The organism is Streptomyces sp. NPDC051940, from assembly GCF_040680895.1.
Classification (GTDB): domain Bacteria; phylum Actinomycetota; class Actinomycetes; order Streptomycetales; family Streptomycetaceae; genus Streptomyces.
Window position 1 is genome coordinate 1 of the sequence record NZ_JBFAXR010000036.1, and the last position, 57,410, is coordinate 57,410.

A 57,410-nucleotide genomic window follows, 5' to 3' on the forward strand; every position below is an offset into this window, starting at 1 on the left:
GTGCACGGCGCGAAGATCCTCGAGGTCCAGGGCAACTTCGACGACTGCCTCACGCTTGCCCGCGGGCTGTCGGAGGCGCCGCGTGGGCGGCCGGCCACGCCTGGTTGCCGACGCCGAGGAACAGCGCCGCCGCCCCGAACAGCCACACCTGCCCCGCCGGCGTGCCCAGCAGCAGCGCCACGCCCAGCACCCGCACGAGCATCGACGCGACCACGACCGTGCTGCGCGCCCCCCGGTCCAGCCAACGGCCCACCGCCGGCATGCACACCAGCCCGGCGACGACGCCGGCCGTCATGGCCAGGCCGGTGGCCGGCGCCGACAGCCGCAGCACGGTCACCCCGTAGAGGAGCAGGAAGGGACGCAGCAGACCGGTGCCGAGCGCGTCCACGGCCAGGGCGACGGCGTACCGGGGGCCTCCGGAGGCCCGGACGAGGGCGCGGGGCCGGATGCGGGTGGTGGTTGACATGGCGTCCACGGTGCGGGCGGGCGCCGCCGCGGCCACGTCGATTGACGGACACCGTCAACCGACGGCGGCGTCCGCCGTGGCATCGGTGATGATGCGGGGATGACCTTGAGGATCGACATCGGCGGCCTGCCGTCCGAGCGGGTGCGGTTCGCCGCGTCCCCGCTGGCCGAGCTGACCGCGATGCTGCACGCGCTGTCCGAGCCCGGGCACCATCCGCGGCACGCCGGGTGGGCCGGGGACGTCCTCGCGCGGCTGCGGCCGGAGCTCGCGGAGCGACTGCGGGAGGCGGAGTGCCTCTGGCGTTCCTCGCAGGCCGACTTCCTGATCCCCGCCCGCCCCCGGCCGACCCTCGCCGAGGAGCTGGACGACGTGGACCGGATCGACGACGAGGCGTATGTGACCGCCGCGCTCGTCACCACCTGCGGCGGCAGCCGCGTCCCCTTCCCCGCACGCTCACCGCTCACCGACCCGGCCGCGCGTGAGCGGGCCCTGGACCTGGCGCAGGCGCGCGGCCCGCGCCAGGAGGCGTTCGCGGAACGTCTCCTGGCGGACCCGGCGGCGGTGCGGGCACGGGTGCGCCACACCCTCGAACAGTGCGCCGAGGCCTTCTTCGACGCCGCCTGGGCGGACGTCGCCGTACAGCTGGCCACGGACCTGCGCCACAAGAACGACCTGCTGAGGCGCCAGGGGCTCGGCGCGGCGCTCGCCGCGGTGTCCGGGGCGGTCACCCTGGCACCGGGCGGCGGCCACATCGTCGTCGACAAACTGCAGGACAAGGTGACCTCCGCCCACGGCGGCGTCACCTTCGTCCCCAGCGTCTTCGGCCGCCCGCACCTGGTCGTCGTGCACGCGCCCGGCTGGCAGCCGGTGGTGCAGTACCCCGTGGCCGAAGAGGCCGTCCCGGCGGAGCCGGTGCCGCTGGAGACCGTCACCCAGCGGCTGGAGGCCCTCGCCCATCCGGTGCGGCTGCGGCTGCTGCGCAGCCTGGCCCGCGGTCCGCACACCACCGGTGAGCTGGCCCACATCTGGGAGCTGACGCCCCCGGAGGTGTCCCGCCATCTCGCCTCCCTGCGCCGCGCGGGCCTGCTCACGTCCCGCCGGGAGGGCCGTTACGTCCGCTACGCGCTCGATCTGCCCGCTCTGACGGCGCTGGGAACGGATCTGCTGGCGGCCGTCCTGCGCTGACCGGGCGCCCGACGTGAGCGGACTCACCCGTCCGGCGGCGGGTACCGCCCGCAGGCTCCGACCAGTGATCGGGTTATCATCTGAGCACCGCCTAGCTCGAAAGATACTTCTGTGACTGTCAATGACGACTCGTTCACCAACTGGAAGCACCGCGAGGAGACCGCGGAGTCGATGATCCCGATCATCGGGAAGCTGCACCGCGAGCGGGACGTGACCGTCCTGCTGCACAGCCGCTCCTTGGTGAACAAGTCGGTGGTCAGCATCCTGAAGACGCACCGGTTCGCCCGGCAGATCGCGGGCGAGGAGCTGTCGGTCACCGAGACGATGCCGTTCCTGCAGGCCCTGACCGCCCTGGACCTCGGCCCCTCGCAGATCGACATCGGCATGCTGGCCGCCACGTACAAGGCGGACACCCGGGGGCTGACCGTCGAGCAGTTCACCGCCGAGGCCGTCACCGGCGCCACCGGCGCGAACAAGATCGAGCGCAACGCGCCCCGCGACGTGGTCCTGTACGGCTTCGGCCGCATCGGCCGCCTCGTCGCCCGGCTGCTCATCGAGAAGGCCGGCTCCGGCAACGGCCTGCGGCTGCGCGCCATCGTCGTGCGCGGCGGCGGCGAGTCGGACCTGGTCAAGCGCGCCTCCCTGCTGCGCCGCGACTCGATCCACGGCCAGTTCCAGGGCACGATCACGGTCGACGAGGCGAACAGCACGATCGTCGCCAACGGCAACACGATCAAGGTCATCTACGCGAACGACCCGTCCGAGATCGACTACACCGAGTACGGCATCAAGGACGCCATCCTCATCGACAACACGGGCAAGTGGCGCGACCGCGCCGGCCTGTCCGAGCACCTGCGCCCCGGCATCGACAAGGTCGTGCTGACCGCCCCGGGCAAGGGCGACGTGCCGAACATCGTGCACGGCGTGAACCACGACATGATCAAGCCGGACGAGCGGATCCTGTCCTGCGCGTCCTGCACCACCAACGCGATCGTCCCGCCGCTGAAGGCGATGGCGGACGAGTACGGCGTGCTGCGCGGCCACGTGGAGACCGTCCACTCGTTCACCAACGACCAGAACCTGCTGGACAACTACCACAAGGCCGACCGCCGCGGCCGCTCCGCGCCGCTCAATATGGTCATCACCGAGACGGGCGCCGCCTCCGCCGTGGCGAAGGCGCTCCCGGAGCTCGAGGCGCCCATCACCGGCTCCTCGATCCGCGTGCCGGTGCCGGACGTCTCGATCGCCATCCTCAGCCTGCGGCTGGGCCGCGAGACGTCGCGCGAGGAGGTCCTGGAGTACCTGCGCGAGGTGTCGCTTACCTCGCCGCTGAAGCGGCAGATCGACTTCACCACCGCCCCCGACGCGGTCTCCAGCGACTTCATCGGCTCGCGCCACGCGTCGATCGTGGACGCGGGCGCCACGAAGGTCGACGGCGACAACGCGATCCTCTACCTCTGGTACGACAACGAGTTCGGCTACTCGTGCCAGGTCATCCGGGTCGTGCAGCACGTCTCCGGCGTGGAGTACCCGACGTACCCGGCCCCCGCGGCCTGATCCGGGTCTACCCCGGTCGCGCCCCGCAGGCGTACGGTCTGCGGGGCGCGCCCCTGCCCGGGGCCGCGGGCATGAGGAGGGGACCCCATGGCGCACATCGCGCTCACGCAGGAACTGCCGGGCATCCGGGGGCTGCTGGCCACCCGCCCCGACACCGGCAGGGCGCTGATGCAGCTCGCCGAGACCCTGCTGCGCGGACCGTCCCCGCTCCCGCGCGGTGAGCGTGAGCTGATCGCGGCGTACGTCTCGGAGCGCAACGGCTGCCGTTACTGCGCCGATTCGCACGGCGCCTTCGCGGCGGCCCAGCTGGCGGGCGGCGAGGCCCTGGTCAAGGCCGTGCTCGCGGACCCGGCCGGCGCGGACATCACCGGTCAGCTGCGGGCGCTGCTGCGCATCGCGGCCGAGGTCGCCGAGGCCGTACGCCCCGTCTCCGACGACGCGATCGCCGCGGCGCGGGCGGCGGGTGCCGGGGACACCGAGATCCACGACACCGTGCTCATCGCCTCGGCGTTCTGCATGTTCAACCGGTACGTCGACGGACTGGACACCCCGCTGCCCGCGGACCCCGCGATGTACCAGGAGTCCGCGGACCGCATCGTGCGCCACGGCTACATGGCCGCTCGGCCCCGGTCCTAGCCCCTACGCACACGCCCCGAACAGCCGGCGCGATCCCACCCCCGCCGTCCACGCGGCGGCGTCGCTGAAGCGGCAGCCGAAGCCGGGGTCCGCCACGGCCGCCGGGTCGGCCACCGCGTCGCCGGCCGGCCGCGTGCCGTCCTCGACCCACGCCACCAGGTCGTCCCAGGCCGCACCGGCCTCCGCCGGGGTGAACTCGCAGTGCCCGGTCGAGCGGATCGCCCGCTGGACCAGGTTCTCCGACTGGTGGTGCCGGGCGACGTCACCGGCGTAGATCTGCTCCATCGACAGCGGTACGAAGAGGTCGCCGATGTTGTGCACGCTCAGCACCGGCACGCCCGGGCGGCCGTCGATGCGCGGGACCTGGCTGAGGCGCTCCGACAGCCGCGCGGCCAGGTCCGCCGGCGGCACGCGCCGCACCTCGGCGTTCACGTCGAAGGGGGAGTCGGGGGTGTAGCGGGTGCCCAGGTTGGTGGCGACCCGGCCCGGGTCGTCCGCGAGGTCGGGGGCGCCGGGGGTGGCCGAGGCGGCCAGGCCGAAGGGGAAGTCCTTCCAGAACGCGAAGGAAGCCGCCGCGCCGGGCCGTGGTCCGCCGGTCCGGTTCACCACGATGTCGCGGAACTGGCGGCCGAGCGCGTTCAGCGTGTCGGGCCCGCCGGGCACCAGGCCCGCCAGCCCCAGCTCCTGCTGGATCTTCGGCACGGTGACGGCGGCGTAGTCCGGGCCCACCGGGTACTCGTCGACGCCCGCGAGCGCCTGGGCGACGAGGTTGTAGTCGAGGAAGTAGTCGAAGAGCCGGTTGTCGCCCAGGGCCCCGCACATCGGCAGCGCGCCGTCGTAGTAGCCCGGGTACTGCTCCAGCGAGCGGCCGATGATGTGGCCGCCCATCGACACCCCGGCGAGATAGCGCCGCCCGGGCTCACCCACCACGTCCGCGAAGTGCTCGGCGAGCCGGCGCGTGGTGAGCACCCCGGCCCGTACGTCGTACCCGTTGCGGTAGTACGACGAGGCCGCCCACGCGTAGCCCTGGTCCAGCAGCCGCTGGCGCAGCCCGAACGGCGGCGGGCCGACGGCCAGCACGGTGCCCGTCCCGGCGTATCCGTGCGCGTACAGCACCAGCTCGCCGTTCCACCCCGGCGGCACCTCGATGATGAAGCCGGCGTGGTCGCGCACGCCCTGGATCACGCGCGACGGGCTGCCGCCGACGGACGCCGGGGTCAGCGGCGGGTTGACGATGGTGTAGCCGGGCAGCGGCTGGTCGCCCGGCGGGGCGGCGGTGGCCCGGGCGGAGCCGGTCGACAGGGCCGCCAGCAGGACGGCGGCGGCGAACGCGGCGAACGGGCGGAGACTCAGACGCATACGGCGGCTCCCGGGCGCGGACGGCAGGCGGGCTGGCGCGGGGCGGTGCTGGTGCGGTCGAGCTGTTCGGGGCGGTGCGGTCGAGCGGTGTGACGCGGGGCGGTCGGGCAGTGCTGTACGGCACGGGCGTGCGCGCCATGCCGTACCGGCCGACCAGAATAGGCCCGCCGGCGGGCGGCGGGAATGCCCGTGCGCCGGTGTCCGCTGTACCTGCCCGTTGCCCTGGGGGCGGCCGTGCCTGCCGGGGGCGGCCGGGCGGTCAGAACTCCTCGAGGTCGTTCTCGTCCACGACGTGCATCGCGGCCTCCTCGGCGGAGGCCGCCGCGCCGTCGATGCCCACGTCGTACGCCACGAGCGTGGCCTCCTCGTCCTCGTGCGCCCCTTCGTCGGGTGCCACCAGGCGTCCGGAGCGGGTGCCGCCGACCTCGCCGTCGATCAGCTCACCGTCGGTGTCCGAGGTGTCGCCCACGCCGTCGCCGTCCGGCACGGTCACGTCGGGCACCTCCTCGGCGAGCCGCTCGTCGAGGCTCTCCCCGTTGCGCTGCTCGGTGCCGGTGACACCGTTGCGCTCGACGGCCAGCGGCCGCTCGGGCGGCGAATACCCCTGGTCCAGGGGGTCGGGACCGTCGTCGAGGGTGTCCTCGGTACCGAGGAGCCCCTCGTCGTCGTGGACCTCCGAGCCGTCGGGCTGGTACACGTCGGTAGCCCAAACGTCGTCGTCTCCGGTGCTCACGGTGTACCTCCACCACGTGGCTGCGAGGGGGTTCCCAGTCTCCCGCCCGCACGCCCTCGCCACCCATCGGTGGCACGCCGGACGGGTGACGGTGCGGCGGTCCGTTGCGCGGGCAGGAGTAACTGGGGCCGTTCGAGCGTTCCCCCTGGTGCATGACTGCTGCACACGCGTTCACCCTCACAGGAAGTGACACATGACTGTCCGCACGGAAAAGGCGGTACTCGCAGGCGGCTGCTTCTGGGGTATGCAGGACCTCATCCGCAGGCAGCCGGGCGTCGTGGCCACCCGGGTCGGTTACACGGGCGGCGACACCCCGAACGCGACCTACCGCAACCACGGGGACCACGCCGAGGCCATCGAGATCCTCTACGACCCGGCCGGCACCACCTACCGCGACCTGCTGGAGTTCTTCTTCCAGATCCACGACCCGAGCACCCGGGACCGGCAGGGCAACGACCTCGGCCGCAGCTACCGGTCGGCCATCTACTACGACGGCGAGGAGCAGCACCGCGAGGCGCTGGAGACCATCGCGGACGTCGACGCCAGCGGGCTGTGGCCGGGGAAGGTCGTGACGGAGGTCGAGCCGGTGGGCGACTTCTGGGAGGCCGAGCCGGAGCACCAGGACTATCTGGAGCGCTACCCGGACGGCTACACCTGCCACTTCCCGCGACCGGGCTGGAAGCTCCCCCGGCGCGCCACCGCCTGATCCCGAGGGCCGGCCCCCGGACCCCCTTCCCGCGAGGGGGCCGGGGGCCGGCCCGTCAGCAGTTCAGACCGGCCGAGACGATCCGCAGGGCGGCCCTCAGCGCCTGCTGCGGATCCGCCGCGCCGTCGTCCGCGAAGGCCCACTCCTCCGAGGCCACCCGCAGCGCCCCGTTGAGCATCGTCGCGCGCACGCGTACGTCCAGGCTGTCCGCGGGCAGGCCGAGGCGGGTGGCGATGACCTCGCCGAAGACGTCCTCCGCGGCGTAGTGCACCTGGAGCCACACCGCCATGATCGCGGGCTCGGTCCGGGTGAGCCGGATCAGGCTGCGCAGCGTCCCCGCGTCGACCCCGCTCCCGGCGGGCTCCGCGGACTCGGCCACCTCGCCCAGCGACCGGTCCGCCGGCAGGTCGACCAGCCGCCGGGCCAGGATGTCCAGCCCCTGGGTCAGCAGGGGGCGTACACACTGCTCCTTGGCCGGAAAGTAGCGCCAGAGCGTCCGCGTGGAGATCCCCGCCGCCCGTGCGATGTCCTCGCCGGACGTCGCCTGGACGCCCCGCTCGGCGAACAGCCGGACCGCCTCGTGGGCGATCTCCAGCCGGGTGGCGTCCTTGCGGCGCTCGGTCAGCGGCGGCCTGCCGATCCGGGCGGGGCCGTCGCCCTGTGTCCTCGCCGAGCTCATCGGTCCCCTCTCCTCTCCGCGCGGTCGGCCGGCTCAATTATGACACTGACCGACTTCTTGGCACTCACTGACAGAAAGACGTACGCTGCAGACAGCCGGACCACGCGATCCGGCCCAGCGACACAGAGGAGTACGTCATGAGCACCACCGGTCTGGCAGGCCGCGCCGTCGTCGTCACCGGGGCCGGTTCGGGCATCGGCCGCGCAGCCGCCCTGCGCTTCGCGGCGGAGGGGGCGAAGGTCCTGGTCGCCGACCTGAACGAGGACGGGGCCACGGCGGTGGTGGCCGAGATCGAGGGCGCGGGCGGCACGGCCGTGGCCGTGGTCGGCGATCTGAGCCTGCCGGAGGTCGTCGACGAGGTCGTCGCGACCGCCGTCGGGACCCTGGGCGGCATCGACGTGCTCGTGAACAACGCCGGGATCATGGACCGGATGTCGGCGCTGGGCGAGACCGACGACGCCGAGTGGGAGCGGGTGATGCGGATCAACGTCACCGCGCCGTTCCGGCTGACCCGTGCCACACTGCCGCACATGCTGGCGGCGGGCCGCGGATCCGTCGTCTTCACCGCCTCCGAGGCGTCGCTGCGGGGCAGCGCCGCGGGCGCCGCGTACACGGCCTCCAAGCACGCCGTCGCGGGCCTGACCCGGTCGATGGCCGTGATGTACCGGGACAAGGGCATCCGTACGAACGCGATCGCGCCGGGCGGGACCGCGACCAGCATCCAGGTGGACGTCCGGCCCGACGCCCAGGGCCCCGCGGTCCTCGGCGCGTACATGCACAACGTCGGCCGCCTCTCCGCCGCCGAGGAGCAGGCGGCGGCCATCGTCTTCCTCGCCTCGGATGCCGCGAGCAACATCAACGGCGTGCTCCTCCCGGTGGACAACGGCTGGGCCGCGGTCTGACGCGACCGCGCGGCGGGGCCGTCTGCGCACCCGGGAGCGGCTGAAGCCCTCCGGCAGCCGGTCGCGCTCGGGCAGTACGCCGATCGGAGGCGGCTGCGGCCGTGACGCGTGGCGTTGCCCCCTTTCGGTGACAGGCTCGGCATCCGGACCGGATGCGTCGGTGGTCGCGGCCCCGCCCCACGGTCCGCGGCCGGCCGACACCTCTCCGGGAGTTCCCGTGCTCTTCACCCGCCTGAAGCGTGGCGCGGCCCCGCTCGAGGCCATCGCCCCGCCGGGCAACGTCCAGACGCTCCTCGCCGTCATTGCGGCCACCGTGGTGGTGACCGTGCTCGGCGCCGTGTCCGGGTCCGTGGTGTGGCTGTTCGGGCTGCTGGTGTTCCTGCCCGCCACGGCGTCGGCGCTGGGCACGGTGCGCCAGACCGCGTTCGTCTCCGCCTGGTCCGCCGTGGTCGTCACCGCGGGCGTGATCGCCCGGCCGAACGGGGACCGCAACTGGCTCGACGACACCCTGATGGTGCTGCTGACCCTGATCCTGGGCACCGGCTCCGTCTACGCCTGCCAGCGGCGGATCGACCGCGAGAACGAGATGCTCCGGCTGCGCTCGACGGCCGCGGCGATGCAGCGGCACATCCTGCGTCCGCTGCCGCTCCTCACCGACGACGTGCTGGTCGACGGCGTGTACGAACCGCTGCAGGAGGAACGGCTGGTCGGCGGGGACATCTACGACGTGATCAGCTCGCCCTGGGGTACCCGGGTGCTGATCGGCGACGTCCAGGGCAAGGGCCTGGCCGCGGTGGGCGCCGCGTTCGCCGTGATCGGCGCCTTCCGCGAGGCCGCCCACCGCGAGGCCACGCTCACCGCGCTGGTCGACGCCCTGGACCAGTCCGTCGTCCAGCACAACTCCTACGCGGAGGGCACCGGGGAGGACGAGCGGTTCGTGACCGCGCTGGTGATCAGCGTCGACCCAGGCACCGAGGTGCAGGCGGTCAACTGCGGGCACATCCCGCCGGACCTGCTGCACGAGGGCACGGTCACCCGGCCGCGGCTCGACACCGGCGTCCCGCTGGGGCTGGCCTCGCTCGCCGGGGAGCCCGTGGTCGTCAGCTGGTTCGACTTCCCGGCCGGGGCGACGCTGCTACTGAGCACCGACGGCCTCACCGAGACCCGCGCCTCCGACGGCTCGTTCTACCCCCTGGAGGAGCGCCTCGCCGCCCGCGCCCGCCTGTCCCCCTCCGAGCTGCCGCGCGCGCTGTGCGACGACGTGCGGGCGTTCGCCGGGAAGGCGGGCCAGCAGGACGACCTCGCTGTCGTCACCGTCCGCCGCACCCCCCACCGCGCCGTGCCCGACTGACCGGGTACGTCGCGGGTGCCTTAGCCGACTCCCGGACGGCGTGAGCCCTACACCCCGATGCCGCGAGGGGCGTGAGCCTTACGCCCTGCTCTCCTGCCGGCGCACCATCTCGCCGATCCAGACGGGCGCGAACGGTGACGTGCAGCCCGGCGAGGTGGGGTAGTCCTTGAGCACCTGCAGACGCTCGCCGATGTCGACGGCCCGGGCCCGCTGCCCAGGGTGCTCGATGCCGATCTGGGCCAGACAGTGGTTCATCGCCCACTGCAGCCGGTCCGGGGCGTCCTTCATCCCGGCCTCGATGACGTCGAGCAGCCCGGGGAGGTCGAGGCCCTCGGGCTTCTTCGCCACGCGGTCGGTGGTCAGCGCCCAGCCCGCGCTCGCGACCACGGGATCCGGATCGGCCAGCCAGGCCGGCCGCAGCTCCTCGGCGTGCGGGCTCTTCTTCACCACGTAGTTCACGAGCCAGTCGTGCACCTTGGGCGTACGCGCCTGGCGCAGCATGGCGTCCAGCTCGTCACTCCCGAACGCCTTGGGGCGGCAGATCAGCAGCGCCAGCAGCCGCGCCGCGGTGTCGCCGGTCCCCCACAGATCGCGCGCGAGGTCCTGCTGCGTCTTCAGCCTCTTCGCCAGGGCGCGCAGGCTGCCGAGGTTGACGCCGTGGTCGTCGCCGTGCCGCTCGTTCACGGCACGGGCCTTCGGATCCTCGAGCCCGGCCAGCTCCTCCATCACCTCGGCCACCGTCGTCCCGGCCACTCACGTCTCCTGTCCCTCGCGTGCGGGACTCAGCGTACGACCCGGGCCGCAGCCCCCGCTCACCCCGTTCCGTACACCGCGAGCTCCTGCACGTGGAACGTGTACGCGTTCACCGTGTTGCCGAGGCCCGTCACCCGCACATAGCGGTGGCTGCCCGAGACGGCGTACAGGTCGCCCACGTCCGTCTGGCGCTGGTGGACGGACTTCTCGGCGAGCGGCGTCCAGGTCTGGCCGTCCGTACTGCCCTCCACGCGGTAGAGGTACGAGCGGCCGTCGGCGTAGTACGGCGTGACGCGTACCGCGGTCAGCTCGTGGGCCGCGCCGAGGTCGACCTGCAGCCACGCGGGCTGGCCGGCGCACTGCTGCGGGGCGCAGAACCAGCCGGTGGTCAGGTCGCCGTCGTTCGCCTTGGCCGGCTCCCGGTTCGCCTCGGCGCTGGAGGCGGTCACCGGCTTGCCCGCGCCGAGCGGCACCGGCGGCGGCGACGCGCAGCTGAGGGTGGGTATGCCGAACGACACCGCGTCGAAGAAGCGGTTCGCGTCCTGCTGGTGGACCTGGAGGCGCAACTGCCGTACGCCGGTGGTGTCGACGTCGAGCCGGACGGCGTCGGTGCCGGCACCCGCGAGACCGCTGCGCAGCACGCCCGTCTCGTACAGCAGGCGCCCGTCGCCGTACACCCGGACCAGCGCGTCGCCGTCGGCGGTGTGGTTCATGGCGTCGTCGATCCCCACGACGGTGGTGAACCGCCTGCAGTCGCCGCCGAGTTCGAGCCGTATGTCGGCGCCCGCGTTCGTGCCGAGTCCCTTGGAGTAGGCGGTGCCGTCGAGCCGCAGCGGCCGGCCGTTGCCCGCGGGCGTGCCGGGGGTCACGGTGTCGCGGGCCACCGGGTAGATGCCGTCGTGGTTGCGCGACGAGGCGAACGGCAGGTCGCTCACCTGGTACCGGTCGGCCGCGGCCACGGGCAGGACGACGGTCGAGGTCCGGGTGAGGTGCCGTCCGGACTGCTCGAAGCCCGCCGTCACCCGTATCGCGACCTCGGTGGTGCCGTCGGGCAGCCCGGCGCCGCGGCGCACGGTCCAGGAGCGCTCCAGCGTGCCGCCCGGTTCGACGTCGTCGTCCTCGGGGCCGGCGGGACGGATCTCGACGCCCTCGGGGGTGGAGACGTCGAAGGTCACTCCGGTCACCGGGGCGTAGTAGTTGGTGTTGGTGACGGAGGCGGCCAGCTCTCCGCCGGCGGTCTCGGCGACCACGCCCTGCGGCCGGGTGGACAGCGGCAGGTCGTAGGTGTCGTCGCTGAGCCGCCGCAGCACCGCGGCCGCTTCGGTGTAGGTGTCGCCCTCGGGCTCGGTCCGGTAGCGGTGGTCGTCGCGCGCCCACTCCTCGGCGACGTCGTACCAGTCGGTCTCGGGTGCGCTGCCGCCGGTCTCCAGGGATGTCCGCAGCCCGTCGAACAGCCGGGCCCAGCGCGGCGCGTAGTAGTCGTTCAGCAGGCCGGACCACTCGCGGTAGGCGTAGTCCTGCAGATTGGTGGTGCGCAGACCCCAGGAGGTGATCAGCTTGCGGGCCTCGTACTCCAGCTGCCGGGCCTCCTCATCGCTGCCCGCCGCCTGGCGGGCCCGCTCGAGCCACGGCCCCACCAGGTACTCGCCGTCCGTGCCCACCAGCTTGTCGAGCGCCTCGATGTAGCCGGTCCAGGTCGCGGCCAGCCGCGAGAACTCGGCGGTGTCCTTCGCCCGGTACGCCGCCAGGATCTGCGGCAGCAGGGTCCGGGACCGGTTGTCGACCGCCTGGCGGGCCACCTCGAGCAGGTCGTGGCGGTAGGTGTCGCTGTCGCGCAGGGACGCGTCGACCGCGAGCAGTTCGGGCAGGGCCCTGGCGAACGCCGCCGGGTCGTAGGCGAAGGCCGCCTGCGCCCAGGCGTGCGGCTGCGTGGTCGTCAGGCTCGGCACGGCGGTGAACAGGCCGCCGTGTCCGGAGGAGCGGCCGCCGTTCGGGGGGATCGCGTACGCGGTGTCGGCCAGCACCTGCCAGGCGGCCCGGGCGTGCGGGTCGGCGGCGCCGTAGCGCGCGTCGGCGTACTCGGCGAACCACCGGTCGACGTCGACCGGGCCGTCGTGCCAGGGCAGTTCGGCCAGGAACTCGACCGCCGCGGGGTTGTTGTAGCTGGCCTCCGGCAGGATCGCGATACCGTCCAGGGCGCCGTCGGGCCGCGCCAGCCAGTCCCAGAAGCGGTCGTTCCAGGACCGGACGGAGGCGCCCAGGGTGGAGTTGCCGCCGAAGTTCCAGATGGAACCGAAGGCGTACGGCGTGCCCAGCCAGTCGGCGTCGCGGTCGGGGCCGATGGCACGGTCGGAGAGGCCGTCGATCACCAGCATCCGGCTGCGGTCGATCGCCTGGACCGTCTCGCGCCGCGGGTTGCTCTGCCAGCCGAGGATGGTCCAGATCGCCCCGGGGTGCGCCCGGTCCAGCGCCTTCTGCACGGCCGCCGACGCCTCGCCGACGGGGATGTCGCCGGCCCGGCCGCCCTCGTGCAGCAGGTCCATCTTGTACATCGTGGACCCGCCCAGCAGCCGCTCCTGGACGGCGTAGAACTCGGCGGCGACCTGGTCGAACACGGGGTTCACCGGCGCCAGCCAGTCCGGCCGGGTGAAGCCCACCCAGGTGCCCTGCGGCACCGTCACCGCGGTGGGGTTGCGGGTCTCGAAGTCGGTCGGCACGGTGCCGAAGTAGCCCGGCAGGACCGGGGTGATGCCCAGCTCGCGCATCCGGTCGGCGATCCGGCGGCCCAGCTCGGCCCGGGAGCGGATCAGGTCCTCGCTGACGGGCGCGGTGAAGCTGGAGATGTTCTGCAGCAGCCACCACGGCTGGTAGCCGGGGCCGGGGATCCACGCCCGCAGCTCCTCGGCCGTGTAGCCGAAGGACTGCAGCGCCTCGTAGTACACGGCCTCGGTGCCGACGGGCATGTACATCTCGTTGACGCCGTGCAGGGCCAGGACGTCGATCAGCCGCTCCCAGTCGGCGAAGGTCCGGTACGGGCCGGAGTAGCCGTCCTCGGTGTCGTTGCCCGCGAAGCGGTGCTTGACGGCGGACGTCTGCTCGATCGGCCCGGTGGGCAGGGGCAGCCGGGCGGGCAGGTCGAGCTGATCGCCGTTCCACGACACGTCGGCCCGGGCCACGTGCTTGAGGTACCAGTTGAACCCCATGAGCAGGGCGGGCGTGCTGCTGCCCGCGACCACCAGCCGGCCCCGGTCGCCGGTGACGCGGAAGGCGTCCCGGCCGCCGTCGGCCGGTATCGTCGCCAGGAACACCTGGGCGGCCCGGCCCGGCCCGAGCAGCCGGTGGATCACCTCGTGGGCGGGCCCGGTGTCGAAGGCCGGACGGCCCGCGTCGTACGCCGGCGTGGCGGCGGCGGCCGTCCCGGGCAGCACGCCGACGGCGAGCACCAGGCTCACCAGGGCGGCGCATGCGGCGAACACCCGTCCGCGCATTCCAGTCCATCGCCTCACGCCGCTCCCCCGCTTCCCCTTCACCTGCAGAGCAGGCAATTCACTTGCAGAGCAGGCTATTTACGGCGTGATCACATGGTCAAGATCTGGTTGTCACCTTCGTGCGATGACGGATGTCATCGGCGCGCCCGTTGCTCACCAGCTGATCCCGGCCGCCACCGGCAGATGGTCGCTGTCGGTGGCGGGCAGCACCCACGAGCTCTCCGGCGTGACGCCCCGCACCAGGATCTGGTCGATCCGCGCCACCGGGAACGCCGCCGGCCAGCTGAAGCCGAAGCCGTCCCCGGCCGCGTCCTGGGCCGAGCGCAGCCGCGAGGTGAGACCGGCCAGGGCGCGGTCGTCGGTGGTGCCGTTCAGGTCGCCGAGCAGCACGACCCGCTCGTTCTTCTCTGCGGCGACGGCCTCGGCGAGCTTCTCCGCGCCGGCGTCGCGCGAGTCCGTCCAGAAGCCGCCCCTGGGCATCACCCGTACGGAACCCAGGTGCGCCACGTACACCGCGAGCGGCCCCCGGTCCGTGGCCACCGTGGCGCGCAGCGCGCGGGGCGGGTCCGGCGTGATCTCCCGGGCCTGCCGGGTGTGGGCCAGCGGCCCGACCATGCCGCGCAGGACATCGACCGTCCGGACGTCCGACATCGGGAGCCTGCTCCACAGCCCGACCGTGCCCCGCACCGCGTGGTACGGGTACGTGGCCGCCAGTTCCTTCTCGTACGTGCCCGCGGCCTGCTCGGTCAGCTCCTCCAGGGCCAGCACGTCCGCCCCGGAGGCGGCGAGGTCGCGGGCGGTGCCTGCCGGGTCGGAGTTGGCGGCGCCGACGTTGTGGCTGACCACGGTGAGGTCGCCGCCGGAGTGGGACTTGTCGCCGAGCAGCCCGCCGAAGAGGTTCAGCCACACCGTGACCGGCAGCAGCAGCGCGACCACGGCCGTGGCCGAGCGGCGCCACAGCGCCGCGGCCAGCAGCGGCGGGACGAACAGGCCGAACCACGGCAGGAAGGTCTCCACCAGGCTGCCGAGTCCCCCGCGGTCCGTGATCCGCGCGTGCAGCAGCAGGACGAGGCCGAGCAGGAGCGCCAGCGCCGCGAGCACGGGGCCGCGCTTCCAGGGCCCCGGGCGGGACAGAGAGCGCGACAGAGAGGTGACGCCCGCGCGGCAGCCGCGGAGGATCACCCGGCGCAGGCCCGCGAGCCGGCCACCGGAGCCGGGGTCCCCCTGTCCGCGCTCCGCCGGGTCCCCCTGCGCCGTCGGCCGTTCGCGCTCATGGCCGACGTTGTCGAGCGTACTGGTCACTGCTGCATCCTCGGATCCTTGGTAGGGTCGGTGTACATACTCGGGCACCCTCGATCGGCGGCGTCGGCACGCAGTTCGTAGTGCCAGGGCTCGTTCCGGTAGATCTGGCACAGCCCGTACGCGGCGCCGTGCTCCGCCAGCCACGTCGTGGCGTTCGAGCGCCCGACGTCGACCGCGTCCCCCGCGACGTGCGGGGACGTCTCCGGTGTGGCCACCCAGCGGGCGGCCTCGGCCTCCGACCCGTACTTGTCCACGGCCTCGCGGAGCAACTGGTCCTGGTACTCCGGGGAGCGCCAGCCGCTGTTGACGTAGAACCGGACGCCGTCGGCGGTGGCGTCCGTCGCCGCCGCGCGCAGGGCCCGCAGCAGATCGGCGTCGAGCCTGGCCACGGCAGGGTAACCGTCGTCGAACACCGTCACACCGTCGGGGAGGGCGCCGCCCGCCTCGCCGAGCCCGCCGGGCTGCTCACGACGCGCAGCCTTGGAGGGAGACGGGCCGGCCGACGAGGGCGAGGGCGCCGCCGAGGACGGCGGTGGCGGAGCCGTGGAGGGGGAGGCCGAAGGGTCCTGCGACGATCGGCCGAGGGCCGTCGTGATCACCGCTGAGATCACGGCGGTGGCGACCATCAGGCCGACGACGAGGAGCGCCGGGGTCCGGCGGACCGTCGTTCGTGCTGATCGTGGGCGTCGAGTCATGCCGCCAGTCAAGGCGGCGCGGTGTTGCCGGCACGTATGCGGTTTTCCATACGCCGGCGATATGTACCGGCTCGTAGCATCGGGAGTATGCGCGTGTTGATCGTCGAGGACGAGCCCTATATGGCGGAGGCCATCCGCGACGGTCTGCGGCTGGAGGCGATCGCCGCCGACCTCGCGGGCGACGGCGACAGCGCGCTGGAACTGCTGAGCGTCAACGCCTACGACATCGCCGTGCTCGATCGCGACATCCCCGGGCCGTCCGGCGACGAGGTCGCCCGGCGCATCGTCTCCTCCGGCAGCGGCATGCCGATCCTCATGCTCACCGCGGCCGACCGGCTCGACGACAAGGCGTCCGGGTTCGGCCTCGGCGCCGACGACTACCTCACCAAGCCGTTCGAGCTGCGGGAGCTGGTGCTCAGACTCCGGGCGCTGGACCGCAGGCGTGCCCACAGCAGGCCGCCGGTGCGGGAGATCGCGGGTCTGCGGCTGGACCCGTTCCGCCGCGAGGTCTACCGGGACGGCCGCTTCGTGGCGCTGACCCGCAAGCAGTTCGCCGTACTCGACGTCCTCGTCGCCGCCGAGGGCGGTGTGGTGAGCGCCGAGGAGCTGCTGGAGCGGGCGTGGGACGAGAACGCCGACCCCTTCACCAACGCCGTGCGCATCACGGTCTCGGCGCTGCGCAAGCGCCTCGGCGAACCCTGGATCATCGCCACCGTGCCGGGTGTCGGCTACCGCATCCACACACCGCCGGCCGCCGGGCCCGGCGGAGGCGGGCGTGGATAGGGCCCCCGGGGTGAGCGTCCGCCTCAAGCTCACGCTCAGCTACGCCGGAGTCATCATGGTCACCGGCTTCCTGCTGCTCGCGGTGATCTGGGTGTTCGTCCTGCGCCACCTGCCCGCCTACACGAGTGTCCCCGGGGGCGTGCTGATCCGCTCCTACCTCCTGCGTGACTTCGCCTCGGCCGCAGCCGTGACACTGGCCTTCCTGCTCGTGTTCGGTCTCCTGACAGGGTGGCTCCTCGCCGGCCGCATGCTCGCCCCGCTGGCACGGATCGCCGACGCCACCCGCCTGGCCTCGACCGGATCACTCGCCCACAGAATCCAGCTACCGGGCCCCCAGGACGAGTTCCGCGAACTCGCCGACGCCTTCGACGGCATGCTCGAGCGGCTCGAAGCGCACGTCGCCGAACAGCGGAGATTCGCATCCAACGCCTCGCACGAGCTGCGCACCCCGCTGGCGATCTCCAAGGCGCTGCTCGATGTGGCGCGCACCGACCCGAACCGCGACATCGACGAGATCATCGCCCGCCTGCACACGGTCAACACCCGGGCGATCGACCTCACCGAGGCGCTGCTCCTGCTCAGCCGCGCCGATCAGCGGTCGTTCACCCGGGAACCGGTCGACCTGTCGCTTCTGGCGGAGGAGGCCACCGAAACGCTCCTCCCGCTCGCGGAGAAGCACGGCGTCGCCATCGAGACCTCCGGGGACTACGCCCCCGCGACCGGCTCGCCGGCGCTCCTGCTGCAGCTGACCACGAACCTCGTGCACAACGCGATCGTCCACAACCTGCCCGGACGGGGAGAGGTGTGGGTCCGTACCGGCGTCCGCGCCCACACCGCGGTGCTCACCGTCGAGAACACCGGCGAGGAGATCGGCGCGGAGCTGGCCTCGACCCTCACCGAACCGTTCCAGCGCGGCACGGAGCGCATCCGCACCGACCACGCGGGCGTCGGCCTCGGCCTGGCGATCGCCAAGACCATCACCCAGGCGCACGACGGAACGCTCACCCTCACCCCGCGCCCGGAAGGCGGGATCCGCGTCACGGTGGAACTGCCCGCCCCGGGACCGCTCAGGCCCGCGCGGCGTCCCTGACGAACACGATCCCGTCGACCACGCACCGCACCTGTGACATAGGTCACTTCAGACACTGCAATTCGCCCGAGGCTGCCCGCAGTTGCCCCGCGCGTCCGTCCCGTCACCTCTAGTGATCACCGGCGAGGTGGGTGTATAAGACACGAGCCCCTGTGCGAACGGCGTGGACCCATCCGCGCTCCGGCCGTTCCCCCACCGCCGTGCGGCACCATCGTCCAGTACCGGTGTACGCCCCAAGGCTGTGGCGTGCGCCCGACCCGATCCGCGCAGAAGGGCACCCTGTTGTACTCCGCACCCCGGCACCGCCGACCGCTGATCACGGCTGCCACCGCGACCGCCGCCCTGCTCACCCTGCCCGCGGCAGGCTGCGCCAAGCCGGCGGACACCGGTGACGCCCGGGCGGACCGGGCCCGCAGCGTGGAGATCGACCCGGCGGTGGCCGCCTCCGCCAGCGGCCCCGGCGCCACCCCCTCCGCCTCGGCCACGGCGTCCGCCTCGGGCAGCCCGTCCGCCTCCCCCAAGGCGAGCGCCTCCCGCCGCGCCTCCGCCACCCCCGGCGGTACGACGTCCTCCGCCGCCCGGCCCGACGCGCCCGACTTCCCCGTACCGGTCAGCCTCGGCGACGCCACCCAGGTCATCACCGTCAAGGCATCCGGCTCCTACGCCACCGTCACCGCCTGGGCCAAGACCAGCGCCGGCTGGAAGTCCGCGATCACCACCACCGCCGGCCGAGTCGGGTCCAACGGCGTGGTCGACGGCGCCACCCGTACGCAGAACACCTACACCACCCCCGGCGGCACCTACACGATCACCGAGGGCTTCGGCATCGAGTCCGGCGGCACCGCCATGCCGTACACCCGCGTCAACGACACCCACTGGTGGGTCCAGGACCCCGAATCCCAGTACTACAACTCCATGCACACCGCCGCCGGCGCCGACTTCCCCCTCACCGAGACCGGAGACCGCGGCAGCGAACACCTCATCAACTACCCCGTCCAGTACGCCAAAGCCCTCGTCATCAACTTCAACCGCTGGCCCGCCGTGCCCGGCCGAGGCGCCGGCATCTTCCTCCACGTCAACGGCTCCGGCGCCACCGCCGGCTGCGTCTCCGTGCCCCGCGCCACCATGGACCAGATCATGGCGTGGATCCGCCCCGGCGCCCACCCGCGCATCGCCATCGGCTGAACCGCGGGGCGGGCGAGGGTCTGGATCGCCGCCCTCCGTCACAGTAGGGTGCTCAAATCTGCAATACCTGCGGCCTCTTCAAGCACATTCATGCGCCACTGACGGACTGACCCTTAGGGAGCCCTCGTGCGGTTGCGGAAGAAGAGAAGTCCTGCGTCCATCCGACCCCGTACGTCGCGTCTGTCGATCGCGGCGATTGTCATGATCCTGGCTGGTCTGGCCGGCGCACCCTCAGCGGTCGCCGAGCCCAGTGCGGCGGCCGCGTCCGCCGGTGCGGACAGCGCGCTCGTCCCGCGTCCGGTCGTGGTCCAACAGGATGCCGGGAAAGCACCGTTCGTCCTGCGGCCCTCGCTCGCGGTCGTCGCGGACGGCGCGGCGGCCGATGTCGCCGCGCAGCTCGCGGGACGGTTGCGTGACGCGACCGGGTTCCGGGTGCCGGTGTTCGAGCACGGCGGAGCCAACGCCATCCGCATCACGGTGGACCCGGAAGCGGAGTACACCGTGGACGGGGCGGCGGCCACCCCGGAGTCGTACGTCCTCGACGTCGGCGTGGAAGGCGTGTCGATCACCGCGCACACCGCCCACGGCGCCTTCAACGGCGTACAGAGCCTGTACCAGCTGCTGCCCGCCTGGGCCGAGTCGCGGACCCCGGTCGTGACCGACTGGACCGTGCCCGCCACGCACATCGAGGACGCCCCGCGCTTCTCGTACCGCGGTGTCATGCTCGACGTGGCCCGGTCCTTCCAGGACGTCGACGCCGTCAAGCGCTACATCGACACCCTGGCCCGGCTGAAGATGAGCGTGCTGCACCTGCACCTCGCCGACGACCAGGGCTGGCGGATCGAGATCACCAACGACGGCAAGGCCGCCGGCGACCCCATCGACTACACCGCGCTGCAGCGCGAGTCCGGCGCCACCGCGATGAACCAGCGCGGCTACCGCAACGAGCTGGGCCGCACCGGCTACTACACGCAGGAGCAGTACCGCGACATCGTCGCCTACGCCCGGGACCGGTTCGTCACCGTCGTCCCCGAGGTCGACATCCCCGGCCACACCAACGCCGCCCTGCACGCGATCCCGCAGCTGAACACCGACCGGTCGCTGCCCGCGCGCGACCCCAGGACGGGGGTCGTCGACTGGAACGGCACCGCCAGTGTGGGCTATTCCGCCCTCGACGAGCGGCTGGACCTCACGTACACGTTCGTGGAGCACGTCTTCAAGCAGCTGGCCGACATGACCGGCGGCCCGTACGTGCACGTCGGCGGCGACGAGTCCCACGCGATGGGCCACACCCGCTATGTCGACTTCGTCTCCCGCGCGGTGCCCCGCGTCAAGGCCGCGACGGGCGTCGGCATCATGGGCTGGACGGAGTACGCCGAGGCCGGGCTGTCCCAGGCGCCGGGCTTCTGGGACGGCTCGGTCGTGCAGTACTGGGTCGGTTCCGGTGACTGGGTGCGCGACTTCGTCGCCAAGGGGGGCAAGGCCGTGGTGTCGGCCGCCGGCGGCTCCTACCTGGACCAGAAGTACACCGTGGACACCCCGATCGGCCTGAGCTGGGCCTGCTCCGGCCTCTGCGACTTCCAGCGCTACTACAACTGGGACCCGACGACGACGGTGTCGGGTGGCATCCCCGAGCCGGGCGTACTCGGCGTCGAGGGACCGCTGTGGTCGGAGACGGTGCGCGGCAGCGACCAGGCGGAGTTCCTGACCCTGCCCCGAGCGGCCGCGATCCTCGAGACCGGATGGACGCCCAAGGCGCAGAAGGACGTCGCGGACTTCGCGTCCCGGCTCGCGCGGCTGGGCACGCGACTCACCGTCGCGGGCACCAACTTCTACGAGAGCCCCGGCGCACGCTGGGCCACCGGCGTCGCCGGCACCGACACGGTCGCCCCGGGCGGCGTCACCACCCGGCACGCCCTGGGGCTCGTCGCCGCCCCCGGCACCAAGGTCTCCGAGGACGGCACCCGGCTCGTCCCGGACACCGTGGCCACGGACGGCGACCCCGCCTCGTCCAGCGCGCTGACCGAGCCCCTGACCGCGACCGCGCAGTGCGGGGACCGGGTCCTGCCGGTGACGTTCACCCAGGACCGGGCCCGCGACGCCCTGCACGCCGCGGGCCTCTACACCGCGGGCGTGGAGGCGGCGTTCACCGAGGACACGTCCTGTGTGCTCACGCCCTCGACGGGCGACCCGGTGTCCGTCCGCGTCCGGGTCACCGACGCGGACCACGAAGACCAGGGCGAGGACCGCGCGGCTTCGGCAGCCCCCACGATCGACGTCCCGCAGAGCGTGCGGGCCGGCACGTGGGTCCCGTTGAAGCTGACCGGTTTCGCACCCGGTTACGTCGACATCCGCATCGACGACAAGACGCTCTACACGGTGCGCGCCGACGCCGACGGCAGGTTCGCCCGCCACGGCGTCATCCCGGCCGCGACCTTCGAGGGCACGCACACGGTCAGCGCGGTCCAGGGCGACCGCTCCGCGCGTGCGACGGTGTCGATCGCGTCCGAGTTGCGCCAGCTGCCGGATCTGATCGACCAGTCCACGCTGCGCGTGCACGAGGTCGACAGCGAGGAGACCGTCGGCGAGAACGGTGCCGCGGCGAACGCCGTCGACGGGGACCTCAACACGATCTGGCACACCCAGTGGTACGGCGGCGCCCCCGCCTTCCCCCACCACGTCACCCTTGACCTGGGCAAGGAGTACGACGTCACGGGCCTGCAGTACACGCAGCGGCAGAACGCCCGCAACGGCAGGATCAAGGACTACCGGATCGAGGTGTCCGCCGACGCCGTCAGCTGGCAGCAGGTGGCCACCGGTTCGTTCACCGAGGCGCTCACCCCCCAGAACGTCGAGTTCGGTGCGACGCGGGGCCGGTACGTCCGCCTGACGGGCCTCAACTCCCAGGCGGGCAACGCCTACGCGGGTGCCGCGGAGATCAACGTGGGCGGCCGCGCCGGCTGAGGCGCGCGCGACACGCATGGAGGCCGTCCCGGCCCGGCCGGGGCGGCCTCGGTGCGTCTCCAGGCCGCCCGGCGCCGGGACAGCCGCCACGCGTCCACCCATTTCACATCCCACGTGGTAATTTCACGCACCGCCCCAGCTCACACAAGACCTGCTGTTTCCAGCGCACTTGTGATGCCTGCAGCACCCTTGACGCTGCCGCGCGGGCACTTCTACGCTCCGCGTCACAGACGAGCACGTTACTTTTCACATCCAAAGATGGTGGGGACACGTGACTACGGGTACCTTCGGCCGCCGCGGCCTTCTGCGCATCGGCGGCGGCCTCGCAGCGGCAGCCGCCCTCCCCGGCGCACTGACCGCCTGCGGCAACGGATCAGGGTCCGGCTCGGGCAGCGGCAAGCTCCGGGTGGTGGGGGTGGCGGACCAGAAGGCGCCGCTCGACGCGATGACCGCCGCGTACACCAAGCAGCACAAGACCGCGTTCAGCACCACCTTCGCCCCCACCGACCAGGTGACGACCCAGGTCCGCACCCAGCTGGCCGGCGGCAACGCCCCGGACGTCCACGTGGTCTACCCGGGCAACGGCAACTCGATGGCGATGGTGCAGCTGGCCAAGGCGGGGCTGCTGGCGGACCTGAGCGGGCAGAGCCTGAGCAAGGAGATACCCGCGGCGCTGAACTCGGCCTTCCAGTACGAGAAGAAGACGTACCTCTACTCCGCCGGCAGCACGGTCATCGGCGCCGTCTACAACAAGAAGGTCTTCGCGGACGCCGGTGTCGAACCGCCGAAGACCTGGGCCGAACTGCTGGAGGTCTGCGGCAGGCTCAAGGCCAGGGGCGTCGCCCCGATCGCCCTGGGCGCGCAGACCCCGTGGGTCACCCAGCTGATCACGTACGCGCTGGTGCCCTCGACGGTCTACGCCAAGGACCCCGCGTTCGACGACAAGATGGCCGCGGGCCAGGCCACGTTCGCGGAGTCCGGCTGGGCCGACGCGATGGAGATGTACCTCGAGCTGCTGGGCAAGGGCTACTTCAACGACAACCCCAACGGCACCACGTTCGAGCAGCAGGTCTCGATGGTCGCCACCGGCAAGGCCGCCATGGCCGTGCAGGTCTCGGCCGTGCTCGGCGCCTTCCGCGAGGGCTCCAAGACCCCGGACGACATCGGGATGTTCCCCTTCCCCGGCGGCGACAACCCGCAGGAGCTGTGGCTCCCGGCCGGCGTCGTGGTCGGCCTCGGGGTGAGCGCCCGCAGCAAGAACGCGAAGGACGCCATGGCCTTCGTGGAGTGGCTGGGCAGGCAGGAGAACATCAACCAATGGTGCGAGGCAGTGGCGGCGATCCCCGTGCGCCGCGACGCGAGCTCGAAGATCGACCCGGAGCTGGAGAGCTTCCTGCCGGAGATCGACGCGGACCGGGCGGTGCCGTTCATGGACCAGCGCTGGCCCAACGCCGAGGTGCAGCCGGTGCACTTCGCCGCCGTACAGGATCTGCTGGCGAAGAAGACGGACGTCAAGGGGGCGCTGGGCCGGATGGACGAGGCGTACCGGAAGGAGTCGTGAGGCGGGGGCGGCGGCGCTGGGCCGATCCGAGCGCCCCGCCCTGGCTCCTGGCCGTCCCGGCGGTGGCGCTGTACGGGCTCGTGGTGCTGTTCCCGGCCGCAGCCGGGGTCATGTACGCGTTCACCGACTGGTCCGGCGTGGGCGGCTTCGAGTTCACCGGACTGGAGAACTTCCGCACCCTCGCCGACGACGACCGGGCGCTGGACTCGATCGGCAACACCCTGCTGCTCACCGTCGCCGTCGTCGTCGTGCAGAACGGGCTCGGGCTGCTGCTCGCGCTCGGCGTGCACGCGAGGATCCGGTCCCGCGCGGTGCTGCGGGTGGTCTTCTTCGCCCCCGCGGTGGTCAGCCCCGTGATGGTGGCGTTCCTGTGGAAGTACATCTACAACCCGGATCCCGGGGCGGGGCTCAACGGCATCCTCGGCGCGGTCGGCCTCGGCTCGCTGCGTCAGGACTGGCTGGGCGATCCGTCGCTGGCCCTGTGGTCCGTGGCCGGCATGGTCGTCTGGCAGTACGCCGGCTACTCGATGGTCATCTTCCTGGCCGGCCTCGAAGGCATCCCCGCCGAGCTGGAGGAGGCGGCGAAGATCGACGGCGCCGGGCGGGTGCAGCGCTTCCGCTACGTCGTGTGGCCGCTGCTGGCGCCTGCCCTCACCGTCAACGTCATGCTGTCGACGATCGGCGGGCTCAAGCTGTTCGACCAGGTCTTCGCGGCCACCAACGGCGGTCCCGGCACCTCGAGCGAGACGCTGTCGACGGTCCTCTACAAGGAGGCGTTCGTCTTCGGCAAGTTCGGCTACTCGACGGCGGTCGCGCTCGTGCTCGCGCTCTTCGTGGCGGCGGTCTCGCTGATTCAGATCCGCTATCTGCGCGCCCGGGAGGTCGTCGCGTGAAACAGCTTCCGATGGGGCGGTGGCTGCTCGAACTCGTCATGGCCGGCGCCGGGGTGGCCTTCCTCTTCCCCGTCTACGCCATGGTGACCCTGGCGCTCAAGACCCCCGACCAGGTCGCCGAGTCCCCGCTGTCACCACCCACCTCGCCCACCGGTGAGAACTTCTCCCACGCCTGGTCCTCCGCGTCGCTGGGCTCCGCGCTGCTGAACAGCACGCTGATCACCGCGCTGAGCCTGGTCGCGCTGATCGCGATCGGCTCGGCCTGCGCCTACGTCCTGGCCCGGCGGGCACAGGGGCTCGGCTACGCGGTGTACATCCTCTTCCTGCTGGGCATCGTGCTGCCGTTCCAGCTGGGCATGATCCCGCTGTACAAGCTGATCGACGACCTCGGCTGGCTGGGCACGTACCAGGGCATGGTGCTCTTCTACACGGGCATCCAGCTGCCCTTCACCGTGTTCCTCTACACCGGCTTCATCCGGGCACTGCCGGGCGACTACGCGCACGCGGCGCTGATCGACGGCTGTACGCAGCTGCAGGCGTTCACCCGCGTCGTCTTCCCATTGCTGCGGCCCGTCACCGGCACCGTGGTGATCCTCAACGCGGTGTTCATCTGGAACGACTTCTTCACGCCGCTGCTGTACCTCGGCGGCTCCGAGAAGGAGACGGTGCCGGTGCGGATCTTCTCCTTCGTCGGTCAGTACGTGTCGGACTACGGCCTGGTCTTCGCCGGTCTGGTACTGGCGGCGCTGCCCGTCATCGCCGTCTTCCTGGTGCTGCAGCGCTACGTCATCAAGGGCTTCGCCGGCGGACTCAAGGGGTGAGGCGCCGGCCATGACGCTGCCGCCCGCACTCGACGCGCTGCTGAAGGACCCGCCGCGCGGCTTCTCCCCGACCGCGATCTGGTGGTGGAGCGGCGAGCCCCTGCGCCGCGACCGGCTCCGGTGGCAGCTCGCGCGCTTCGCGGAGGGCGGCGTGTACAACCTGGTCGTGCTCAACCTGGCCCCGTCCGGGCCGATGTTCGACGCCGACGCCGACGATCCGCCGTTCTTCTCGGACGCCTGGTGGGCGCTGCTGAAGGGGGTCTGCGACGACGCCGGGTCGCTCGGGGTCCGGCTGTGGTTCTACGACCAGCTGGGCTTCTCCGGTGCGGCCGTGCAGTCCGGACTCGTGCACGAGCGGCCCGAGTTCGCGGGCCGGTGGCTGGAGCGGGACGGGTCGGTGTCCGTGCGGGGCTTCGACTACCTGTCGCGGGAGTCCTGCGCCGCGCTGCTCGACCGGGTGCACGGGGAGTTCGAGCGACGCCTCGGGGACCGGCTGGGCGGGGTCGTCGCGGGCTCGTTCCAGGACGAACTGCCCACGCTGCCCACCTGGTCGGCGGGCTTCGCCGCGGAGTTCCGCGAGCGGCGCGGCTACGAACCGGAACCCCTGCTGCGGCTGCTCTGGCAGGACGGGCCCACGGCAGGCCGCTTCCGCCGCGACTACCAGCGCACCCGGTCCGAACTCGCCGAGGAGTCCTTCTTCCGCCCGCTAGCCGACTGGCACGACCGGCACGGCCTGCTCAGCGGCTGCGACCAGCAGGATCCGGCGCGGGCGGGGGATCCCGCGGCGGGTGTGGAGCTGTACGCCGACTACGCCCGTACGCACCGCTGGTTCAGCGCGCCGGGCTCCGACCACCACGGCGACGCCCGGGTCCACTCCTCGCTGGCCCACCTCTACGGCCGGCCGCGTACCTGGATCGAGGCGTTCCACTCCAGCGGGTGGGGCGGCACGCTGGAGGAGACCTACGACTGGCTGCTGCCTTGGCTTCGGGCCGGCGCCAACCTCTACAACCCGCACGCCGTCTACTACACGACCAAGGGCGGCTGGTGGGAGTGGGCCCCGCCGGCCACCGACTGGCGCCAGCCGTACTGGCGGCATCACCACGTCTTCGCCGGTGCCGTCAGCCGGCTCAGCGCAGCACTCACCCTCGGCCGCCACGTCTGCGACGTCGCGGTGCTGCTGCCCACCGCGACCGTCCAGGCGGGTGTGCGGCTGGACGGGGTCCGCGACGCCGCGGCGCGCCGGGCGCAGACGGTGTACCGGGAGCTCGTCGGGGACATGACCTGGTTCCGCTCCACACCGGGCGCCCTGGACCGACTCGGGCTGGACGCCGACGTGATCGACGACGACTCGGTGCGGCGCGCGGCGGTCCGGGACGGGCGGCTCACGGTCGCCGACGAGTCGTACGCCGCGGTCGTGCTGCCGGCGTGCACGGTCCTGGAGGGTGCGACGGAGCGCCGGCTGGCGGAGTTCGCCGCGGCGGGCGGTCTGGTGGTCGCCGTCGGCGAGCGGCCCCCGCCCGGACCCCTGCGGGAACGCGCGCGCTTCGCACCGACGGCGGACGCCCTCGGCCCGCTGCTGACCGGGCTGCGCCGGGTGGAGGCACCGGTGCCGCCCCTGGTCCGGGAGGCCGACGGGACGACCCTGGTGTTCCTGGCGGCGGCCTTCCCCGGCGCCAGCCGCGTGTCCGTCGGCCGTCCCGACGACCGCGGTGCCGCGGCAGGCTGGGCCGAGGCAACCGTCGACTTCGACCCGGCGCGGTACGCCAGGGAGACGGCCGTGCGGGTACGCGGGGTGGCAGGCGACCCGTACCTCGTCGACCCCTTCACGGGGAACACCCGCGTCCTGCCCGGCAGGCGGAGCGGTGACGGGGTCGAGGTGACCGTCCCGTTCGACGCCGGGCCCGCGGCGCTGCTGGTGTTCCCCGCCGAACCCGCGGGCCTCCCCGCGGGTGCTCCGGACGCGCTGCCCGCGGACACGATCGGGCTCGGCGCGTGGACGTACGAACTGATCCCGACCCTCGACGACACCTGGGGCGACTTCGCGCTGGACGAGTCCTGGCCCGGCCTCGCCCCCGGGGCCGCATCGCGACTCCAGCGCTGGGCCGTGGAGCACCGCGCCGACGGCGACGAGGACTGGCGGACCGTGCACGCCACCTTCGGTCCGCACGGCGAGTGGCGCACCGGCGACGGCCCGTGGCAGCCGGCCGTCTACTCGGTCTCGCGCGGTATCCGCAAGGACCCCGTCCACCGTGCGGCTCTCGGTCCCAAGGGCCATGTGCCGCGGGAGTTCCTGGACTTCGGAACCGTGGCGGCGGGGCGGCAGGTGCACTTCCGGGCCGAGCTGACCGTGCCGGCCGAGGGGTGTCTGAGCGTGGGCGCCGCCGCCGCCAAACGGGTCCGTGTCGACGGGCGGGACGTGGAACTCGACGACCACGGGTATCTCGCCTTCAGCCGGCTCCCGCTCGGCCCCGGCACGGCACTCCTGGAGCTGGAACTCACCGTCGAGGGCACCGATCCGCAGCCGCTGCGCGCCCAGATCTCCGTCACGACCGACCCCGAGGCGGCCCGCGGTCCCGAGTGGATCGTCGCGGCGCCGGGTCCGGCGGAGTTCATCGTCCGCTTCCAGCCCCTGGGCGAGGTACTGCAGGTCTCCGCCGAGGCGGCCTGCCGGGTGCTGGTCAACGGCACCGAGGTCGGCCGCCAGGGCGGCTTCGACCCGTACACGGACCACAGGAGGCCGCGCACCGACCGCTACGACCTCTCCGCCGTCCTCGTCCCCGGCGAGAACGTGCTCGCCGTGCGCACCGCCGACGCCGCCACGGGCCTCCTGGTCGACGGCGCCGCGACCTCGGGTCCGGGCTGGTCGGCGACGCGCGACGGCGAAGCCCTCACCGTACGCACCCGGCGCACCCAGTTCCGCGACCCCGGGTCGCTCCAGCTGCCGCGCCGTCCGCATCCGCTGCCGGGCGCCGCGTGGCTCGAAGGCCCGCAGGACGGCACGGTGCTGCCGGCACTCCTCGCCGTACCGGGATCAGCGGGCCGGGTGGAGTGGCTGCGCTTCGGCGTACCGCCGGGGGCGACGGCGCTGCGGCTGCCGGTGAGCGGCACGGCGTCGGTGTACGTGGACGGGCAGTTGGCGGCCGCGGGGCCCGGGCCGCTGGCGGTGCCGCTGGAGGGCGGGCGCGGGGTACGGCGGGCCCTGGTCCGCGTCGAGCCCGAACGCGCCTGCAGCGGCGGGGCGGTGCTGACCGGGCCGGTCCAGTTCGCCGTGGGGCCCGGACCTCTCCGGCTGGGGGACTGGGCGGACGCCGGCCTGCCCGAGTACAGCGGCGGGGTCCGCTACCGCACGGCCGTCGAGTCGGCGGGCACCCCGAAGGGTGCCCTCCTGGACCTGGGCCGGGTGCGCGGCACCGCGGAGGTGTTCGTCAACGGCCGGTCCTGCGGGATCCAGGTCTGCTCGCCGTACCGCTTCGAGGTGGGCGAGGCACTGCGCCCCGGCCGCAACGAGGTCGCGGTCGAGGTGTTCGGCACGCTCGCGCCCTTCCTGGACGCGGTGAGCCCCACCCACTTCGTCTTCCCGGGGCAGACCCGCTCGGGGCTCTTCGGCCCGGTCCGCCTCCGTGTGACGCGGTGAACCGCCGCGGCTGCCGAGTGTGACGCCGTGAACCGCCGCGGCCGCCGTGCTACTTCGCGATCCGGACGTCCGGGTGCTGCTCGCGCAGCGCCTCGACGTCCTTCGCGTCCGCTCCCGCGTCGATGACGACGGTGTCGAACACATCGAGCGGCACCACGCGATGGAGGCCGACCCGGCGCAGCTTCGTATGATCGATGGCGAGCACCCGGCGGGTGGCCGTGGCCAGCATCGCCCGTTTGACCAGGACGATCTCCTGCTCCTGGTGGAAGGCGTAGCCGCCGGAGACGGCGGAGGTCGACACCACCGCCACGTCGGTGCGCATCGCCTCGATGGCGTCGATGCAGGCGAGGCCCAGGAAGGAGTCGTGGCCGGGGTGGTATTCGCCGCCGAGTGCCATCAGCCGGATGCCCGGGGCGTCCGACAGGAGCTTCATGCCCTCGAGGAAGTTGGTCACCACGGTGAGCGGGGCGACCCTGCCCAGCTGTCTGGCGACCGCCAGCGCCGTGGTGGAGTCGTCGAGCATCACCGAACTGCCCGGCTCCAGGGTGTCCACCACGACGCGCGCGATGCTCTCCTTCGCGTCCTGGTTGGCGGTCATCCGGTACGCGATGTTGCTCTCGAAGACGCTGGACGCCTGCGCCGAGGCGCCGCCCCGGAACTTGCGGACCATGCCGCGGCCCTCGAGCTCGTCGAGATCCCGGTGCACGGTCATGACGCTGACGCCGAACGTCTCGGCCAGCTCGGTGACGGAGACCGAGCCCTGCCGGATGACGTGCTCGGCCATCGCACGCCTGCGGGCGATCCCGCCCCCGGCGGGCTGACGCGCGTTCATGGTGCGGGACTCCCTGAGCTGCTCGGTTCCGACGGGCTTGAGACTCAACTTAACAGATACAACTGTGATATCTACCAGGCAAGTTGTGCGGACTACCCCGGTTGCTCCCCCGGGGCGGAACGCCCGTCCGGGCGGAACCGGGCGCGGTACCGCGCCGGACTGTACGCGAAGTGCGCGCGGAAGCGGCGGCCGGCGTAGTTGGGGTCGGGCCAGCCGACCCGGCGGCCGATCGCCGCGACCGGCAGCTCCGTCTCGATGAGCAGTGCCGCGGCCCGTTCGGCACGCACCCGGTTCAGGTAGGCCATGGGCGGCACGCCGAACTGCCGGCGGAAGAGCCGGGCGAAGTAGGGCTCGGACAGCCCGACGGCGGCGGCCAGCCGGGCCACTGTCCAGGCCGCCGCCGGCTCGTCCTCCAGCAGCCGGGCCGCCCCGGTGGCGGCGGGGTGGACGGGGGCGGTGCGAGGACCGCCGGAGCCCCCGGCACCGTGGCGGTCGGCCGCCACCACGGTGCCCAGCAGGGACAGCAGCAGCCCGAGCCGTACGGCCCGCGTCACCGGTGCCGCGAGCCGCGACAGCCCGTACTCGGCGAACCCGAGCCCCTCGTCGCCGAGCTGGAACGTCCGGGCACCGCCGGGGGCGTTGAGGACGGGGGCGAACGCCGTGTCGGCGCGCAGCCAGGCCAGCTCGTACGAGAAGAGCTCCGGGCCCACGTACACGTTGTGGACGGTGAGCCCGCGGCAGTCCCGGTAGCCGTGCCAGTCGCCGGGCCGCGCCAGTACGGCGGAACCGCGCCCGAGCCGCCGTTCGCCGGCGGCCGACACGTGCACGGCCGTACCACCGGTGACGACGGCGCACTCGACGAAGTCGTGGCTGTGCGCGCCGGAGTCGGCGGCCAGGTCGTAGCGCTCGGCGACCACCTGTCCGGCGCCCGGCGGGAAGACGTCAGCGCGTCGTACGCGGTGCATGGTCGGGATTGTGCTGGAGGAGGGGCGGTCGTGTGCTGTCCGCGGTGGGAACCGTGCTGCGACCGTTGCCGGACGGCAGCGGTCGACCGTGAGGGAGAGCAGCACATGACCCGCACCACCACACCGCAGAACCTCACCGGCGAACAGGTCGGCGCCTACCGCCGCGACGGTTTCGTCCACCTCCCCGGAGTGATCGGCCGCGCGGACGCGCAGCGGCACGCGAAGGCCGCGCTCGGCGCCCGCGACCGGCTGCGGGACCACCACGCCGGCCGCACCTTCACCCAGTTGCTGCAGCTGTGGCAGCACGACGCGACGCTGCGCGAGCTGACCCTCGACCCGGCCCTCGGCGCCCTCGCCACCCGGCTGGCCGGGACACCGCTGCGCCTGTGGCACGACCAGCTGCTGATCAAGGAGCCGCACAACGGGGCCGCGACCGAGTTCCACCAGGACCAGCCCTACTGGCCGCACCGGGGCACCCGGCACGCACTGTCCGCATGGGTGGCGCTGGTCGACGTACCGGTGGACCGCGGCTGCATGACATTCATCCCCGGCTCGCACCGCCTCCCCGCGCTGCGCCCGCAGGACCTCACCGACCACGGCGACCTCCTCGGCCTGGCACCCGACCTGACCTGGCGGCAGCGGGTGACGGTGCCGCTGCGTGCGGGCGACTGCACGTTCCACCACTCCCACCTGGCCCACACGGCCACCCCGAACCTCACCGGTGACCCGCGTATCGCGCACGTGGTCATCTACACGGACGCGGAGACCCGCTACGCGGCGCTGCCGCATCCGGTGACCGACCCGCTCGGCCTGGAGCCGGGCGCGGCGCTGCCGGAGGAGCACTTCCCCCGGTTCGGCTGACGGCGACCCGGCGTCCGGATCGGTTGCGGGAAGCGTGCCCGTGACCGGACGCTGGCAGGGTGGAGTACGAGGCTGCGCACCATCCGGACCGGTTCGCCGGCACGGCGGCCGTCGACCGCGACGGGGTGATCACCGCCTGGGGCGGTTCGGCACCGGCACTGCTCGGCTACGACGCCGCGGCGGTGATCGGGCGGCCCGCGGTCGAGCTGCTGGCCGCCGTCACGGACCGCGCGCAGGTGCTCGAGGCGGTACGCGGCTGCCGGATCGGCGAGAGCGTACGCGGCGGCCTGGTCGCCCGGCATCGCGACGACCGCAGCGTCGATCTGATGGTCCGGGCCTGGCCGGTCGTCACCGGCGGCGGCACCGACTGGTTCACGATCTTCGTCCCGGCGGCCGAGATCCGCCGCTGGGACACCGACCGGGCGGTGGTGGACGGGCTGTTCTCCCAGGCTCCGATCGGGCTGGCGGTGTTCGATCCCGGGTTGCGGTTCATCCGCGTCAACGACGCGCTCCAGCGGATCCACGGCATTCCCGCGGAGAGGTCGCTCGGGCGGCGCGTGAGCGACCTCTTCCCCGGGCCGGTGGCGAACCGGATGGAGGCGAGGCTGCGCAGGGTGCTGGAGCTGGGGGAACCGGTCACCGAGGAGCACCGGGCTCCCGCCCCCGCGCTCCAGGGGTGGAAGAAGGAGTGGAGCACCACCTCCTTCCGGCTGATGAACCCGGCGGGCGCGGTGCTCGGCGTCGCGTCCGCGATCATGGAGATCACCGAGCGCGAGCGGGCACGCGACCGGCTGGTGGTGCTCAACGACGCCAGCGCGAGGATCGGCAGCACCCTCGACGTCACCCGTACGGCGGTCGAACTCGCGGAGGTGGCCGTTCCCCAGCTCGCGGACTTCGTCGCCGTCGACCTGCTGAAGGGCATCACGCTCGGTGAAGAGGAAGGCCCGGGACCCGTCGGCGGCGGGGCGGTACTGCACCGCGCGGCCGTTCGCTCCGTGGACGAGGCCGCCTCCGAGGCCAGCTATCCGCCCGGCGCGCTGCTCACCTTCCATCCGGCCACCCCGCAGGCCCGGGCCATGGCGACCGGCGACCCGATCCTGCTGGCGACCCTGGAGGACGCCGCGGACTGGCTGGCCCACGACCGGTACCGGGCCGCGAAGATGGCCGCCGCCGGGGTCCACTCCGTGATGGTCGTCCCGCTGCGCGCCCGCGACGTCACCCTCGGCGTCGCCCACTTCTACCGGTGGCGGCGCCCCGACCCCTTCGACACCGACGATCTGACCGTGGCCGGCGAGGTGGTGGCCCGCGCGGCCGTGTGCGTGGACAACGCCCGCCGCTACACCCGCGAGCGCCACGCCGCGCTCACCCTCCAGCACAGCCTTCTCCAGGTCACGACGCCCGAGCTCAGCGCCGCGACCACCGCCCACCGCCACCTGCCCGCCGTCGGCCGCGCCGGGGTCGCCGGCGACTGGTTCGACATCATCCCGCTCTCCGGGGCCCGCGTCGCCTTCGTCGTCGGCGACGTCCCCGGGCGCGGCATCCACGCCGTGGCCCAGGCGGGACGGCTGCGCACCGCGGTGCGCGCGCTCGCCCGGCAGGACCCGTCGCCGGACGAACTGCTCAGCCAGCTCGACGGCATCATCATCAGCCAGGCCCTGGACCCCGAGTACGCCTCCGGCGCCCACACCGGGGCTGTCGGCAGCAGTTGCCTGTACGCCGTCCACGACCCCGTCGCCCACCGGTGCAGCTTCGCCTCCGCGGCCCACTATCCCCCGCTCGTGATCCCGCCCTCAGGGGACGGGCGGCTCCTCGACGTGCCCTTCGGCCCGCCGCTCGGCCTCGGTGGAATGCCCTTCCAGACCGTCGACACCGAACTGCCCGAGGGCAGCGTCCTGGCCCTCTACACGGACGGCCTGCTGCGCGGCGCGGACGGCCGCGGCGACATCGACGCGGCGCTGCGCGCACTGCTGCGGGCACTCACCCAGCCGGACGCCGACCTGGAGCGCGCCTGCGACACCGCCGTGGACCGGATGCTCCCCGCGGGCGGGGCGGACGACGCCGTACTCCTGCTGGCCCGCACCCATGCCTTCGGCCCCGACCGGGTCGCCACCTGGGACCTGCCCCTCGACCCCGCCATCGTCGGCCAGGCCCGCAACCTGACCAGCGGCCAACTGGCCGCCTGGCAACTGGACGAGCTCGCCTTCACCGCGGAACTCATCGTCAGCGAACTGGTCACCAACGCCATCCGCTACGCCCAGGCCCCCATCCAGCTGCGCCTGATCCGGTCCCCCTCGCTCATCTGCGAGGTCTCGGACGCCAGCAGCACGTCACCCCATCCGCGCCGGGCGGCGGAGACCGACGAGACCGGCCGCGGACTGTTCATGATCGCCCAGATGGCCGAAGGCTGGGGCACGCGCTACACACTCGCCGGCAAGACCATCTGGGCGGAGTGCGCGGGCCAGGGCTGACCCACGGCTAGGCTGGGGCGGGCCGCGCCGGCCGACGGATTCGTCCCGGCGAGCTGCCGGCATCCGCCAGACACGCGACAGGTGGCCGAGCCCTTGACGACGATGCCCGTACTGCAGCAGAAGGTCCAGAGCGTCCTCGACGAACTCGTGGACACAGGAGCCGAGACCGGCTTGCAGATCGCCGTCCACCACCGCGGCGCCCTGGTCGCCGACGCCGTCGCGGGCGTGGCGGACGGCCGCAGCGGGCGCAGGGTGACCCCGGGGACCCCGTTCTTCAGCTTCTCCGCCGGCAAGGCCATGACGTCGCTGATCGCCCACCTGCTGGTCCGTACCGGCGCTGTCGGATACGACACCCCGGTGGCCGACGTGTGGCCGGAGTTCGCCGCCCACGGCAAGGCGGCCACGACGCTGCGGCACGTGCTGACGCACTCCGCGGGCGTGCCCGCGATGCCCCGCGACATCACTCCGGCCGACCTGGCCGACTGGTCGCGGGTCTGCACCGCGCTCGCCGACGCCGAACCGCGGTGGCGCCCGGGGACCGCGACGGGGTACCACTCGTACACCTTCGGCTTCCTCGTCGGCGAGGTCGCGCGCCGGGCCACGGGCAAACCGATGCGGCAGCTCCTGCACGAGTGGGTCGCCGCGCCCCTGGGCCTCGACGGTGACCTGTACTTCGGTGTGCCGCGAGCCGCCCTGCCCCGGCTGGCACGGCTCGAGGACGCCGCACCGCGCGCGGTCGCCCCACCGGACGGCGACGCGGTTCTCGCGCCGTGGGAGATGGGACCGACCGCGGCCATGGGCAACAGCCCCGGGATCCTGGAGGCGGACATCCCCTCGGTGGGCACCTTCACGGCACGCGGAATCGCGGCCATGAACGCCGCGGTCCTCGACGGCCGGCTCATCGAGGCACGCCGGCTACGGGAGCTGACGGCCGTGGCCTTCGAGGGCACCGACCAGGTCTTCGGCAACCACGCACGGCTGGCCCTCGGCTATCCCCTCGGCCGCATCGGCACGCGGCCGGAGGAGACACCCACCACGTTCGGCTGGCCGGGCGGCGGCGGCAGCTACGTCTACGCCGACACCGCCACCTCCACCGCCTTCGCCCTGACCAAGACCCGCCTCACCCCGCACTTCGAGGCGGCGCAGCGCCTGGCGGACGTGGTGGCGGCGGGGATCGGCCGGCTCGCCTAAGCTACGGGGTGCCCTCACACGTGCGCCTGTGACCTTGAAGCCTCCTGATCACGGGGCGACGGCCGGTACAGGGCATCAGGGCATCAGGGCACGACATGGCCCGCCGCGCGGAAGAGGCGGTACCACTCCTCGCGGGTCAGCGGGAGGTCCGAGCCCGCCGCCGACTCGGCCACCCGGCCGGGGTTGGTGGTTCCGAGCACCACCTGCATGTTCGCCGGGTGGCGGGTGATCCACGCGACGGCTATCCCGGTCGGGGTCACCTCGTACTTCGCGGCCAGCTCGTCCAGGACGTCGTTCAGCTCCGCGTGGTTCTCGCGGTCGCCGAGGAAGACCCCGTCGAAGAACCCCTTCTGGAACGGCGACCACGCCTGCAGGGTCATGCCCCGCAGCCGGGAGTAGTCGAGGAGGCCGTTGTCGCGGTCCACCGACTGGTCGAGGCCGCCCATGTTGGCGGCGATTCCCGAGGCGATCATCGGGCAGTGGGTGATGCTCAGCTGCACCTGGTTCGCCACCAGCGGCTGACGCACTGCCGTCTTGAGCAGTTCGATCTGCCCCGGAGTGTGGTTGGAGACGCCGAAGTTCACGACCTTGCCGGCTGATTCGAGCTGGTCGAAGGCCGCGGCCACCTCCTCCGGCTCCACGAGGGTGTCGGGCCGGTGCAGCAGGAGCACGTCGAGGTACTCGGTACGCAGAGCCGCCAGCGATTCGTCGACGGTACGGACGATGTGCTCGGCGGAGAAGTCGAAGAAGCCGGGCCGGATGCCGACCTTGCTCTGGATGACGATCGACTCCCGCTCCGCGGCGGAGAGTTTGACCGCCTCTCCGAACCGCGCCTCGCACGCGTGGCGCGACGGACCGTAGATGTCCGCATGGTCGAAGGCGTTGATCCCGGCGTCCCGGGCGCTGCCGTAGAGGGTGCGGATGTCCTCGTCGGCGAGTCCGGCGATGCGCATCAGCCCCAGGACGATGTTCGAGGCTCGCAGTTCGGTCCTTGGGAAGGAGATCGTTTTCATGGAACCATCCTGGCCCAGCGTGCCGAGGGATGGCCAGCAGCACGAGGGTCCGCAACCGCATCGCGGAATGGCACCCTACCCACCCAAACGGGACAACTACCCCGCGGCGCCCACGCCTCCGCTGCACCTCCCCGGCACCAGCCCCATGGTGCCCCCACGCACCCCCGCCCACTGAACTATGGTGTCCCGACACATACGCGCGTGACCTGCCCCTTCCTACGGTGTGGCGACACAAGCAACCCCGTCCCCCGCCCGGAAGTGGTGACCATGGCCGCCTCTGCAGCCGCTCCCCCGCAGCCCGCGAACCTGAGAAAGATCGTCGCCGCCAGCCTCATCGGCACCACCATCGAGTGGTACGACTTCTTCCTCTACGGTTCCGCCGCGGCGCTGGTGTTCAACAAGCTGTTCTTCCCCGACACCGACCCCCTCACCGGCACGCTGCTGTCCTTCCTCACCTACGCCGTCGGCTTCGCCGCCCGACCCGTCGGCGCGCTCGTCTTCGGGCACTACGGCGACCGGCTGGGGCGTAAGAAGCTGCTGGTCCTCAGTCTGCTGCTGATGGGCGGCGCCACCTTCGCCATCGGGCTGCTCCCCACCCACGCCACGGTCGGCTCCGCCGCTCCGGTGCTGCTCACCGCGCTGCGGCTCGTCCAGGGCTTCGCCCTCGGCGGGGAGTGGGGCGGCGCGGTGCTGCTGGTGTCCGAGCACGGTGACGCGCGGCGGCGCGGGTTCTGGGCCTCGTGGCCGCAGACCGGGGCGCCCGCCGGGCAGCTGCTCGCCACCGGTGTGCTGTCCGCGCTCACGGCGACGCTCAGCGACTCCGCGTTCGAGTCGTGGGGCTGGCGCGTGCCGTTCCTGCTGTCCGGGGTGCTGGTCCTCATCGGGATGTGGATCCGGCTCTCGGTGGACGAGTCGCCGGTGTTCCAGGCCGCGCTGGCCCGCGCCGAGACCCGCAAGGCGGAGGACGCCGCCGAGCGGATGCCGCTGCTGGCCGTGCTGCGGCACCACTGGAAGGACGTGCTCATCGCGATGGGCGCGCGCATGGCCGAGAACATCTCGTACTACGTGATCACCGCCTTCATCCTCGTCTACGCCGTGGAGCACACCGGTCTGGAGAAGCAGACCGCGCTGAACGCCGTACTCATCGCCTCCGCGATCCACTTCGCCGTCATCCCGGCCTGGGGCGCGCTCTCCGACCGCGTCGGCCGCAGGCCGGTCTACCTCGTCGGGGCGCTGGGCGTCGGCGCGTGGGCGTTCCCCTTCTTCGCGCTGGTGGACACCGGGGAGTTCGGGCTGCTGCTGCTCGCCGTGACCGTGGGGCTGGTCTTCCACGGGGCCATGTACGCGCCGCAGGCCGCGTTCTTCTCGGAGATGTTCGCGACGCGGGTGCGCTACTCGGGCGCGTCGATCGGCGCCCAGTTCGCCTCGGTCGCGGCCGGCGCCCCGGCGCCGCTGATCGCGACGGCGCTGCTGAAGGACACCGGCGGCTCGACCATGATCTCCCTCTATCTGCTCGCGGCCGTGGCCCTGACGCTCGTGGCCCTGCTGGCGGCCCGCGAGACGCGCCACCGCGATCTGGCGCAGATCGGCGCCACGTCCTCCCCGCAGGACGCCACCGCCCCGGCCGACGAGACCGCCCCGGTCCGCTGACGGCCGCGGCCATCGCCGTCACCGGGACCCGCCTGCCCTGCCGGGCGGGTCCCGGTGCTGCACACGAACCATCCGACAACCGAAAAGGACTCAGCATGTCACGACGTCTGGCCGCCCGTGCCGCCGCTTTACTCGCCGCGCCCGCCCTCGCCCTGGGGCTCAGCGCGTCTCCCGCGTTCGCCGCCGACACGTGGGTCAACCTGTACAGCGGCAGCACCAAGATCGCCAGCATGCAGCACGTCGACAGCGGTGACTACTTCCGCGTCTACGACAACTACGCCGACGGCCACGGCGTGCGCGGCTACCTGTACTCGTGGACGGGCTACGACTACACCCTCATCATGACCAAGTACAACGGCAGCGGAGCCGGCACCTACACGCAGATGCAGTACGACGTGTGGGGCACGAACTTCTACGCGATGCAGGTGTGTTCGGTGGACGGTTCCGGTGACACCTCCCCCGGCCCCTGCTCGGACATGAAGTACTTCAGCGAGTAGGAGCGAGTAGGACCGGCCGCAGAGCCCGCGGCATGAACACCGGCCGGGGGCGGCCGCCTTCCGACGAAGGTGCCGCCCCCGGCCGCCGCGGCCCTGGGTTTCCCCGCGCACCGGCACCCACCCCTCACCCCGCCAGCCGGTGCAGGCGCAGTGCCAGTTGCAGTTCCAGGGCGCGGGGCGGGGTCTGCCAGTCCGGTCCCAGGAGGCGTGCGATCCGGTCCAGGCGCTGGGCGACGGTGTTGACGTGCACCAGCAGTTCGTCCTTCGTGCGGGCCGGGCTCATCCCGCTGGCGAAGTACGCGTCGAGCGTGCGCACCAGTTCCGTGCCGCGGCGGGCGTCGTAGTCGACGACCGGGCCGATGGTCCGGCGGACGAAGCCCGCCACGTCCTTCGACCCGGCCAGCAGCAGGCCGACGAACCCGAAGTCCTCCGCCGCCGCGCCCTCCCCCGCGCGCCCCAGCGCCCGCAGGACCTCCGCGCAGCGCAGCGCCTCCGCGTACGCCCGGGCGACCGCGCCGGGGTGGGCGGCGGGTGCCTGGACCGCCGCCGAGGCGCCGACGGTCACGTCCGCCCGTACCGCCGTGCCCAGTTGCTTCGCCGCCTGGGCCGCCGTGCCGGAGGGGGTGTCGCCGGAGCCCAGCGGCAGCAGCAGGACGGCGCCGCCGTCCCGTGCCGCGGCCAGGCCCCGGCGGGTGGCGGCGAGATGGCCGGCGGCTGCGAGGAGGCGCTGACGGCCGGCGGACCCGGTGAGGTCGGAGCCCGCCGCCAGCACCACGTGGGTGGCGTCCAGGTCCGCGTCGAGCCGGGCGGCCCTTTCGCGCAGCAGACGGGGCGCGCGTCCGGGGGCGTCCAGCAGGTCGTCCAGCAGCTCGCCCCGCACCCGCTGCTCCGCCTCCCCGGCCGAGCGGCGGGCGAGCAGCAGCAGGGACGTCACCATGCCGGCGCGTTCCAGGGTGCGCTGGTCGACCGGGCCGAGGCTGGGGTGGCCGTGCAGGATGAGGGCGCCGAGCTGTTCGCCGCCCGCCGCGACGGGCGTGATCCAGTCGTCGCCGCGGCGGGTCGCGTGCCCGTGGACGGCCAGGGAGCGGTCCTCGGTGAACTCCACCTTGCCGCCGAGCACCTCCGTGAGGGCGTCGGCCACGTCGGTGACGCCGCCGCCGTGCAGCACCAGCTCCGTGAGGCGGTCGTGCACCTCGCCGGCCCGCTCGATCGTCTCCTTCGCCCGCTCCAGCTCCGCGACGGCCGCGCGCGTCTCCTCGATGAGGTTGGCGGTGTCGATGGCGGCGGCCGCGTGGGCGGCGAGGGAGGCGAGCAGGGCGATCTGCTCGCGTTCGAAGACGCGCGGCCGGCGGTCCGCGGCGAACAGCACGCCGATGACCTCGCTGCCCAGGGACAGCGGTACGCCGACGATGGCGGACAGCCCCTCGTCGCCGACCGCCGAGTCGATGGTGCCGGTGTGCATGAAGCGCGCGTCGGTGAAGTAGTTCTCCGTGACGTACGGGCGGGCCGTCTGGGCCACGAGCCCGCCCAGCCCCTCGCCGAGGCCCAGACGCAGCTCCTGGAAGGCGGCGGACACCGAGCCCTCCGTGACGCGCATGTACGTGTCGCCCGCCGCGGGGTCGTTCAGGCTCAGATACGCCACGTCCGTGCCGAGCAGGGCGCGGGCGCGGTGCACGATGGCCCGCAGGACGCCGTCGAGGTCGCGCAGCCCGGCCAGGTCGTGCGCCGTCTCGATCAGCGCGGACAGCTCGGCCTCCCGGCGCCGGCGGCCCTCCAGCTCCGCCCGTACGGCGAGGGCCTGCTCCCTGCCGCGCTCCAGGGCCTCGATCGTCGCCGGCGCGGCCCCCTCCGCGCGGGCGCGCAGCACCGGCTGCTCGTACTCGCCGACGGCGGCGCCGCGGGCGAGGAGCTCGAGGAACGGCGTCTCCGTCTCGGGTTGCTGATCGCGCATGTGCACAGGACTACCCCGGGCCGGCGGTCCGGCGCCAGTCAGTGGGCTGTCCAGCCTCCGTCCATGACCAGGGAGGTGCCGGTGACGAAGGACGCCTGCGGGCCGCAGAGGTAGGCGACGGCGGCGGCGACCTCGTCGGGTTCGATGAGCCGCTTGACGGCGGAGTCGGCGAGCATCACCTCGGCGACGACGCGGTCGGCGGGGATGCCGTGCGCGGCGGCCTGACCCTCGATCTGCTTCTCGACCAGGGGCGTGCGGACGTAGCCGGGGCACACGCAGTTGGACGTCACGCCGTGCGAGGCGCCCTCCAGGGCGGTGACCTTCGACAGCCCCTCCAGGCCGTGCTTGGCGGCGACGTAGGCCGACTTGTAGGCGGAGGCGCGCAGGCCGTGCACGGAGGAGATGTTGACGATACGGCCCCACCCCTGCGCGTACATGTGGGGCAGCGCGCCGCGGATCAGGCGGAAGGGGGCCTCGAGCATGACGGTGAGGACCTTGGCGAACACCTCCGGGGGAAAGTCCTCGATGGGGCCGACGCGCTGCAGTCCGGCGTTGTTGACCAGTACGTCGGTGCCGGCGGCGAGCGCTTCGGCGGCGTCCAGGTCGGTGAGGTCCAGCTGCCGGGTCTCGACGGCGCCGGGCAGCCCGGCCGCGGCGGTCTCCAGGTCCCCGAGGCCGGCCGCGTCCAGGTCCACGGCGCGGACCTCGGCGCCCGCCGCGGCCAGCCGCAGCGCACAGGCGCGGCCGATGCCGCCGGCGGCGCCGGTGACGAGGGCGGTGCGGCCGATAAGACCGTCGAGGCCGGCGGGGGCGGGAGCGGGCTGGGCGGCGGGGCCGGGGCGTGACAGCATGACGGCAGGCTAGGCAGCGCGCCCCGGACGACCGATGTGGCGCCGCCACACATTCCGCCGCGGCGCTCTGGAGTGTCGCCCCATGCCTCTCAGGCCTCCTCCGGCGCGCCGCCCCCCGCGAACCAGGCGGGGCCGCCCCCGAGGGCGTGCTTCACCCACCGCTCGGAGGACGCGCCCAGCGGCGGCAGGGCGTCGGGCGCGAACCACGCCACGTCCAGCGACTCGTCGTCGTTCACCCGCGCCTCGCCACCGACGTAGCGGGCGCGGAAGACGGTCACGATGTACTGGCTGCGGTCGCCGTTGTCGTACGTGAACACCGGACCGGTCTCCACGGCCACCACCCGCTCGACGGCGCAGCGCACGGCCGTCTCCTCGTAGACCTCGCGTACGGCGGCGTCCGCCGGCTGCTCCCCCGGCTCGGGGATGCCGGCCACCACCGCCCAGGCGCCGGTGTCCGCGCGCCGGCCGAGGAGCACCCGGCCCGCGTCGTCGACGACGACGGCCGCGGAACCGGGCAGCAGGAGCAGCTGGGTACCCGCGCCGGCGCGGATCGCGCGGATGAAGGCCGGGATCGGCATCGGTCAGATCTCCCCGGCGGGCTCGAACCAGGCCGGGCCGTCCGCCTGGGCGTGCTTGATCCGGGTGAGGCCGAAGTCGTCCAGCGGCGGCAGCTCGTCGAGGGGGAACCAGGCAACGTCCAGGGACTCGTCGTCGTTCACCCGCGCCTCGCCGCCCACGTAGCGGCAGCGGAAGGTGATGTCCATGAACTGGCACTGATCGCCGTTGGGGTACTCGACCGGCGGCAGGCCCTGGACCAGCACCACCCGCTCCGGCACGGCCCGTACGCCGGTCTCCTCCAGCACCTCGCGCGCGGCCGTCACGGCGGGCTGCTCGCCGGGCTCCGCGATGCCGCCGATCACGGACCAACGGCCCGTGTCGGCCCGGCGGTTGAGCAGGACGCGGTCGTCGTCGATGACGATGGCCGTGATACCGGGCAGGAAGAGCAGCTGCTGGCCGGCGCTGACGCGCAGCTCGCGGATGAAGTCGGGAGTAGCCATACCCCCCACCTTACGCAAGCAGCGATCTTCGGCCAGGCCCGAGATCCCTGGCCGGAATCTGCATTTTCTTGGCATGCCTTGATCAGTAGCGTGGCGCCCCTTGATCAACTCCCGTACAGCGGGCCGACATTCGAGGTGTTCCATGACCTGGCACAGACCGACCCTGATGGGCCGAGCCCTCACCGCGTTCGCCCTCCTGGGCGCATGCATAGCCGGCGGCGCGAGCAGCGCCCAGGCCGGGGCCACCGTGTGTCCCGAGACGGAGGGCGACCTCGCCGTCACCTCCCTCTCCACCACCCTCAACGTCCTCAGCTGCGATCTGGTCGGCCGCGTCGTCACGTACGACGGCACCGGCGTGGCGATCCCCGAGGCCGCGACCGCGGTGAGCGTCGACGCCGTCGACGCCTCCGGCGAGACGCACGGCTTCACCGTCGAGGTCGCCACGGACGGCAAGCTCAGCTACACCCTCGAGGGGGCCGCCGCCGACGCCTCGACGGCCGGCGCCGACCGCACGGACTCGCTGGCCAACCCGACGGTCACCGCGCCCGACCAGTCCACCGAGTCGAACAGCACCGACGCCGACGCCCCCGACGCCTCCGGCACCGAGGTGGCGGACGCCGACGCGGCCACGGCGCTGGGCGCCTGCAGCGACGGCGCGTACACCACGGCGGACCGCAAGGAGTACGGCTCCTACGAGTGGTACGTCGGCGACGGCGGTATGCCGGGCGCCCTCTCCCAGGACAACGCCAAGTGGGCGTTCTGGGACGCCATCGACAACATCACGGGCAGCTACAACAACTGCGGCTACGGCGACGAGGTGGGCGCGGCCCACAACTACCGCGGCCCGACCTCGTACGAGGCGGACATCAACTCCAGCTCGCAGTGCACCGACCGGGACGGCCTCAGCACCTGGGACGCGGGCAACCTGGCCGGCAACCACGTCGCCGTGACCTGCTCGTGGACCTGGCCGATGCTCGGCGTGAAGAACGACCTGCGCGAGGCGGACGTCCGCTACAACACCACGGACTTCGACTTCACCAACAGCCCGACCAGCAGCTGCTACAACAAGTACGACATCCGCTCCGTCGGCACCCACGAGGCCGGTCACGTCTTCGGCATGGGCCACGTCGGCTCCGGTCATGACAACCTCACGATGTACACGAACTCGTTCCTGTGCACCACCAAGGCCCGGACCCTCGGCAAGGGCGACGTCCTCGGTCTGCGCAGCATCTACTAGGGGGCATCATGCGCTCGACCGGCCGTTGGACCGCCGCGCTGCTCACGGCAGCCGTGGCGGCGGCCCTGACCTCGTGCGGGGGCGGCAGCAGCGCCGACGAGGGTGACAGCTCGGCGAGCTGCGTCGTCCGGTTCGTCTACGAGGGCCGCACGTACTCGGACGTGGCCGACGTGGAGTTCACCGCCGGTGCGAAGCTCGGCACCGCGACGGCGCCGCCGTGCGACGACACCGGCCAGGAGGACGAGGGCGGGCAGGAGCGCAGGACCGCCTACCGGGTCGAGGGCCTGTCGCCCGAGGTCGCCATCGCGGTCGGCGACACACCGCAGGAGGCGGTGTTCCTGGCGAACGTCCCGGAGGGCGGCGAGCTGCCGCCCGAGGTGCGCGAGCTGGTCAAGGGGTCCTGAGGGCTGACCGACGGATCCCGAGAGCAGACCGACGGATCCCGAAAGTGCTCGGGCGGGCCGTGGCGACACGGTCCGCCCGGGTGTCTCAGGCCTCCGCGGTGGGCTTCGGCGCCACCGGCAGACGGTCGCGGATGGCGCGTACGGCGTCCTCGGCGTGGTCCACGGTCACCGTGAAGACGTGGTCGCCCTCAAGCCTCAGCCGGAAGCCCTCGCCGCGGCGCACCACGACGCAGGTGCCCTTCTCCGGGCGCCAGCGGTAGCCCCAGCCGCCCCAGTGCCGGGGGGTGATCCTGGGCACGAACTCGGCGCCCACCACCTGGTCCAGCGGGATCCTGCGGCGCGGCACGCCCAGGTGGCCGCAGCGCACCTCCAGGGCCTGGTCGTCGACCTTCACCGCGACGTGGACGAAGGCCAGGGTGCCGAAGAGCACCAGCAGACCGGCCCCGATGCAGCCGACGATCGACATGACCAGCGGGGCCAGGCCCCCGGTGAAGGGGGACTCGACGGCCAGCTCGATGCCCAGCGCCATGCACGCGGCGCCGATGGCCGCCAGGAGCCACTGGACACGGTTCGTCGCCCTGCCGGTCCAGACCTCGAAACGGGCGGAACCGGTGGGGGTGTCGCCGGGGGGATGCGCCCTCATGCCTGAAGACTACGCGCCTTGTGTCAGCGTGGCAGGCACGCTGCGGAGAGCAACCTTCCTTCGGGGTAGGCGAGGGCGTGCGCCTGCAGGTCGGACAGGCGTCCGCTGTGGATGACGGTCAGCCGGCCGGTCTGCGGGGCGTCCGGTGCGGGGCCGCTGCCGATACGCCGCAGGGCCTGCGCCGCGACGGCGCCCGCGGAGCCGTGGAAGGCGAGCGGGGCGGAGTCCGGCGCCTGGACCGCGGCGCGGATCCGGTCGGCGACCAGCTCGTAGTGCGTGCAGCCGAGGACCAGGGAGCTCACCTGGCGGGGTGTACGGGCGGCCGCGGCGGCGACCGCGAGAGCGATGGCCGCCTCGTCGGCGTACTCAACCGCCTCCGCCAGGCCCGGGCAGGGCACCTCCACGACCTCGGCGCCGGTGCCGAACTCGGCGATCAGGCCGCGCTGGTAGGCGCTGCCGGTGGTGGCGGGGGTGGCCCAGACGGCGACGGGCCCGCCGCCGGCCGCGGCGGGCTTGATGGCCGGGACCGTGCCGATCACCGGGATGCCCGGCTCCAGCTCCGCGCGCAGGGCGTCCAGGGCGTGCACGGAGGCGGTGTTGCAGGCGACGATCAGGGCGTCGGGGGCGTGCTCGGCAGCAGCGCGGGCGCAGGCGAGGGCGTGCGCGCTGAGGTCCTCGGGTGTGCGCGGTCCCCAGGGCATCCCGTCGGGATCACCCGAAAGGATGAGGTGCGCGTCGGGGCGGAGGCGGCGTACGGCGGCGGCCGCCGCCAGCAGACCGATCCCGGAGTCCACCAGGGCGATCGTGGGCACGGGCCGCTCCTCGTGATGGTTGAACACGTCAGTCACTTTAGATGATCGCGGCGCGCCGTCCCGGAACCTGCGGCACACTGCGGCGGTGACCACGACCGACTGGCTGACCTGGACCGCCTGCGCCTCCCTGGCCGCCTGGCTGTGGCTGCTGCTGGGGCAGGGCGGCTTCTGGCGCACCGACGTCCGCCTGCCGCGGCGGACGGAGCCCGCCGACTGGCCGCCGGTGGCGGTCGTGGTCCCGGCCCGGGACGAGGCGGCCGTGCTGCCCGACAGCCTGCCGTCGCTGCTCGCGCAGGACTATCCGGGCGAGGCGCGCGTCTACCTGATCGACGACGGCAGCACGGACGGTACGGGCGGGCTCGCCGCGCGCCTGTCGGCCCGGCACGGCGGGCTGCCGCTGACGGTGTCCTCCCCCGGCGAGCCGGAGCCGGGCTGGACGGGCAAGCTCTGGGCCGTACGCCGCGGCATCGCCCTGGCGCGCGAGCAGACGGACGCCGAGTACCTGCTGCTGACGGACGCCGATATCGCGCACGGACCGCACAGCCTGCGCGAGCTCGTCGGCGCGGCCCGCTCGGGCGGCTACGACCTGGTCTCGCAGATGGCGCGGCTGCGCGTGGTGACCGGCTGGGAGCGGCTGATCGTGCCGGCCTTCGTCTACTTCTTCAGCCAGCTGTACCCCTTCCGCTGGGTGAACCGCCCCGGCAGACGGACCGCCGCGGCGGCCGGCGGCTGCGTGCTGCTGCGCGCCGACGCGGCGGAGCGCTCCCGGATCCCGGAGTCGATCCGGCACGCGGTGATCGACGACGTCTCCCTGGCCCGCGCGGTCAAGCGGGACGGGGGCCGGATCTGGCTGGGGCTGGCGGAGCAGGTGGACAGCGTGCGCCCGTACCCGCGGCTGGCGGAGCTGTGGCGGATGGTGTCCCGCAGCGCGTACGCCCAGCTGCTGCACAGCCCGCTGCTGCTGGCCGGGACGGTCGTCGGCCTGGCGGTGATCTACGTGGCACCGCCGGCGACATTCCTCTACGGCGCGCTGGCCGGCCACGCGGCGCCCCTGCTGGCGGGCGGTCTGGCGTGGGCGCTGATGACCGCCAGCTTCCTGCCGATGCTCCGCTACTACGGCCGCAGCCCCTGGGACGCCCTCGCGCTGCCCTTCACGGCCGTCCTCTATCTGCTGATGACGGTGGACTCCGCCGTCCAGCACTACCGGGGCCGCGGCGCGGCGTGGAAGGGCCGGACGTACGCGTGACCGGCTCCGCCGGGGCCGCGCGACGGACAACCCCGGGGGCCGCCCCCGGACCCTGTCGCGGGATGTCCAGGCCAGGATCCACGGCTCACCTGCTTGTCCGGCTGGGGGTCCGGGGGTCATCCCCCGGAAAGAGCAGTAAGGCGGCGCTCACCGGAGAGCTGGAGCGGCGGGCGCCCGCGACCGCGTACGTGTCGCTGATCGCGGACGGGCCCGCCCGCTTCCTCTACGAGAAGTTCGGCTTCGCGGACACCGCCGGGCACGGCTCGATCGGGATGTACCGCATGATGGGCGCGCGCTGAGCGCGCCCCGCGGTCACTTCCGGCCCGGTGTCCAGTTCAGGCCCCAGCCGTACGCCGCGTCCACCGTGCGCTGCGGGCTGCTGCCGCGCGGGACGACCAGGTAGCGGGACTCGCGCTGGACGACCAGGTCGCCGCCCACGTTGGTGATCAGGGCGAGGGCGCAGACCGTGGACTGCACGGTGCACTCGTCGAGCGAGAAGTCGATGGGCGCGCCCTGCTGCGGCGTCAGCGTGACGGTGGCGTGCAGATTGGAGAAGCTGCGGGCGCCCTCGTAGATCGTGACGAAGATCAGGATGCGCCGGAACCACTGCTTCTGGTCGAGGTTGATGGTCAGGTTCTCGCCGCTCTCCACCGCGCCGGTGCGGTCGTCGCCGTCCAGATGGATGAACGGCGGCTGCTGCACCGAGCCGAAGGCGTTGCCGAGGGCCTGGATGACGCCCTTGCTGCCCTCCGCCAGCTCGAACAGGGCGCACAGGTCGAGGTCGAGGTCGTTGTGCATGGCGACGGCGCGGCCGCGTTTGGCGCCCCACCCCTTGAACTGCTTGTGCACCTCCCAGTTGAGGTTGACCCGCATCACACCGCCGGTGCCGCCCTGCTTGCTCAGCGAGACGGACGGCGCCGCCTTGGTGAGCGTGACGCGGGTGGGCCCGGACGGCTGCACGGGAGGCGGCGTGGGCTGCGGGGGCAGCGACGAGGCCGGCACGTAGGTCGGCGGCATGGGCATGGGAGCCGGCGGCGGGGTGGGCGTCGGAGCCGGCGGCGGCGTGTGCGTCGGGTGGACGACCGTGGGCGTCGGCACGGGCGCCGGTGCCGGCATGCGCTGCGGCGCCGGTGCGGGCGCGGCCTGCGGCTCGTCGACGGAGATGCCGAAGTCCGTGGCCAGTCCGGCGAGGCCGCTGCCGTACCCCTGGCCGACCGCCCGGAACTTCCACGAGCCCTGCCGCCGGTACAGCTCCCCGAGGATGAACGCGGTCTCCACCCCGGCGTCGAGCACCTCGTAGCGCATCAGCTCCGCGCCGCCGGACGCGTCGACCACCCGGATGTACAGCCCGGGCACCTGGCCGAAGCTGCCGCCGTCCGCCGAGGCGCACAGGATGACGCGCTCGACGGCGCCCTCGACGCGGGGCAGGTCGACGAAGAGGGTGTCGGTGGTCTGCGCGCCGCCGGGGCGCTTGCCCTCGTGGCGGACGGCGCCGGAGGCGTGCGACGGCTGGTTGTAGAAGACGAAGTCCGCGTCGGAGCGGACCCGCCCGTCGCTCAGCAGCAGAGCGGACGCGTCGACGTCCGGCACCCCGGGTCCCGCACCCCAGCCGAGTTCCACCCGTACGCCCGGTACGGCGACCGGTGCGTTCTCACCCTTGCGCATGGACATCCGCACGCCCCCCATCGAAAGCCGAAAACCCCTACGGCACACCGTATTCCCCGGCGCGCCGCCGGGTGCCCGGATCGGCTCGTTTACACGATCTCAACATGCCCGTGGGTCCGTTTTCCGCGCGTTCATTCCAATTGATGACAGGGGGTCACTCCGAACACGCAAAACAACCCTCTTATCGGTCTCCCCAACGAGCACATCGTGGGCTTAACTTATGGTCCATGACCTCCCCCCGCAGCTATGGCGGCGGCTACTACGCGCCATCCTTCCCGGACACCCCGATCTACGACTCCCTGGTCGCGGAGCGGGGCACCCCTCAGATCGCCCCGATCCGGGTTCCCTCGTACGACTCCGGCAGCTCGCTGCCGGCGCTCCCGGCCCCGCGCCCCGCGCTTCCGGCCGCCCCGGCCCAGCACCAGCCGGCGTACCAGCAGCCCTCCTACCAGCAGCAGCACACGCCGCCCCGGGGCTACCCCGCCGCCCCGCAGCCGGCCGCGCCGCAGCCGTTCATCCCGCAGCAGCAGACGCAGCCCGCGCGCTACGCCCCGCAGCAGCAGGCGCGACCCGCGCTGGGTCCGGCCACCGGACCGAGCACGGTCAGCACGGGCTACGAGGCGATGCGCCCGGTGCAGCCGCGCCCCGCGCCCGCCCCGCAGCAGGCGCAGACGTACAACGACCCGTACGGCCGCCCCTACCAGCAGCAGCCCTACAACGGGCGCGGCTACTGAAGCCTGCCGACTCGCCCCCGCCGCAGGCGATACGGTGGACCACCGACCGCCGGACGCTACGCAGTGGGGGTTAGAGCGCGACCATGGCACAGGGCTCCGTATCCGTGACGCACACCGGGAATTCGCGGTGGCGCCGCCGCACCGGGGAGTACGGAACTCTCGCCGAGGCGCTCCAGGCGGCGGGGGACGGCGACGTCCTCGCCATCGCGCCCGGGACGTACCGGGAGAACCTCGTGGTGCAGCGCCAGGTCACGCTGCGCGGCCCGCAGTCGGCACTCGGCTCGGTGCGCATCGCCCCGGCCGACGGCGTGGCCCTGACGGTGCGGGGGGACGCCGTCATCGAGGGGCTGCAGCTGGAGGGCCAGGATCCGTCCGCGCCCGCGCTGCTGGTCGAGGAGGGCTCGCCCGAGCTGTCGGACCTGCGGGTGGTGACCCGCTCCGCGGCGGGGATCGAGGTCCGCTCCGGTGCCCGGCCGGTGCTGCGCCGCTGCACGGTGGACAACCCGGGGGGTACGGGGCTGAGTTTCAGCGGCGGGTCGGGGGGCCTGGCCGAGGAGTGCGAGGTGCTGGCCGCGGGCCAGACGGGCATCGCGGTACGGGGCGGCGCGCACCCGCGGCTCGAGCGCTGCCGCGTGCACCATGCCACCGGTGCGGGCCTGGCCATCACCGGGGAGGGCAGCGCCGCGGAGGCCGTCGGCTGCGAGCTGTACGAGATCAAGGGCACCGGCGTGCAGGTGACGTCGCGCGCCGTGGGGACGCTCACCGACTGCACGGTGCACCGCACTTCGGCGGACGGCGTCACCCTGGACACCGACGCCGTGCTCACCCTCGACGGCTGCGAGATCCACGACATCCCCGAGAACGCCGTCGACCTGCGCTCCCGTTCGACGCTCACCCTCACCCGCAGCAAGGTCCGCCGCTTCGGCCGCAACGGCCTGTCGGTATGGGATCCGGGCACCCAGGTCATCGCCGAGCAGAGCGAACTCCACGACGCCACCGGCGACTACCCGGCGGTGTGGATCAGCGACGGCGCCCAGGCCAAGCTGGACGCCTGCCGGCTGCACGACGTACCGGACGCCCTGTTCGTCCTCGACCGGGGCTCCCGCGCGGAGGTGACGGGCAGCGACATCGGCCAGGTCCGCAACACCGCCGTCTCGGTGAGCGACGGCGGCAGCGTCGAACTGGCCGACTGCCGGATCCGGGACGCGGCGACGGGCGCGTGGTTCCGCGACCACGGCAGCGGCGGGCGGCTCGACGACTGCACGATCGACTCGGTGGCCACCGGCGTCATCGTCACCAAGGGCGCCGACCCCATGGTGACGGGGTGCACGATCACCTCGCCGGCGGAGGCCGGGGTGTACGTCTCAGCCGAGGGACGCGGCACGTTCCAGGGCTGCCGGGTGACGGGCAGCGCGGGCTACGGCTTCCACATCATCGACGGCTGCCGCAGCACGCTCACCCGGTGCCGTACGGAGCGCTGCGCGCGCGGCGGTTACGAGTTCGACGGGGACGGGGCGGTGGCCTCGGAGTGCACCAGCGACGAGAGCGCGGAGGCCGCGTCGAAGACCCCGCTGGTCCGCGCGCCCGCGGTGCAGACCCAGCAACCCCTCGCCACTCCCCCGCCCGCCGCGGTCGCCGTGGCCGAGGTGCCGAGCGCACGCCCCTCGCAGGACGTGCTGGGCGAACTCGACACGCTGGTGGGGCTGGAGAGCGTCAAACGGGAGGTGCGCTCCCTCACCGACATGATCCGCGTGGGCCGGCAGCGCGAGAAGGCCGGGCTCAAGGCGGCGTCGGTGCGCCGCCATCTGGTCTTCACCGGCTCACCCGGCACGGGCAAGACGACGGTGGCACGGCTGTACGGCGAGATCCTCGCCGCCCTCGGCGTACTGGAGCGCGGGCATCTCGTCGAGGTGTCCCGGGTGGACCTGGTCGGCGAGCACATCGGCTCCACCGCGATCCGCACCCAGGAGGCCTTCGAGCGGGCGCGCGGCGGGGTGCTGTTCATCGACGAGGCGTACGCGCTGGCGCCCGAGGACGGCGGCCGGGACTTCGGCCGGGAGGCCATCGACACGCTGGTGAAGCTGATGGAGGACCACCGCGACGCGGTGGTGGTCATCGTCGCCGGCTACACCGCGGAGATGGAGCGGTTCCTGTCCACCAACCCGGGTGTGGCGTCCCGTTTCTCACGCACCATCACCTTCTGCGACTACGCGCCGGAGGAGTTGCTGCGGATCGTGGAGCAGCAGGCCGGCGAGCACCAGTACACCCTCGCCGACGGCACCGGTGAGGCGCTGCTGAAGCACTTCACCGTGCTGCCGAAGGGAGCGGCGTTCGGCAACGGGCGTACCGCCCGGCAGACGTTCGAGGCGATGGTCGAGCGGCATGCCGGGCGGGTGGCGCAGCTGGCGGAGCCCAGTACGGACGAACTCACCCTGCTGTTCCCGGAGGACCTGCCGGCCCTTCCGTGACGACGGGTCGGACCGGTCCCCCGGTGCCGTCCCGGCCGCGCGGCGCCGGGACGGCGGCCAGCCGGTCGAGGAGCGCCCGGCGCGCCGCGTCGAAGGCGGGGTCCGCCTGGTAGTCGGAGTGGCCGAGGATCGGCGAGGGCAGCGGACGGCGCGCGGTACGGCCGTAGCACAGCGGGTCCTTCAGCGGCCCGCGGTCGACCTCCGAGCCCGCGCCTTCCGGCAGCCCGACCGGGCCGCCGATCGGGTCGGTCTGCCGCCACAGATTGGTCCAGGCGTCCAGCTCGCGGTGCAGGTCCGCCAGCCGCCCGGTGCCGAAGTAGCCGGGGAACCAGCGCCCGTACAGGCGGTGCAGCGGCGAGCCGTATGTGAGCAGCGCGACCCGGCCGCGGTCCTCGGGGGCGAGCTGCCAGACGGCCGCCGCGGCGAGCACGCTGCCCTGCGAGTGGCCGGAGAGCACGAGCTGCCCGTCTTGGTGGGCGGCGGTCCACTTGCTGATCCGCCAGGTGAGGTCCGGCACCGCCCGTTCGGCGTAGCACGGCGGAGCGAACGGGTGGGCGGCGCGCGGCCAGAAGGTGCCGACGTCCCACAGGATGCCGATGCTGCGCCGGGCGGCGGGGTCCTTGTACGCGCGCCGCCCCATGGTGAGCAGCAGCACGAAGAACGCGCCCATCAGCCACGAGCCGAGCGCCTGCCCCGTCTGCGCGAGCCCGGGGACGGGCTCGGGCGCGCCGCGCGCCGCGACGCCCGGGACCTCGCCGGTGGCCCAGGCCCCGGCGATGGCGCCGCCGCCGAGCAGGAGCACGATCAGCGCGGCGGTACCGAGGACGACGGGGCCGAAGTCGGTCAGCTGGGCGCGGGAGACGGCAGCCGCGATGCTGTGCGTGCGGGGCTTGTTGGGCTGCTCGAGCGGGCTCGGCTCCTCGTCGGCGTACAGGCCCGGCACCTCCTCGACGATGCGCCGGCGCAGTCGCCAGGACTTGGCGGCTGCCAGCGCGCCGAGGCCGGCGACGGTCAGCAGCACCAGCGGTATCACCGTGGCCTGCCAGCTCAGCTCCACCGGCGGACCGGCGAGCGCGCCGCCCTCGCCGGGAGTGGCGCCGCGGTCCAGCCAGTCCGCCAGCCGCTGCGTCAGACCACCGGAGAACACCCCCGCCAGCGCACAGGCCAGCAGGGCCACCACGGGGCCGGCCAGCCCCTTCAGCACGGGCGGCTCCTCGTCGGGCGAGGCGGACCGCTGCAGACGCCACGCGGCGACGGCCAGCCCGGCGATCAGCACGCCCTGCAGGACCGCGAGCCCGCCGAAGAAATGCGTGCCGGTCAGCCGGCCGTCCGACGTCCACTCCGGGCGTGACCAGCCGGAGTGCACGGCGGTCAGCAGCAGGACGGCGACGGCGGCACCGGGCAGCGCGCGCACCGCCCACCGGTCGTCCGTGTCGTCGAGCTCCGCCTCGCACCGTCCCCGGCGGCCCACCACCCACACGACGGCCGCCCACCCGGCGGCCAGCAGCCCGGCCAGCGCCCAGCCCGTCGCCCGCAGTGCGCCGCCGTCGTCCTCCTCGGCGGTCACCGCCCACAGCGCGCACGCCACCGTCAGCAGCCCCGCCGCGGTGTGCGCGGCGCGCAGCCGGGCCACCAGCCGGCGGCCGTACCAGAAGCCCGGCAGCGACAGCACGGGCGGCTCGTCGCCATCCCGCCGCGGTACGCCCGCACCCGGCGGCGGGGACGCCGACTCGTACGCGCTCCAGGTGCGGTGCGACAGCCACCACAGCAGGCCGGTGAGCAGTGCGGGCACCGCGGCGCCGAGCAGCAGCCGGCGGCCGGGCTGGGCCCACCAGCCGTCGCCGGCCATGAACCCGAGCCAGGACTTGTTCGCCGCGCAGTGGGCGCTGCCCGCGCACTGCCAGGCGATCAGGTCCATCGTCACCTCGGCCGCGGCGGCCACCAGCAGCACGGTCAGGGTCAGCGCCAGCAGCCGGACCAGTACGTCGTACACGTGCTGCCCGCGATGGCGGGCGCTCGCCGCCGGGCGGGCCCAGTGGGCGAGGTTGGCCACCATGAACGGCAGCAGGATCAGCCACAGGGCGCGGGCGCCGTTCCCGGAGGTCAGATTGGACCAGCAGTACGCCTCCGGCACCGGCGCGGTGCGGCCCGCTGCGCTCTCGGCGTCCACGTCGTCGCGCCGCCGGTAGATGCCCGCGGTGCTGTCGCCGGTGACCAGCACCGTGCGCGGATCGCCGAGCATCCGCTCCGGTGTCGTACCCCCGACGCCGTGCACCAGGAGTTCCAGTGCGGGTCCCGGGCGCCGTGCCTCGCCGCGCCCGGACGTGGTGCGCTGTTCCAGTCTCATCGCCGCCCCCGTGGTCTCTCGCCGCACCAGGATTCCGCCTGCCCGCGGTCCGTACGCCGGCACTCGCGAGCCGAGGCGAAATCGTGACAGTCGCCGGTGCCCCGCGCCGTGCGGCCCGCCCGGGTGTCGCACCTGCGTGGGAAGATGTCCCCGCACAGTTGACGCGGCCGAGGAAGGGATACGCACGGGTGAGCGACAACCAGAACCTGCTGGCCGAACAGCGCCGGGCCATGATCCTCGACGAGGTGCGGCGCCGCGGCGGCGTCCGGGTCAACGAGCTCACCCGCAAGCTCAAGGTCTCCGACATGACCGTCCGCCGGGATCTGGACTCGCTCGCCCGGCAGGGCATGATCGAGAAGGTCCACGGCGGCGCGGTGCCGGTGGTGGAGCCCAGCACCCACGAGCCGGGGTTCGAGGCCAAGTCGGGGATGGAGACGTCCGCCAAGGAGGAGATCGCCCGCGCGGCGGCCCGGCTGGTGCCGCCCGGCAGCGCGATCGCCCTGTCCGGCGGTACGACGACGTTCGCGCTGGCCCGCCGGCTCCTGGAGGTGCCGGGGCTGACCGTGGTCACCAACTCGGTGCGCGTCGCGGACGTCTGGTACGGGTCGGCGCCGGACAGCGACAGCACGGTGGTGCTCACCGGCGGTGTGCGCACGCCGTCGGACTCGCTGGTCGGGCCGGTGGCGGACCAGGCGATCCGCACCCTGCACTTCGATCTGCTGTTCATCGGCGTGCACGGGATATCCGCACAGGCGGGACTGTCCACGCCGAACCTGGCGGAGGCGGAGACCAACCGCCATCTGGTACGGGCCGCGCGTCAGGTCGTGGTGGTGGCCGACCACACCAAGTGGGGGACGGTCGGGCTGAGTTCGTTCGCGCCGCTCGACGCGGTGGACGTGCTGGTCACGGACGCGGGGCTGGACCCCGAGGACCGTGCGGAGATCGCGGAGCTGCTGCCGCGGCTGGTGGTGGCCGGGGAGTCGGACACGGACGACTGACCGGCCGGTCGACAAAGGGGGAACACACAGCGATGGCACACCTGTTGCGTCCGGTGCCGCTCGGCTTCGCCGACGACGCGCCGCTGCGGCTCGTCTTCACCGGTGAACTGGCCGCTCCGGCCGACGCGGTGCAGCGGGCCCTGGCCCGGGACACCGAGGGCTGGGCCGACTGGTTCGCCGCGGTGCGCTCCGCGCGCGCCTTCGAGGGCGGCCGGGCGATATCCCTGCGGGGGGGCATCCGGTTCACCGAGACGGTGCTCGCGGACGAGGAGGCCCGCCGCTACGCCTACCGGGTCGACGAGACCAACGCGCCGGGCCTGTCCGCTCTGCTGGAGGACTGGCACACCCGCCCGGCCCCCGCCGGCGGCACCCAGGTGGAATGGGTGTGGGCCGCCGACGGACCGGCCCCGGTCCGCCGGCTGCTGCGCCTCGCGCGGCCGGGCATCGCGCGGGCGTTCAGCGGCGCCATGCGCGCCCTGGACCGGCGGCTGGCGCAGCGGGCGCCGGGCGGCTGACCCAGCAGGTGCAGTCGCCTCAGGAACGCGACTCGTCGCAGTCCGGCCACCGGCCGGTGGTCAGGAAGGCGTCGATGGCGTCGGCGTACGGGGCGATGTCCAGGCCCTGTTCGGCCAGCCAGGCGTCCGAGTAGTACTTGTCGAGGTAGCGGTCGCCCGGATCGCAGATCAGGGTGACCACGCTGCCCGTACGGCCCGCGTCGACCATCTCGGCCACGATCTTCAGGGCGCTCCACAGCCCCGTGCCCGTAGAGCCGCCGGCCTTGCGCCCGATGGCCCGCTCCAGCGCGCGCACGGCGGCCACGCTGGCGGCGTCCGGCACCTTCATCATCCGGTCGATGGCCATCGGCACGAAGCTGGGCTCCATCCGCGGCCGGCCGATGCCCTCGATACGTGAACCGGAGTCGCAGGACGTCTCCGCGGAGCCGGTCACCCAGCCGTCGAAGAAGCAGGAGTTCTCCGGGTCGGGCACGCAGACGCGGGTGTCGTACTGGCTGTAGTGGATGTAGCGGGCGATGGTCGCCGAGGTGCCGCCGGTGCCGGCGGTGGCCACGATCCAGGCGGGCTCGGGGTAGCGCTCCATGCGCAGCTGCTCGAAGATCGACTCGGCGATGTTGTTGTTCCCGCGCCAGTCCGTGGCCCGCTCGGCGTAGGTGAACTGGTCCATGTAGTGGCCGCCGGTCTCCGCGGCCAGACGGGCGGACACGTCGTACACCGTCCGCGGGTCGTCCACCAGATGGCACTGCCCGCCATGGAACTCGATCAGCCGGGTCTTCTCGCGGCTCGTCGTGCGCGGCATCACCGCGATGAAGGGCACGCCGATCAGCTTGGCGAAGTACGCCTCCGACACGGCGGTGGATCCGCTGGACGCCTCGATGACCGGTTTGCCCGGCCGGATCCAGCCGTTGCACAGGCCGTAGAGGAACAGCGAGCGGGCGAGCCGGTGCTTGAGGCTGCCGGTGGGGTGGGTCGACTCGTCCTTCAGGTACAGGTCGATGCCCCAGGACTCGGGCAGCGGGAAGCGCAGCAGATGGGTGTCGGCGGAGCGGTTGGCGTCCGCCTGCACCTTGCGGACCGACTCTTTGAGCCAGGCGCGGTACTCGGGATCGCTGCGGTCCACGTCGATGGTGGGGACGGGGTATGCCGCGCCGGGGCTCGTGACCCGTCCGTCGCCGGTGTCCATGTGCTGCACGCCGCTCACGCGCTGCTCCTTCTGCCGTGCCGTACGCCCCGGTCGGGGGCGGTCCTGATCATAAGGGGGCACTGGTGCCGGGGCACGATGCTGGGCAGACTCCCAGGGAAGAGGGTGCGGGGACGGGGTGCGAGGGAGGGTCACGTGGCGGAGACCGAGTTCGCCGCCCGCGGGGTACGGATAGGCCGGTGGCTGCGTTCGATGACGCGGGCCGGGCAGGTGCGTATCCGCGGCGGCAGGCTGGAGCTCCTCACCAGCCTCGGCCAGGAGATCGACAGCGCGCCGGTGCAGCACGTGCACGCGAGCAGACCGTGGTTCGTGGGACCGCGCCGCGCGCTGGCGTCGGTGAACGGCACGCACTATCTGCTGACCCTGGGCGGCGCTTCCGCCGCTCCCGGTGACGGCGGGCCGCCCCCTCCCGGGCGGTTCCTGGAGGCGTTGCGCACCGCCCGCAGCAATGCGGCGAAGTCCCGGGAGTGGAGCTGAGCTCCCCCCTCACCGATGGAGCCACGCCGTGGACAGCGACCTTTCCCCGCGCCCCCGGGAGGATCCCGGGTACGAGAGTCCGGACGCGCACTGCACGGTGGAGGTGGAGGCCGTGCCGTCGCGGATCGGCCAGATCCGCAGGATCGTGATCGCCCAGCTGCGCTACTGGCATCTGGACGCCCTGGTGGAACCGGCCGCGCTGGCGGTGACCGAGCTGCTGGCCAACGTCCATCAGCACGCCGGCCCGGACAAGCGCTGCACGATCGAGCTCGAGCAGCGGCCGGGGCGGCTGACGGTGTCGGTACGGGACCGCAGCCAGCGACTGCCGCTGGTGGGGTCTCCCGACCCGCTGGACAGCCACGGGCGGGGGCTGCCGCTGGTGGCGGCGCTCAGCGAGCAGTGGGGGTGCACCCGGCGGGAGGACGGCAAGGCGGTGTGGTTCACGCTCGCGGCCCCGGTCACGGCCGAGGCGCTGCCGCGGGCGGCGCGGACGCGGCGGGGGGCGGCACGGTCGGCGTGAGGACGTACGACAAGGGAGCCCGGGGTTCGGACCCGGGCTCCCTTGTCGTCGTACGACGTGGGC

At 73.1% G+C, this 57,410-nt stretch carries 47 protein-coding genes and 2 pseudogenes; 29 read left to right on the top strand and 20 right to left on the bottom strand.

What is annotated here, in order from left to right:
• Positions 1 to 76: 76 nt before the first annotated feature.
• Positions 77 to 466, bottom strand: a pseudogene (locus tag AB0M28_RS16515) (MFS transporter); the annotation flags it as partial.
• 99 nt (positions 467 to 565) lie between these two features.
• Between AB0M28_RS16515 and AB0M28_RS16520 the strand changes: the two are divergent.
• The 3 genes from AB0M28_RS16520 (at position 566) to AB0M28_RS16530 (ending at position 3,844) form a co-directional block, all read left to right on the top strand.
• Positions 566 to 1,651: a DUF5937 family protein gene (locus AB0M28_RS16520; protein ID WP_365404364.1), complete on the top strand. Its 1,086-nt coding sequence runs from the start codon at positions 566 to 568 to the stop codon at positions 1,649 to 1,651.
• 111 nt (positions 1,652 to 1,762) lie between these two features.
• On the top strand, positions 1,763 to 3,208 hold the full coding sequence (locus AB0M28_RS16525; protein WP_365404366.1) for a glyceraldehyde-3-phosphate dehydrogenase: 1,446 nt from the start codon (positions 1,763 to 1,765) through the stop codon (positions 3,206 to 3,208).
• Positions 3,209 to 3,295: 87 nt separating this feature from the next.
• Positions 3,296 to 3,844: a peroxidase-related enzyme gene (locus tag AB0M28_RS16530; protein WP_365404368.1), complete on the top strand. Its 549-nt coding sequence runs from the start codon at positions 3,296 to 3,298 to the stop codon at positions 3,842 to 3,844.
• Positions 3,845 to 3,847: 3 nt separating this feature from the next.
• On the opposite strand, the gene AB0M28_RS16535 is transcribed toward AB0M28_RS16530, so the two are convergent.
• Both AB0M28_RS16535 and AB0M28_RS16540 read right to left on the bottom strand, forming a co-directional pair.
• A complete protein-coding gene (locus AB0M28_RS16535; RefSeq protein WP_365404371.1) occupies positions 3,848 to 5,203 on the bottom strand; it encodes a hypothetical protein in 1,356 nt (451 codons plus the stop codon).
• Between the two features lie 259 nt (positions 5,204 to 5,462).
• Positions 5,463 to 5,936 carry a DUF5709 domain-containing protein gene (locus tag AB0M28_RS16540; protein ID WP_365404374.1) on the bottom strand — a complete coding sequence of 158 codons (474 nt, stop codon included), beginning with the start codon at positions 5,934 to 5,936 and terminating at the stop codon, positions 5,463 to 5,465.
• 193 nt (positions 5,937 to 6,129) lie between these two features.
• Between AB0M28_RS16540 and msrA the strand changes: the two genes are divergently transcribed.
• Complete coding sequence (msrA, locus tag AB0M28_RS16545) at positions 6,130 to 6,642, top strand: peptide-methionine (S)-S-oxide reductase MsrA (RefSeq protein WP_365404377.1); 513 nt, start codon at positions 6,130 to 6,132, stop codon at positions 6,640 to 6,642.
• Between the two features lie 55 nt (positions 6,643 to 6,697).
• Here the strand turns inward: msrA and AB0M28_RS16550 are convergent, their stop codons facing one another.
• On the bottom strand, positions 6,698 to 7,321 hold the full coding sequence (locus AB0M28_RS16550; RefSeq protein ID WP_365404380.1) for a TetR family transcriptional regulator: 624 nt from the start codon (positions 7,319 to 7,321) through the stop codon (positions 6,698 to 6,700).
• A 137-nt stretch (positions 7,322 to 7,458) separates the two neighbouring features.
• On the opposite strand from AB0M28_RS16550, the gene AB0M28_RS16555 reads away from it, so the two are divergent.
• Both AB0M28_RS16555 and AB0M28_RS16560 read left to right on the top strand, forming a co-directional pair.
• Positions 7,459 to 8,223, top strand: a complete 765-nt coding sequence (locus tag AB0M28_RS16555) for an SDR family NAD(P)-dependent oxidoreductase (protein ID WP_365404383.1) — start codon at positions 7,459 to 7,461, stop codon at positions 8,221 to 8,223.
• 217 nt (positions 8,224 to 8,440) lie between these two features.
• On the top strand, positions 8,441 to 9,574 hold the full coding sequence (locus AB0M28_RS16560; RefSeq protein WP_365404385.1) for a PP2C family protein-serine/threonine phosphatase: 1,134 nt from the start codon (positions 8,441 to 8,443) through the stop codon (positions 9,572 to 9,574).
• Positions 9,575 to 9,652: 78 nt separating this feature from the next.
• On the opposite strand, the gene AB0M28_RS16565 is transcribed toward AB0M28_RS16560, so the two are convergent.
• The 4 genes from AB0M28_RS16565 to AB0M28_RS16580 form a co-directional block, all read right to left on the bottom strand.
• On the bottom strand, positions 9,653 to 10,327 hold the full coding sequence (locus tag AB0M28_RS16565) for a DNA alkylation repair protein (RefSeq protein ID WP_365404388.1): 675 nt from the start codon (positions 10,325 to 10,327) through the stop codon (positions 9,653 to 9,655).
• A 59-nt stretch (positions 10,328 to 10,386) separates the two neighbouring features.
• Positions 10,387 to 13,815: an alpha-N-acetylglucosaminidase TIM-barrel domain-containing protein gene (locus tag AB0M28_RS16570; RefSeq protein WP_365404391.1), complete on the bottom strand. Its 3,429-nt coding sequence runs from the start codon at positions 13,813 to 13,815 to the stop codon at positions 10,387 to 10,389.
• A gap of 153 nt (positions 13,816 to 13,968) precedes the next feature.
• Positions 13,969 to 14,994, bottom strand: coding sequence for an endonuclease/exonuclease/phosphatase family protein (locus tag AB0M28_RS16575; RefSeq protein WP_365404528.1), 1,026 nt, complete (start codon positions 14,992 to 14,994; stop codon positions 13,969 to 13,971).
• Positions 14,995 to 15,113: 119 nt separating this feature from the next.
• The gene (locus tag AB0M28_RS16580) at positions 15,114 to 15,812 is read right to left on the bottom strand and encodes a M15 family metallopeptidase (protein ID WP_365404394.1); all 699 of its coding nucleotides are present in this window, start codon (positions 15,810 to 15,812) and stop codon (positions 15,114 to 15,116) included.
• Positions 15,813 to 15,899: 87 nt separating this feature from the next.
• Here AB0M28_RS16580 and AB0M28_RS16585 point away from each other — a divergent pair, with 87 nt between their 5' ends.
• From AB0M28_RS16585 to AB0M28_RS16620, 8 genes are all read left to right on the top strand, one after another.
• Complete coding sequence (locus tag AB0M28_RS16585; protein ID WP_365404397.1) at positions 15,900 to 16,595, top strand: response regulator transcription factor; 696 nt, start codon at positions 15,900 to 15,902, stop codon at positions 16,593 to 16,595.
• Positions 16,588 to 17,685, top strand: coding sequence for a HAMP domain-containing sensor histidine kinase (locus AB0M28_RS16590; protein ID WP_365404400.1), 1,098 nt, complete (start codon positions 16,588 to 16,590; stop codon positions 17,683 to 17,685). Before AB0M28_RS16585 ends, AB0M28_RS16590 begins: the two co-directional genes overlap by 8 nt.
• 246 nt (positions 17,686 to 17,931) lie before the next feature.
• A complete protein-coding gene (locus AB0M28_RS16595) occupies positions 17,932 to 18,870 on the top strand; it encodes a L,D-transpeptidase family protein (protein WP_365404403.1) in 939 nt (312 codons plus the stop codon).
• Between the two features lie 201 nt (positions 18,871 to 19,071).
• Positions 19,072 to 21,834, top strand: coding sequence for a family 20 glycosylhydrolase (locus AB0M28_RS16600; RefSeq protein ID WP_365404406.1), 2,763 nt, complete (start codon positions 19,072 to 19,074; stop codon positions 21,832 to 21,834).
• 271 nt (positions 21,835 to 22,105) lie between these two features.
• Positions 22,106 to 23,395 (top strand): extracellular solute-binding protein, encoded by a 1,290-nt coding sequence (locus AB0M28_RS16605; protein WP_365404409.1) that lies wholly within the window; start codon positions 22,106 to 22,108, stop codon positions 23,393 to 23,395.
• A complete protein-coding gene (locus tag AB0M28_RS16610) occupies positions 23,392 to 24,288 on the top strand; it encodes a sugar ABC transporter permease (RefSeq protein WP_365404412.1) in 897 nt (298 codons plus the stop codon). Before AB0M28_RS16605 ends, AB0M28_RS16610 begins: the two co-directional genes overlap by 4 nt.
• Positions 24,285 to 25,109, top strand: a complete 825-nt coding sequence (locus AB0M28_RS16615) for a carbohydrate ABC transporter permease (protein WP_365404415.1) — start codon at positions 24,285 to 24,287, stop codon at positions 25,107 to 25,109. Before AB0M28_RS16610 ends, AB0M28_RS16615 begins: the two co-directional genes overlap by 4 nt.
• 10 nt (positions 25,110 to 25,119) lie before the next feature.
• Entirely contained in the window at positions 25,120 to 28,743 is a 3,624-nt protein-coding gene (locus AB0M28_RS16620; protein WP_365404418.1) for a glycosyl hydrolase, read from the top strand.
• Between the two features lie 49 nt (positions 28,744 to 28,792).
• On the opposite strand, the gene AB0M28_RS16625 is transcribed toward AB0M28_RS16620, so the two are convergent.
• Both AB0M28_RS16625 and AB0M28_RS16630 read right to left on the bottom strand, forming a co-directional pair.
• Positions 28,793 to 29,575 carry a DeoR/GlpR family DNA-binding transcription regulator gene (locus AB0M28_RS16625; RefSeq protein WP_365404421.1) on the bottom strand — a complete coding sequence of 261 codons (783 nt, stop codon included), beginning with the start codon at positions 29,573 to 29,575 and terminating at the stop codon, positions 28,793 to 28,795.
• A 92-nt stretch (positions 29,576 to 29,667) separates the two neighbouring features.
• A complete protein-coding gene (locus AB0M28_RS16630; protein ID WP_365404424.1) occupies positions 29,668 to 30,540 on the bottom strand; it encodes an AraC family transcriptional regulator in 873 nt (290 codons plus the stop codon).
• A gap of 105 nt (positions 30,541 to 30,645) precedes the next feature.
• On the opposite strand from AB0M28_RS16630, the gene AB0M28_RS16635 reads away from it, so the two are divergent.
• From AB0M28_RS16635 to AB0M28_RS16645, 3 genes are all read left to right on the top strand, one after another.
• On the top strand, positions 30,646 to 31,401 hold the full coding sequence (locus AB0M28_RS16635; RefSeq protein ID WP_365404427.1) for a phytanoyl-CoA dioxygenase family protein: 756 nt from the start codon (positions 30,646 to 30,648) through the stop codon (positions 31,399 to 31,401).
• Positions 31,402 to 31,460: 59 nt separating this feature from the next.
• Positions 31,461 to 33,869, top strand: a complete 2,409-nt coding sequence (locus AB0M28_RS16640; RefSeq protein WP_365404430.1) for a SpoIIE family protein phosphatase — start codon at positions 31,461 to 31,463, stop codon at positions 33,867 to 33,869.
• A 102-nt stretch (positions 33,870 to 33,971) separates the two neighbouring features.
• The gene (locus tag AB0M28_RS16645; RefSeq protein WP_365404531.1) at positions 33,972 to 35,060 is read left to right on the top strand and encodes a serine hydrolase domain-containing protein; all 1,089 of its coding nucleotides are present in this window, start codon (positions 33,972 to 33,974) and stop codon (positions 35,058 to 35,060) included.
• A gap of 83 nt (positions 35,061 to 35,143) precedes the next feature.
• Here the strand turns inward: AB0M28_RS16645 and AB0M28_RS16650 are convergent, their stop codons facing one another.
• Entirely contained in the window at positions 35,144 to 36,073 is a 930-nt protein-coding gene (locus AB0M28_RS16650) for an aldo/keto reductase (RefSeq protein WP_365404433.1), read from the bottom strand.
• A 267-nt stretch (positions 36,074 to 36,340) separates the two neighbouring features.
• On the opposite strand from AB0M28_RS16650, the gene AB0M28_RS16655 reads away from it, so the two are divergent.
• Both AB0M28_RS16655 and AB0M28_RS16660 read left to right on the top strand, forming a co-directional pair.
• Positions 36,341 to 37,723 carry an MFS transporter gene (locus AB0M28_RS16655; protein WP_365404436.1) on the top strand — a complete coding sequence of 461 codons (1,383 nt, stop codon included), beginning with the start codon at positions 36,341 to 36,343 and terminating at the stop codon, positions 37,721 to 37,723.
• 95 nt (positions 37,724 to 37,818) lie between these two features.
• Positions 37,819 to 38,220, top strand: coding sequence for a hypothetical protein (locus tag AB0M28_RS16660; protein WP_365404439.1), 402 nt, complete (start codon positions 37,819 to 37,821; stop codon positions 38,218 to 38,220).
• A gap of 124 nt (positions 38,221 to 38,344) precedes the next feature.
• On the opposite strand, the gene AB0M28_RS16665 is transcribed toward AB0M28_RS16660, so the two are convergent.
• The 4 genes from AB0M28_RS16665 to AB0M28_RS16680 all read right to left on the bottom strand — a co-directional run bounded on the left by AB0M28_RS16665 (position 38,345) and on the right by AB0M28_RS16680 (position 42,080).
• The gene (locus AB0M28_RS16665) at positions 38,345 to 40,171 is read right to left on the bottom strand and encodes a GAF domain-containing protein (protein WP_365404442.1); all 1,827 of its coding nucleotides are present in this window, start codon (positions 40,169 to 40,171) and stop codon (positions 38,345 to 38,347) included.
• Positions 40,172 to 40,209: 38 nt separating this feature from the next.
• Positions 40,210 to 41,022, bottom strand: a complete 813-nt coding sequence (locus AB0M28_RS16670) for a 3-hydroxybutyrate dehydrogenase (protein WP_365404445.1) — start codon at positions 41,020 to 41,022, stop codon at positions 40,210 to 40,212.
• 89 nt (positions 41,023 to 41,111) lie between these two features.
• Positions 41,112 to 41,600 (bottom strand): NUDIX domain-containing protein, encoded by a 489-nt coding sequence (locus AB0M28_RS16675; protein ID WP_365404448.1) that lies wholly within the window; start codon positions 41,598 to 41,600, stop codon positions 41,112 to 41,114.
• A 3-nt stretch (positions 41,601 to 41,603) separates the two neighbouring features.
• Complete coding sequence (locus tag AB0M28_RS16680; protein ID WP_365404451.1) at positions 41,604 to 42,080, bottom strand: NUDIX domain-containing protein; 477 nt, start codon at positions 42,078 to 42,080, stop codon at positions 41,604 to 41,606.
• A 142-nt stretch (positions 42,081 to 42,222) separates the two neighbouring features.
• Between AB0M28_RS16680 and AB0M28_RS16685 the strand changes: the two genes are divergently transcribed.
• Positions 42,223 to 43,317, top strand: a complete 1,095-nt coding sequence (locus AB0M28_RS16685) for a peptidase M10 (protein ID WP_365404454.1) — start codon at positions 42,223 to 42,225, stop codon at positions 43,315 to 43,317.
• 8 nt (positions 43,318 to 43,325) lie between these two features.
• Positions 43,326 to 43,721, top strand: a complete 396-nt coding sequence (locus AB0M28_RS16690; RefSeq protein WP_365404457.1) for a DUF6281 family protein — start codon at positions 43,326 to 43,328, stop codon at positions 43,719 to 43,721.
• An 85-nt stretch (positions 43,722 to 43,806) separates the two neighbouring features.
• Here the strand turns inward: AB0M28_RS16690 and AB0M28_RS16695 are convergent, their stop codons facing one another.
• Both AB0M28_RS16695 and AB0M28_RS16700 read right to left on the bottom strand, forming a co-directional pair.
• On the bottom strand, positions 43,807 to 44,364 hold the full coding sequence (locus AB0M28_RS16695) for a hypothetical protein (protein WP_365404460.1): 558 nt from the start codon (positions 44,362 to 44,364) through the stop codon (positions 43,807 to 43,809).
• 23 nt (positions 44,365 to 44,387) lie between these two features.
• Entirely contained in the window at positions 44,388 to 45,203 is an 816-nt protein-coding gene (locus AB0M28_RS16700) for an aspartate/glutamate racemase family protein (RefSeq protein WP_365404463.1), read from the bottom strand.
• A gap of 58 nt (positions 45,204 to 45,261) precedes the next feature.
• Here AB0M28_RS16700 and AB0M28_RS16705 point away from each other — a divergent pair, with 58 nt between their 5' ends.
• Both AB0M28_RS16705 and AB0M28_RS16710 read left to right on the top strand, forming a co-directional pair.
• A complete protein-coding gene (locus AB0M28_RS16705) occupies positions 45,262 to 46,422 on the top strand; it encodes a glycosyltransferase (RefSeq protein ID WP_365404466.1) in 1,161 nt (386 codons plus the stop codon).
• Positions 46,423 to 46,562: 140 nt separating this feature from the next.
• Positions 46,563 to 46,721: pseudogene (locus AB0M28_RS16710) on the top strand (GNAT family N-acetyltransferase); the annotation flags it as partial.
• A gap of 13 nt (positions 46,722 to 46,734) precedes the next feature.
• On the opposite strand, the gene AB0M28_RS16715 reads toward AB0M28_RS16710, so the two are convergent.
• Positions 46,735 to 48,093, bottom strand: a complete 1,359-nt coding sequence (locus AB0M28_RS16715) for a TerD family protein (RefSeq protein ID WP_365404469.1) — start codon at positions 48,091 to 48,093, stop codon at positions 46,735 to 46,737.
• A gap of 221 nt (positions 48,094 to 48,314) precedes the next feature.
• On the opposite strand from AB0M28_RS16715, the gene AB0M28_RS16720 reads away from it, so the two are divergent.
• Together AB0M28_RS16720 and AB0M28_RS16725 are read left to right on the top strand one after the other, a co-directional pair.
• Positions 48,315 to 48,821 (top strand): DUF6643 family protein, encoded by a 507-nt coding sequence (locus tag AB0M28_RS16720; protein WP_365404472.1) that lies wholly within the window; start codon positions 48,315 to 48,317, stop codon positions 48,819 to 48,821.
• An 83-nt stretch (positions 48,822 to 48,904) separates the two neighbouring features.
• Positions 48,905 to 51,289: a right-handed parallel beta-helix repeat-containing protein gene (locus AB0M28_RS16725; protein ID WP_365404475.1), complete on the top strand. Its 2,385-nt coding sequence runs from the start codon at positions 48,905 to 48,907 to the stop codon at positions 51,287 to 51,289.
• Here AB0M28_RS16725 and AB0M28_RS16730 read toward each other — a convergent pair.
• Entirely contained in the window at positions 51,249 to 53,636 is a 2,388-nt protein-coding gene (locus AB0M28_RS16730; protein ID WP_365404478.1) for a hypothetical protein, read from the bottom strand. The genes AB0M28_RS16725 and AB0M28_RS16730 overlap by 41 nt on opposite strands.
• Positions 53,637 to 53,824: 188 nt before the next feature.
• On the opposite strand from AB0M28_RS16730, the gene AB0M28_RS16735 reads away from it, so the two are divergent.
• Both AB0M28_RS16735 and AB0M28_RS16740 read left to right on the top strand, forming a co-directional pair.
• The gene (locus AB0M28_RS16735; RefSeq protein WP_365404481.1) at positions 53,825 to 54,634 is read left to right on the top strand and encodes a DeoR/GlpR family DNA-binding transcription regulator; all 810 of its coding nucleotides are present in this window, start codon (positions 53,825 to 53,827) and stop codon (positions 54,632 to 54,634) included.
• 32 nt (positions 54,635 to 54,666) lie between these two features.
• Entirely contained in the window at positions 54,667 to 55,149 is a 483-nt protein-coding gene (locus AB0M28_RS16740; RefSeq protein WP_365404484.1) for an SRPBCC family protein, read from the top strand.
• A 19-nt stretch (positions 55,150 to 55,168) separates the two neighbouring features.
• Here AB0M28_RS16740 and AB0M28_RS16745 read toward each other — a convergent pair whose 3' ends face one another.
• Positions 55,169 to 56,332, bottom strand: a complete 1,164-nt coding sequence (locus AB0M28_RS16745) for a PLP-dependent cysteine synthase family protein (RefSeq protein WP_365404534.1) — start codon at positions 56,330 to 56,332, stop codon at positions 55,169 to 55,171.
• 153 nt (positions 56,333 to 56,485) lie between these two features.
• Between AB0M28_RS16745 and AB0M28_RS16750 the strand changes: the two genes are divergently transcribed.
• Together AB0M28_RS16750 and AB0M28_RS16755 are read left to right on the top strand one after the other, a co-directional pair.
• Positions 56,486 to 56,827 (top strand): hypothetical protein, encoded by a 342-nt coding sequence (locus tag AB0M28_RS16750; protein ID WP_365404487.1) that lies wholly within the window; start codon positions 56,486 to 56,488, stop codon positions 56,825 to 56,827.
• Between the two features lie 28 nt (positions 56,828 to 56,855).
• Positions 56,856 to 57,347, top strand: a complete 492-nt coding sequence (locus tag AB0M28_RS16755; RefSeq protein ID WP_365404490.1) for an ATP-binding protein — start codon at positions 56,856 to 56,858, stop codon at positions 57,345 to 57,347.
• Positions 57,348 to 57,410 lie beyond the last annotated feature (63 nt).

Bases quoted from the DNA above. Each gene is read 5' to 3' on its own strand.
- AB0M28_RS16715 (WP_365404469.1), bottom strand. From the start codon at position 48,093: ATGTCCATGCGCAAGGGTGAGAACGCACCGGTCGCCGTACCGGGCGTA.
- AB0M28_RS16665 (WP_365404442.1), bottom strand. From the start codon at position 40,171: ATGCGCGATCAGCAACCCGAGACGGAGACGCCGTTCCTCGAGCTCCTC.
- AB0M28_RS16725 (WP_365404475.1), top strand. From the start codon at position 48,905: ATGGCACAGGGCTCCGTATCCGTGACGCACACCGGGAATTCGCGGTGG.
- AB0M28_RS16635 (WP_365404427.1), top strand. From the start codon at position 30,646: ATGACCCGCACCACCACACCGCAGAACCTCACCGGCGAACAGGTCGGC.
- AB0M28_RS16580 (WP_365404394.1), bottom strand. From the start codon at position 15,812: ATGACTCGACGCCCACGATCAGCACGAACGACGGTCCGCCGGACCCCG.
- AB0M28_RS16630 (WP_365404424.1), bottom strand. From the start codon at position 30,540: ATGCACCGCGTACGACGCGCTGACGTCTTCCCGCCGGGCGCCGGACAG.
- AB0M28_RS16745 (WP_365404534.1), bottom strand. From the start codon at position 56,332: ATGGACACCGGCGACGGACGGGTCACGAGCCCCGGCGCGGCATACCCC.
- AB0M28_RS16555 (WP_365404383.1), top strand. From the start codon at position 7,459: ATGAGCACCACCGGTCTGGCAGGCCGCGCCGTCGTCGTCACCGGGGCC.
- AB0M28_RS16720 (WP_365404472.1), top strand. From the start codon at position 48,315: ATGACCTCCCCCCGCAGCTATGGCGGCGGCTACTACGCGCCATCCTTC.
- AB0M28_RS16585 (WP_365404397.1), top strand. From the start codon at position 15,900: ATGCGCGTGTTGATCGTCGAGGACGAGCCCTATATGGCGGAGGCCATC.
- AB0M28_RS16625 (WP_365404421.1), bottom strand. From the start codon at position 29,575: ATGAACGCGCGTCAGCCCGCCGGGGGCGGGATCGCCCGCAGGCGTGCG.
- msrA (WP_365404377.1), top strand. From the start codon at position 6,130: ATGACTGTCCGCACGGAAAAGGCGGTACTCGCAGGCGGCTGCTTCTGG.
- AB0M28_RS16670 (WP_365404445.1), bottom strand. From the start codon at position 41,022: ATGCTGTCACGCCCCGGCCCCGCCGCCCAGCCCGCTCCCGCCCCCGCC.
- AB0M28_RS16660 (WP_365404439.1), top strand. From the start codon at position 37,819: ATGTCACGACGTCTGGCCGCCCGTGCCGCCGCTTTACTCGCCGCGCCC.
- AB0M28_RS16570 (WP_365404391.1), bottom strand. From the start codon at position 13,815: ATGCGCGGACGGGTGTTCGCCGCATGCGCCGCCCTGGTGAGCCTGGTG.
- AB0M28_RS16695 (WP_365404460.1), bottom strand. From the start codon at position 44,364: ATGAGGGCGCATCCCCCCGGCGACACCCCCACCGGTTCCGCCCGTTTC.
- AB0M28_RS16680 (WP_365404451.1), bottom strand. From the start codon at position 42,080: ATGGCTACTCCCGACTTCATCCGCGAGCTGCGCGTCAGCGCCGGCCAG.
- AB0M28_RS16675 (WP_365404448.1), bottom strand. From the start codon at position 41,600: ATGCCGATCCCGGCCTTCATCCGCGCGATCCGCGCCGGCGCGGGTACC.
- AB0M28_RS16685 (WP_365404454.1), top strand. From the start codon at position 42,223: ATGACCTGGCACAGACCGACCCTGATGGGCCGAGCCCTCACCGCGTTC.
- AB0M28_RS16645 (WP_365404531.1), top strand. From the start codon at position 33,972: ATGCCCGTACTGCAGCAGAAGGTCCAGAGCGTCCTCGACGAACTCGTG.
- AB0M28_RS16740 (WP_365404484.1), top strand. From the start codon at position 54,667: ATGGCACACCTGTTGCGTCCGGTGCCGCTCGGCTTCGCCGACGACGCG.
- AB0M28_RS16620 (WP_365404418.1), top strand. From the start codon at position 25,120: ATGACGCTGCCGCCCGCACTCGACGCGCTGCTGAAGGACCCGCCGCGC.
- AB0M28_RS16730 (WP_365404478.1), bottom strand. From the start codon at position 53,636: ATGAGACTGGAACAGCGCACCACGTCCGGGCGCGGCGAGGCACGGCGC.
- AB0M28_RS16655 (WP_365404436.1), top strand. From the start codon at position 36,341: ATGGCCGCCTCTGCAGCCGCTCCCCCGCAGCCCGCGAACCTGAGAAAG.
- AB0M28_RS16650 (WP_365404433.1), bottom strand. From the start codon at position 36,073: ATGAAAACGATCTCCTTCCCAAGGACCGAACTGCGAGCCTCGAACATC.
- AB0M28_RS16550 (WP_365404380.1), bottom strand. From the start codon at position 7,321: ATGAGCTCGGCGAGGACACAGGGCGACGGCCCCGCCCGGATCGGCAGG.
- AB0M28_RS16520 (WP_365404364.1), top strand. From the start codon at position 566: ATGACCTTGAGGATCGACATCGGCGGCCTGCCGTCCGAGCGGGTGCGG.
- AB0M28_RS16535 (WP_365404371.1), bottom strand. From the start codon at position 5,203: ATGCGTCTGAGTCTCCGCCCGTTCGCCGCGTTCGCCGCCGCCGTCCTG.
- AB0M28_RS16530 (WP_365404368.1), top strand. From the start codon at position 3,296: ATGGCGCACATCGCGCTCACGCAGGAACTGCCGGGCATCCGGGGGCTG.
- AB0M28_RS16600 (WP_365404406.1), top strand. From the start codon at position 19,072: ATGATCCTGGCTGGTCTGGCCGGCGCACCCTCAGCGGTCGCCGAGCCC.
- AB0M28_RS16690 (WP_365404457.1), top strand. From the start codon at position 43,326: ATGCGCTCGACCGGCCGTTGGACCGCCGCGCTGCTCACGGCAGCCGTG.